This window comes from Intrasporangium sp. (assembly GCF_039812505.1).
In the GTDB taxonomy this organism is placed as follows: Bacteria; Actinomycetota; Actinomycetes; order Actinomycetales; family Dermatophilaceae; genus Intrasporangium_A.
Genome location: NZ_JBDIAQ010000008.1, coordinates 1 through 52,364 on the forward strand (window position 1 = coordinate 1; position 52,364 = coordinate 52,364).

Genomic DNA, 52,364 nt, shown 5'->3' on the forward strand with positions numbered 1-52,364 from the left:
CCCGTCAGGGCGTGAAGACGCAGAACTCGTTGCCCTCCGGGTCGGCCAGGACGGTCCAGCCGATGTCGCCGTCGCCCTTGCGCCGCAAGAGGGTTGCGCCGTGCCGCAACAGCCCGCCCAGGCTCTCGGAGCGTACGTCGACGTGGACCCGGTTCTTGGTCGTCTTGGCCTCAGGCACAGGGCTGAAAGTCACTGCCTCGAAAGGCAGCCCGGGCACCCCCTCCACCCAGGAGAAGCCGCGGGGGTCGTCGCCGAGGTTCCCGCCGAGGATGCCCTGCCACCACGCCGCGACCCGGTGCGCGTCCGCCGTGTCGCCGGTCACGTCCAGCACGAGCTCGTACGGCCGCTGCTGGAGCTGCTCCCGCACGAACGCGCAGAACAGCTGCCCGTCCGGGTCGCGCAGGACCGTCCACCGTCTCATGTCGTCCACGACCTCTGCGCCCAGCGCGACGGCCTCGTCCACCGTGGCCACGTTGACGTCGAGGTGCAGCCGGTTCTTCACCGTGGTCGGCTCCGGCACCCGGTTGACCCAGACCCGGACGGCGTCGCCCTCACGCAGGCAGGCGTCCCCGTCGTCGAGCAGCTGCAGCTCCCACCCGAGCAGGGGCGCCCAGAACGCGCCCTCGGCCCGCGGGTCGACCGCATCGAGGCAGAGGTCCTTGTAGGCGGCCAGTGGCATCCGTCCACGGTAACGCGGCAGTGCCGCGCGCACCGGTGCCGCGCAGATCACAGTCCCAGGACGTGACCACCCGAGGTCTTACTACTACACTTTGTAGTACCGGCAGGACCTGCCGGGAGGCACCGAGAAGTTCTGGAGATGAGAACGATGGCCACCACCCACCCAGAGAACGTGACCCACAGTCGCAGCGTCGCCCACCTGACGGACGGGGCCGTGACCTTCCAGGAGGAGGTCGTCCGGTCCGCCTGGGCGCGCCGCTTCCTCGGCGGTCTGCGGATCGTCCTGGGCTTCATGTTCCTGTGGCCCTTCCTCGACAAGCTCTTCGGGCTCGGCTACATGACCCCCGCCGCCAAGGCCTGGATCAACGGGGGCACGCCGGCCCAAGGCTTCATGACGCACGCGGAGGGCCCGTTCGCCGGCTTCTTCAAGTCGATCAGCGGCCCCTGGGCCGACTGGCTGTTCATGCTCGGGCTGCTCGGCATCGGGGTGGCCGTCCTCGCCGGCGCCGGCCTGAAGCTCGCCGCCTGGACCGGCGGCCTGCTCCTGCTCCTCATGTACCTGGCCGAGTTCCCCCTGGGCACGACGGGCGCGTACACCAACCCCATCTTCGACAGCCACTGGGTCGAGGGCCTGGGTCTCGCGGTGCTCGCCGCGACCTACGCCGGAGACACGTGGGGCGTCGGCAAGTGGTGGGGCCGCAAGGTCGGCAACGGCATCCTGCGGTGACCCGATAGGTGGCCGTCGGTCTCACCGAAGAGCCGCCCACCAGACGGAGGGCGATCTGCTGAGGAGGCGGATCGCCCTCCGATCATGCGAGCGCAGCACCTACCACGGCAGCGGTATGCCGTTGGGCCCGGTCCTCGGACCGGGCCCACTTCTCGTGGTGCCGGGTGAGCCGCCGGCCCGACGGGAACCGTCCTCGGCGCACACCGGCCCGTCGGCGCACACCGGCCCTGGCGCACACTGGGTGCGTGGCGACCACATCCACCGGGGCACGCGCCGGCCACGGCCCACGACAAGCGCCCCCGCCCCGCGGGCTGGGCGGTGCGGTCCCTCCCGGCCCACGAAGTAGGCTGCGCCCCGTGTTCGCACCCCTCACCGTGGCGATCCTGATCGCCTGCGCGGTGCTGTTCCTGCTGGCCGCCCACCACCTGTGGCGCGACCGGGTGGTCGACGACCCGATCATGGTCGTGAGCGGCCTGGTCGAGCTGGCCCTGCTGGCCCAGCTGGTCGTCGGCGTGACGCGGTCAGGGTCCATCCAGGACGGCTCGGAACGGGCCACCTACCTCGCCTACCTCCTGACGGTCCTGGTCGTCCTGCCCGTCGCGATCTTCATCGCCATCAAGGAACGGTCGCGGTGGGCCATGGGAGTCGTGCTGGGCGCCGCGGTCGTGGTCGCCATCCTCGTCGCCCGCATCCTGCAGATCTGGCAGCTCAATGTCTGAACCCACCCGCCCCTTCCCCGACCGGGCCCCGGACCACGGCGTCCCGGCCACCACCGACGACCACACGGGTCACGGAGCAGGCCGGCTGCTGGTGGCCGTGTACGGGCTGCTCGCGCTGGCCGCCACCGGGCGCTCCGTGCTGCAGATCGCCCTCTACTTCGACCGGGCACCGGTCGCCTACCTGCTGTCGGCGCTCGCCGCCGCGATCTACATCGTCGCGACCGTCGGCCTCGCCAGGGGAAGCCGCACCTCGGTCCGCGTCGCGACGATCGCCGTCTCGCTCGAGCTGCTCGGGGTCCTGGTCGTCGGGGCCATCTCGTACGCGATACCCGAGGCGTTCCCGGACAAGACCGTGTGGTCGCACTTCGGGCAGGGCTACGGCTATGTCCCCCTCGTGCTGCCCTTCCTGGGCCTGTGGTGGATCTGGCGACACCGGGCGCTCGTCACCGGTCCCGCCGAGGCGCCTCGGTAGGGTTCAGCCATGAGCAGCGCCGACCGGAGCACCGACCCGAACCAGGGCGCGAGCCGGCCCGCACCCCCCGCGCCGAACGGCCCGTTCACCGTGCGCCCCGTCACCCCGGAGCAGCTCGCCACCGCCGTCGTCGACCTCGGCGGCAGCTTCCTGCAGACCCCGGCCTGGGGCCGGACCAAGCCGGGCTGGCGCCAGACCACGCTCGGCTGGTTCGACCCGTCCGACACTCTCGTCGGTGCCGGGCTCGTGCTGTCCCGGCATCTGCCCCGCCTGGGCCGGTCGTTCGCCTACCTGCCCGAGGGCCCGGCACTGCCGTGGGAGCAGGTGGCCGAGGGCCCCTCGGCCTGGCTCGACCCGCTGGTCGACTGGGCCAGGCAGGACCGGGCCTTCGCGCTGCGCCTCGGCTTCCCGGTCGCCTCGCGCCGGTGGGCGCCCGACCCGGTCAAGAAGCAGATCGGCGAGGGCGGGCTGATGTCCTTCACCGACCTGCCACCCACGTCCGACAGCCCGGCCGCGCGCCGGCTCGAACGCTGGCTCGACGAGCGCGACTGGCGGCCGATCGGGTGGGGCAACACCGCCGCGGTCGGCCAGCCCCGCTACGTCTGCATCGTCGACCTCCAGGGCCGCACGCCCGAGCAGGTCCTCAAGGGCATGAACCAGCAGTGGCGCCGCAACATCAAGAAGGCGGCCAAGGCCGGCGTCGAGGTGCGCACCACCGGCCTCGAGGGCGTCGCCACCTTCCACGACCTCTACGCCGAGACGGCCGTGCGCGACCGGTTCTTCCCGCGGGCGCGGTCCTACTTCGAGCAGATGGTGCGCGCCTTCGGCGACCGCGAGCACGACCGGATCAGTGCCCACGTCTACGAGGCGCACGTCGGCGGCGACGTGCTCGCCTCCGCGCTGATGGTCCGCGTCGGCGACATGTTCTCCTACCTGTACGGCGGCTCCACCAGCCGCAACCGTGAGGCCCGCGCCTCCAACGCCCTGCAGTGGCAGGCGATCCAGGACGCGCTGGAGACCGGCTGCACGGCATACGACCTGCGCGGGTTCAACACCTCGCTCGGGGCGACCTCGCCGCTGACCGGGCTGCTGCTGTTCAAGCTCGGCGCGGGCGCCGACGTCGTGGAGTACGTCGGGGAGCGCGAGCTCGTGCTGAGCCGCTTCTGGCACACCGCGTTCGAGAAGGCGATGGCGCTGCGCGTGGCGGTCAACAACCGGCGCGCGGGCGCCAACACCGAGTCCGACGTCTGAGCAACGGCCAGGTCGAGACGATCAGGGGCTGGCCGGCACGGTGCAGCTCACCCGGCCGTTGCCCGTCGCGACCGCGACCAGGTCGGATCCGACGTAGACGCGGCACTGCACCTGACCACGCACGGAGCCGTCGGACACCGTGACAGTCAGCTCGTCAGCCGGGTCGCTACGGGTCAGCTGCCAAGCACGGGGGAGTGGCCGGTCGGGTTCGACCGCCGTCGCTCCTTGCGCGGTCGTGACCTCGATCGTGGCCTTCGGGTCGCCCCCGACGACCTCGAGACGGAAATGGGTCGTCCCCGGCGGCACGAGGGACACGGCCGCGTCGTCCGCGACGAGGCTGGAGTTCGGCGCCTTGGGATCGGGCGTGAGCTCGACGTGCCCGGCCTCGGCCTGCTGTGCGACCGAGGTGCCGTCGCCCATCCCACCCGACATGCCCATGTCGCGGTGCCCGGGCGAGACCAGCCCGCCCAGCACGAGGGCGGCCACGACGGCCCACCAGATCCCGGCCCGGCGGCGCCGGGACGTGGCCCGCCGTACCGGGGGAGGCGGTGGCGGTGGGGGCGGTGCGCTGCGCCGGGGCGGCGCCGGTGCCCACCAGCTCTCCGGCGGCGGCGCTGCCGGGTCGTCGGGGAAGGCGACGTGCCGGTCGTGCTCGGGGTCCGGGACCTCCGGTCGAGAGCCCATCTCGCCTCCAGCCTGCCCGCTCGCCTGTTCCTACCCGTCCAGTCTCTCCCCCGGTGCCACGGGCCACAAACCCGTTCGGCCGCCCGCACCCGGGCATCTATCCTGTCGCCCATGCCCGAGCAGCCCGCGTCCGCCCCGTCGCGCGCACGCCGCTCCCGCCGGGGCCGCCCTCGCCGGGGCCGGATGCCGCCCACACCGGAGCAGCGCGCCGCGCGCCGCGCGCACCGGGCCGGCCTCGTCCCCCCGATCACCTACCCCGAGCAGCTCCCGGTCGTCGAGCACCGCGAAGCGCTCGCCGAGGTCATCCGCGAGCACCAGGTCGTCGTCATCGCGGGCGAGACCGGGTCGGGCAAGACGACGCAGCTGCCCAAGATCTGCCTCGAGCTCGGCCGTGGCCTCGACGGGATGATCGGGCACACCCAGCCGCGCCGCATCGCCGCCCGGGCCGTCGCCGAACGGCTCAGCGAGGAGCTCGACGTGCAGCTGGGGACCGCCGTCGGCTACCAGGTGCGCTTCGCCGACCACTCCGGCCCCGACACGCTCGTCAAGGTGATGACCGACGGGATCCTGCTCGCCGAGCTGCCGCAGGACCCGGACCTGCGCCGCTACGACACCCTGATCATCGACGAGGCCCACGAGCGCAGCCTCAACATCGACTTCATCCTCGGCTACCTCGCGCAGCTGCTCCCACGCCGGCCCGACCTGAAGGTGATCATCACCTCCGCGACGATCGACCCGGAGCGCTTCGCCGCGCACTTCGCCGCCGCCGACGGCACACCTGCGCCGGTCGTCGAGGTGTCCGGGCGCACCTACCCCGTCGAGGTGCGCTACCGGCCGCTGGTCGACCCCGACCGTCCCGAACGTGACGAGCAGGACCTCATGACCGGGATCTGCGAGGCGGTCCTCGAGCTGTGGACCGAGCGGCACTCCGGCCCGAGCAGCGACATCCTGGTCTTCCTGTCCGGCGAACGCGAGATCAAGGACGCCGCCGATGCCATCGGTGGGCTGAGGCTGCCGGCCACCGAGGTGCTGCCGCTCTACGGGCGGCTCTCCGCGGCCGAGCAGCACCGGGTCTTCGCCCCGCACTCCGGCCGGCGGATCGTGCTGGCCACCAACGTCGCCGAGACCTCCCTGACCGTGCCCGGGATCCGCTACGTAATCGACAGCGGGACGGCCCGGATCTCGCGCTACAGCCAGCGGCTGAAGGTCCAGCGACTGCCCATCGAGCCGATCAGCCAGGCCTCGGCGAACCAGCGGTCCGGCCGGTGCGGCCGGCTCTCCGAGGGCGTCGCGGTGCGGCTCTACTCGCAGGAGGACCTCGAGTCCCGACCGGAGTACACCGACCCCGAGATCCTGCGCACCAGCCTGGCCGCGGTGATCCTGCAGATGAGCGCGCTGGGCCTGGGCGACGTGGCGGCCTTCCCCTTCATCGACCCGCCCGACTCCCGTCAGGTCACCGACGGGGTCCGGCTCCTGCAGGAGCTGCAGGCCTTCGCCGGCGAGGACGGCGACCGGCCCCGTCGGGCCGGGGCGCGACGGGCGTCCCGGCGGCTGACGCCATACGGACACACCATGGCGCGGCTGCCGATCGACCCGCGGCACGCGCGGATGGTCATCGAGGCGGACCGGCGAGGCGTGCTGCGCGAGGTGCTGGTCATCGTCGCGGCGCTGTCGATCCAGGACCCGCGCGAGCGCCCGCAGGACAAGCAGGAGCTGGCCAACGCGGCCCACAAGCGGTTCCAGGACGAGCACTCCGACTTCGTGACCTGGCTCAACCTCTGGGGCCACCTCCGGGAACAGCAGAAGGCGCTGTCCTCCAGCGCGTTCCGGCGCCTGTGCAAGGCCGAGTTCCTGCACTACCTGCGCGTGCGCGAGTGGCAGGACCTGCACACCCAGGTCAAGCAGGCGGCCAAGCGCGCCGGTCTCGACGTGACGCGGGGGAGCCGGCACGGGCAGCTCGACGCCGATGCCGTCCACCAGGCGCTGCTCGCCGGGCTGCTGTCGCACGTCGGGGTCCGCGACGAGCAGCGTCGCGAGTACCTCGGCGCCCGCGGTGCCCGCTTCGGCATCTCGCCCGGGTCCACGCTGTTCCGCAGGCAGCCGCAGTTCGTGATGGCCGAGGAGCTCGTCGAGACCACCCGCCTCTGGGCCCGGATGGCCGCCCGGATCGACCCCGCCTGGGCGGAGGAGCTGGGTGCACACCTCGTCAAGCGACAGCACTCCGAACCGCGCTGGTCGGCCCGGCGCGGGTCGGCGGTGGCGACCGAACGGGTCACGCTGTACGGGGTGCCCCTCGTCGTCGGGCGGACCGTCGGCCTCGGCACGATCGACCCGGCCCTGGCCCGTGACCTGTTCATCCGGCACGCGCTGGTCGAGGGCGACTGGAGCAGCCGGCACGCCTTCCGGGCGGACAACGCCGCCCTGCTCGAACGCCTCGGGAAGCTCGAGGCCAGGACGCGCCGGCGCGACCTAGTCGTCGACGACAACGCGCTGGTCGCCTTCTACGACCAGCGCATCCCCGCCTCGGTGGTCTCGGGCCGGCACTTCGACACGTGGTGGAAGAAGGCGCGCCGGCACGACCCCGACCTGCTCACCTTCACCGAGGACCTGCTCCTGCGGGAGGCCGCCGGCACCGTCGTCGGTGCCGACTACCCGACGACCTGGCAGCAGGGTGAGCACGCCCTGACGGTGACCTACCGGTTCGAGCCCGGGTCGCCCCAGGACGGCGCCACCGTGCACATCCCCGTCGAGCACCTCAACCAGGTGATCTCGGCCGGCTTCGACTGGCAGGTGCCGGGCTTCCGCGAGGACCTCGTCACGGCCCTGATCCGCTCGCTGCCCAAGCAGGTCCGGCGCGGACTGGTCCCGGCGCCCGACCACGCCCATGCGGTGCTGCCGGAGCTCGACCCCTCGTCGGGGCCGCTGACCGAGGCGCTCGCGGCCGCGCTGCGGCGGCATACCGGGGTGGCCGTGTCCGCCGCCGACTTCCAGTGGGACAGGGTGGCCGACCACCTGCGGATCGGCTTCTCCGTGGACCGCCCGGACGGCACCCCGATCGCGACGGGCAAGGACCTCGAGACGGTCCGCGAGACGGCGACCCCGGCCCTGCGGAAGCAGGTGCGCGCCGCCGCCGCCGCCATCGAGGCCACCGGCCTGACGGGCTGGCCGCTCGACACCGTCCCCGAGACCTACCGGGGCGCCGAGGACGTGGTGGGCTACCCGGCGCTCGTCGACCGGGGCACCTGCGTCGACCTGCGGGTCCTGCCCACCCGGGCCGAGGCCGACTCGGAGCACCGGCTCGGCGTGCGGCGGCTGCTCCTGCTCGCCACCACGCCGCCGTGGCGACAGGTCCTCGCCCGCCTGGGCAACGCCCAGAAGCTCGCCCTCGGGAGCAACCCGCACGGGAGCGTGCCCGCGCTGCTGGCCGACTGCCTGGCCGCGGCCGTCGACGCCATCGTGCGCGACGAGGGCCCGGCGGGCAGCCCCCGCGAGGGACCGGCCACCGGCGCGGGCCCACCCGGCGGCATCCGCACCCGTGCCGGGTTCGAACGCGCCCTCACGGCGGTGCGCAGCCACGCGAGCGCACGCGTCCTGCAGGTCGTCGGCCTGGTCGAGCCCGTCCTGGCCGCGAACCTGGGCATCACCAACCGGCTCGAGGTGCTGGCCCGGTCGAGCAACCCGGGGATGCGACCCCTGCTCGCCGACGTCCGGGCCCAGCTGCGCGGGCTGGTCCGGCCCGGCTTCGTCGCAGACACCGGCGTGGACCGGCTGCGCGACCTCGACCGCTACCTGCGCGCCGTCTCCTACCGGCTCGAGAAGGCGCCCGAGAACCTGGCCCGGGACGCCCAGCTGCTCGACCAGGTGGACCTGGTCGAAGGACGCTACGCCGACCTGCTGGCCACCCTGCGGCCGGCGCGGCGCGGCGCCCCGGACGTCCTCGAGATCGGCTGGATGATCGAGGAGCTGCGGGTCTCGCTCTTCGCGCAACAGCTCGGCACCGCGCGCCGGGTCTCGGCACAACGGATCCTGAAGGCGATCGCGGCGATCGGACCGTGACCGGGGTGGTCGGCCACGACGCTTCCGAGTGGGCTCGGGAATCGTGCCGGGCGAGCGGGCGTTGACCGGGTGACCCGCACTACGAAAGGCCATGCCGTGCTGGACCCGTCAGAGCTCATCTCGTTCGAGACCGACACCCCGCTGCCCCGGATGCAGGCGTCGGTGCTCATCGTCGCCCTCGAGGGCTTCATCGACGCCGGCCAGACCCAGAAGCTGCTCGCCCAGCACCTGCTCGCCACCCACGAGTCGACCGTCGTGGCGTCCTTCGACGTCGACCAGGTGCTGGACTACCGGGGCCGGCGGCCTGCCATGACCTTCGACCGGGACCGCTGGACCGCGTACGCGGACCCCAGCCTGGTGGTCCACCGCGTCATCGACGGACGGGGCGTTCCCTTCCTGCTGCTCACCGGCCCCGAGCCCGACTACCAGTGGGCCCGCATGGCCGAGGCCACGATCCTGCTGGTCAGGACGCTCGGGGTGGACCTGACCGTCAGCGTGCACGGCATCCCGATGGCCGTGCCGCACACCCGCCCGATCGGCGTCACGGCCCACGCGACCAGCCCACGGCTCATCCCGAAGAACCAGGTGGCCTTCGGCGAGATGATGGTGCCCGGCAGCTTCGCCGGGCTGCTCGAGTACCGCCTCGGCGAGGCCGGTCGCGACGCCATCGGCTTCTCGGTGCACGTGCCGCACTACCTGGGGCAGGGGGAGTACCCCGAGGCCGCGCTCAGCGCCCTGGACCGGGTGGCCGCGGCCACCGGGCTCGACCTGGGCCGGGCGGCGCTCGCCGCCACGGCCGGGCGCAACCGGGCCGAGATCGACCGGCAGGTGGCCGAGTCCGACGAGGTGGCCGCCGTGGTGCACGCCCTCGAGGAGCAGTACGACTCGTTCATCGAGGGCAGCAAGCGGCGCAGCCTGCTGGCCACCGAGCTGCGCGACCTGCCGACCGCCGACGAGATCGGCGCCGAGTTCGAGGCGTTCCTCAAGGACGTCACCGACGAGGGCGGGCCCACCGGCCCGGACACCGGCTCGGGAACCCAGCACCCCTGAGCCCCGCCCAGCGGGACCGGCCACTCGTCGAACGGGCAGCGGCTCCCGGCCGAGCGGGCAGCCGCTAGGCCTTCGCGTCGCTCCAGCGCCGCACGATGCCCGTGTCCGCGACGAACCGCACCTGCTCGGTGCCGGCCCAGGTGCGCGCCGCCGACCGCAACGCCAGGTCGAGCAGGGCGGCGGCCTCGCTCGCGCCGGACTCGGGGACGTGGACGAGCAGCTCGTCGTGCAGGCACAGGACGATCTGCCCGCCGAGCGGGACGACGGCCACCCGCACGGTCGCGGCCCACGCCTTGAACAGCTCGGCGGCCGACCCCTGGATGACCGCGTTGCGGGCGTAGCGCCCGCGTGCTGCCTCCGTGCCCGGGGCGCCCCCGTCGAGGCGGATCAGCCGGCCGCCGTAGGTGCGCACCGACCGGCCGGCCACCCCCTCGGCGGCAGCCCGGTCGAGCAGACCCATCGCGACCGGGTAGGCCCGTTCGAGCTGGACCAGTGCCGCGCCGGCCGCCCCGGACCGCTGGCCGTACATCGCCGCGAGCACCGCCACCTTGGCCGTCGCCCGGTCCGAGCCGAGAGCTCGGGCGACCGGGGCGTAGAGGTCGTCGGACCGGGTCGCCTCGGCCAGTGCCCGGTCGCCGCTGACCACCGCGAGCACCCTGGGCTCGACCTGGCCGAGGTCGGCCCGCACGAAGACGTGGCCGGGGCGCGCGCGTACCGCGGGCCGCAGCTGGGCCGGCAGGTTGTGCAGGCCGTGCCGGGCGGTCATCCGTCCGGCGGCGCCGTCGCACGCGGTCCACTCCCCCCGGAGCCGGTCGTCCGGGCCGACGTGCTCGTCGAGCCAGCGGTAGCCGTACGTCGTCGCGATCCGCTCGTCCTTGCGCCAGCCGAGCAGGGCCTCCACCAGCGGGTGGCCGTGCCGGTACGGCTCCAGGACCTGGGCGCGGGTGTTCGGCACGTCGACCCCGAACGCCGCGAGCAGGTCGCGCACCTGCGCAGGGTCGCGCAGGTCGGTGCGTTCGTGTCCCGGCGCGAGCGCCAGCACGGCCCGGTCGCGGGCTCGCCTCGTGCGGTCGGCCGCCGCCTCGTCGGCCGGGCGCGGGCCCGCCGCCGCGCAGATCAGGTCCTCGGCGGCGAGCCGGTCGACCGGCAGCCCGTCCCGCTCCAGCTCGAGGCAGAGCACCGCGGCGGCCGACTCCGACCAAGCGGTACGGCACGCCCGTGCACCGTCGACCCCGTCGAGGTGCTGCAGCGCGACCGCCTGCTGCGCCTGGCAGTCGAGTGCCAGCCGCGCCAGCCGGCGCAGTCGCTCGGGGCTGGTGGCCCAGCCGGTCAGGGCGTCCGGACGCAGCTGCCCCGAGGCGGTGAGCAGCCCCGCGTCGTCACCGCCGGGCAGGTCGAACAGGTCGGCCTCGAACCCGGCGAGCCGCGGACGCGGGGGAGCCGGCACCTCGCGCTCCGGCAGGCCGCGCACCGCGGCCCAGACGTGCCCGGGCGAGGCCGGCCAGCCACCGTGGATGATCCGGTGCACCTCGGCGAGGTCCCAGCTGCGGGCAACGGTGATCCCCGCGGCCACGATGGGACGCAGGCCCAGGGCGGCGGACCACACCACCCATCGGGGGCCGTGCTCGCGGGTCGCGGCCGCGAAGCGGGTCGTCACCGCACCGGGCGGCCACCACTCGTCGATGCCCGGCCCAGCGGCATACGCGCCCTGGGGGCCGAGCACGAGCGCCACGAGCGGTGCCCGGGCCGGCCGGTCACCCAAGGCAACCCGCCATGCGACGCACCGCCTTGCGGAGGATCTCGGGCGACGTGGCGAAGTTGAGGCGCACGCACCCGGCGCCCCGCGCGCCGAACTGCGGGCCGGCGGACAGCGCCACCCGTCCCCGGTCGCGGAACACCGCGGCCGGGTTGTCGCCCAGCGCGAGGCCCCGGCAGTCGAGCCAGGCCAGGTAGGTCGCCTCCGGCAGCACGAGCCGCACACCGGGCAGCTGCTGCGCGACGAGCCCGGCCAGCAGCCGGCGGTTGTCGTCGAGCTCGCCGCGCATCCGGCGCAGCCACTGGCCGCCCTGCCGCCACGCCGCGGACTGGGCGATGACCCCCAGGTGGCTGGCCCCCATGGTGACGAACGGGTGCAGCGCCCGGACGGCGCCGCGGGCCTCGGCCCCGGGGACGACCAGGCCGGCCTTGAGGCCGGCCAGGTTCCATGCCTTCGAGGCCGCCGTCACCGTCACGCCTGCCTCCGCGCCGGGCACCGTCAGGTACGGCGTGAACCTGCTGGTCGGGTAGGTCAACGGCGCGTGTATCTCGTCGGACAGGACCTGCACACCGTGCTCGTGCGCCAGCGCGGCCAGGGCGCCCAGCTCCTGCGCGGTGTGGACGGTGCCGGTCGGGTTGTGAGGGTTGCACAGCAGGTATGCCGCCCTCCCGCCTCCCGCGGTCACCCGCCGGAACGTCTCGGCGAGGGCGTCGAGGTCGAGTCGGCCGGCGTCGGTGAGCGGTGCGTCGACCGACCTGCGGCCGACCGAGTCGACGACCAGGAAGAAGGCGTTGTAGACCGGGGAGCTGAGCACGACCGGGCCGCCGGGGTCGGTGAACAGCTCGACCAGCCGGGCGATCCCGGTCAGCACGTCGGTGACCTGGGTCGCCTCCCGCGGGTCGAGGCGCCAGCGCCACTCGGCCGCCGCGAACGAGGCCAGCGCAGCGGCATACCCGCCGGTCCCGGCATAGCCGGTGTCGCCTCGGCGCATGGCGTCGGTCACCGCGGTGACGACCGCCGGGCAGGGTGCGGCGTCCATCTCGGCGACCCAGAGCGGCAGGACGTCCTCGGGGAAGGTCTGCCACTTCAGGCTGGTGCGGTCGCGACGCAGCGCGGCGGCGTCGTCGCCGAGGAGCCGCGCAGTCATGTCACGGAGCCTAGGCGAGAGCTCTCCGGCGAGATCCTGCGGTCCGCGCGGTTGTCGCGCCCGATCGGGCCGTCATACGGTGGCGGGGGCCGGTCCGGGGATCCGGGCGCGGTCGCGTCACCGAAGGGGACAGCTGTGGGCCATCTGCGCAGGGGCAGCGAGCAGGCGGTGCCGGCCGCCCGGGCCGGCCACGGACCGGACCCGGTGCCCGGACCGCTGCCCGATCGGGGCGGCGCACTCCCCTTCGGGGCAGCCGGGTCCCTGAGCGCCGCCGCGACCCGGCTCGTCCAGCGGCTGCTCGACGTCGGCATCGACGGCGTGGGCCCGTTCGCATCCGCCCACGACGTCGCGGACGCGGCGCTCGTCGACGCAGGCGGGCAGGTCGAGAAGGCCGTCGCCGGCGTGCGGCGGACGCATCAGCGGATGGCGGCGGCCGGCGGGTTCGTGACGGGGCTCGGCGGGTTCTTCGCGATGCCGGTGTCGTTGCCGGCCAACGTCCTGACCTTCTACCTGATCGGCACCCGGATGACCGCCGCCGTCGCCCGGCTGCGGGGCTACGACATCGACCAGCCCGAGATCCGCTCGGCGATACTGCTGACCCTCGTCGGGGCCGATCGCGACGACATCCTCCGGAAGGCCGGCCTGCACCCGCCCGGCGGCCGGCTCGCGGCGCTCGCCGTCGACCAGCTCTCGCCGCCCGCGCTGATGGTCCTCAACAAGGCGGTCGGCTTCCATCTGCTCGGCAAGCTGGGGGACGGCGTGCTGGCCGGGCTCGGGCGTGGCGTGCCCCTCCTGGGCGGTGCGGTCGGCGGCGGCATGGACGTCTACCTGGTCGGACGGATCGCCAGGCAGGCCGGGCTGGAGTTCCCCCCGGTCTCGCCGTTCTCCGCGTGACCGCGCAGGTCACGCTTCGGCGGTCCTGCCGCTCGTCGGGCTCGCCGATGACGCCGTCGTGCTCGCGTGGTTCGCCCGGGCCTTCCTCGAGGAGACCGACCGCTTCCTCGCCTGGGAGCGCGGGCAGGGCGCCCTGCGGCGAACCGACCCCGCCGTGCAGTCGCCGGGTGGGCGACAGTAGCCCGCAGGCCCCGCGGTCCCGGGCCCGACCGGCGCTGTCCACATCCGACCGGCCGTCACGCGCGTCGTCCCCAGCCGGCGGCCTCCGGACGAGTGAGGGCTGGCCGCGCACCACGACCGGCGCCACGCTCGGGTCCCATGCAGCAGACCACCCTCTCCCTGTCCGGGCCGGCAGACCTGCTGGCCGTCCTGCCCTACCACTTCGGTTTCCACCCCTCCCGCAGCGTCGTCGTCGTGTCCCTGCACGACCGGCGGCTCGGCCTGGTCGTGCGGCTCGACGCGGTTGCCGACCCCGCAGCCGCAGCCGACGCCGCCGCCTCCCTCGTCGATCCGCTGCGCCGGGAGCGGCCGTCGGGCGTCATGGTCGTCGGGTTCGAGGACCGTATGGGCCAGACCGCCCGCCTGTCGCAGGCCGTCACCACCCGGCTGCAGGCCGAGGGCATCACGGTCGTGGACCGGATCGTGGTGCGGGCCGGCCGCTGGACCGGCCTGATGTGCGACTGCTGCCCGGACCAGCCGGTCCCGGCTGCCCACGAGGTCGGTGCGGTGGCCACGTACGTGGGGCTCGGCCGGGTCGCCCTCGGCTCCCGGGACGAGCTCGCCGCCATCCTGCGCCCGACCGAGCCCGCATCGCCGGGCCTGGCTCGCGCCGTCGACGACTGGGTCGCCAAGGTCGTCGAGGGGGGCGGGCTGTTCACCTCGGCTGCCCGGCCGGCCCCCGGAGGAGGGCATCCGACGTGGGCCGAGGCCTGCGTCTCGACATGGGCCGAGCTGCTGGTCGGTCGGTTCGACGGCGAGCAGGTGCCGACCGAGCGGCTCACCCTGCTGCTGGGCAGCCTGCGACACCGCGGCCTGCGTGACGGCGTCATCGCCATGCTCTGCCCGGAGAGCCTTCCCACGGGGGCGCTGGACCCGCGGCTGGCCGGCCTGTTCGAGCGTCACCTCGTGCCGGTCGTCGGCGACGACGGGGTGGACCACGGCTGGGCTGACAGTGGTCCGCCGGAGGTCGAATCGGCCTTTGGCGGCCCCGGTCGCCAGGGCCTGGCGGAGCTGAGCCGGCAGGCCCTGACCAGAGCCCGCCTCGAGCGGCTGTGCCGGCTCGCGCCCGAGTCCCATGCTGCCCCGGTCCTGGCCGTCACTGCTGCCTGCGCCTGGTTCTCCGGCGACGGTGCGGCGGCCCGGGTCGCCGTCGAGCGCGCTCTCGAGGTCGAGCCGGGGCACGTGCTGGCCCGCCTGCTGGAGCACCTCCTCGACCTGGGGGTGCGGCCGCCGTCCGTCGCTGCGTAGGCGCCGGCCCACGGTGGGACCGGCCGGTCCCTGGGCCGCGGGACCGCGGGTCCATGGGATGGACGGCCGCTCGGGCGGGCCGGCCGGGATCGCGTATCCTGTGCTCAGGTCATGAGTGCCAGCGTCAAGCCCCGGCTCGCTGGTCGGCAACCCTCCATCGCGGGTGGGGTGCCCCGGGTGAGGACCGGGCCGCGCCGGCCGGCGCGTGCAAGCGCGACACGCGAGGAGCAGCGATGACGGTGACCCACCGACACCAGAGCCTGACCCACCGCGCCCGTCCGGTCGGGACGCGACCTGTGCCCACGCCGCCGACGGCCCGGGTCGGTCGGGTCCGGGCGGGACGTCCCGACGACGGCACGTGGCGTGCCGGGGACCCGGTCGGGGAGCGCGAGTTCCTCGACATCGGCACGATCCGCCTCGAGCGGGCGGGCGTGCTTCCCCAGGTGCGGGTCGCGTACGAGACGTGGGGGACGTTGGCCCCCGGTGCCGACAACGTGGTGCTGGTCGAGCACGCCCTGACCGGTGACAGCCACGTCGTCGGCCCGCAGGGTCCCGGCCATCCCACGCCCGGCTGGTGGGAGGGCCTCGTCGGCCCGGGCCGGGCGCTCGACACGAACCGGTGGTTCGTGATCTGCGCGAACGTCCTCGGTGGCTGCCAGGGCACGACGGGGCCGGTCAGCCCGGCTCCGGACGGCAGGTACTGGGCCGCTCGCTTCCCGTACGTCACGATCCGCGACCAGGTGCAGGTCGAGCAGGCTCTGCTCCGGGGGCTCGGCATCCGTCGGGTCGCGGCCGTCATCGGCGGTTCGATGGGGGGCATGCGTGCGATCGAGTGGGCGGTGATGGGTGGCGACCTCGTGGAGCGGGCCATCGTGCTGGCCAGCACCGCGCACGCGACTGCCGACCAGATCGCCTGGGCCCAGCCGCAGCTGCTCGCCATTCGTAGCGACGTCGACTTCGCCGGCGGCGACTACTACGACACCGGCCGCACCCCGGAGAACGGCCTCGGGATCGCCCGACGCATCGCCCACATCACCTACCGCACCGAGACCGAGCTGAACGGCCGGTTCGGCCGCGACGCGCAGTCGGGGGAGGACCCCCTCCGACCGGCGGCCCGCGGCCGGTTCGCGGTCGAGGGCTACCTCGACCATCACGCGAGCAAGCTGACCGGGCGCTTCGACGCCAACTCCTACCTGGTGCTCACCGAGGCGATGAACTCGCACGACGTGGGCCGTGACCGGGGAGGCCTGGCCGAGGCTCTGCGCGGGGTCGCGGCAGACTGCACGATCGCCTCGGTCGACACCGACCGGCTCTACCCGCCGCCGTTGTCCGACGAGATGGCACGGTTGCTGCCCAACGCGACGCGCGAGTCGGTCACCTCCGTCCACGGACACGACGGCTTCCTGATCGAGACCGACCAGGTGGCCGGCATCGTCCGGCGTGCGCTGGGCCGACCGGTCGGCTGAGCAGACCGGCGGGACCCGGCCGGTGCGGTCCGTGGCACGGCCGTCGGCCATCAGGTGGCCTCCCGTCGGCCGTTCGTGTCGAGGGCGTTCTGCTGGGGTGCGGTTATCCGGTAGCGTCACTGCCCAGTGCACCGCAGGGTGCACCCGGGAGTGCGTGCGTGCGTGCATCCGTGCGAGATGAGGAGGTCCCCAGTGGCCATTGTCGTGGGATACGTCGCCACCAAGGAAGGTCGGGCAGCGCTGAAGCAAGCTGCCGAGGAATGTGTCCTTCGCAAGACGAAGCTGGTCGTGATCAGCTCGCACCGCGGCGGCCGCGACTTCGACGCGGCCGAGGCCACCCGCTTCGAGGCGGAGCTGGAGCGGGTGCAGCAGGTGCTCGAGGAGCAGGGTCTCGAGCACGAGGTGCGCCAGCTCGTCCGGGGGAACGACCCGGCCGAGGACCTCATCTCGGTGGCCGAGGAGGAGAACGCCACCTTCATCGTCATCGGCCTGCGCCGCCGCAGCCCGGTCGGCAAGCTCATCCTCGGTTCGAACGCGCAGCGCATCCTGCTGGACGCGAGCTGTCCGGTGCTCGCCGTCAAGGCCGACTGAGGTCGCGAAGGCGCCGATCGAGGGGTGGGAGCCCGGCTGGTCCCCGGGCCGGCGGGCCGGCCGTTTTTCGCCTGCGGAGCGGTCGGCGTTTTATAATGTCGTTCGAGCCGGGTCGCACAGGGCGAACAGTGAGATCGATGTAGGGATCGACTCCGAGACACCAGACACGTCCGGCATGAATCCCCACCCCTGTTCGTTGTGCTGATGCATGCCCGCGCCAGGGGTGCGGACCACACGACGAGCCAGCGACGAAAGGCGACCCTGCCCGTGCCCAAGGTGACCTCAGCGGGAGCACCGACGACCTTGCCCAAGGCGTTCCAGCATGCTCCCATCAAGCGGCTGCTGGCCAAGGGCAAGGCGAGTGGTCATGTCACCGCGACGGACGTCCTGCATGCCCAGACCGAGGCAGGGCTCGACCCGCGCCGGATGAAGTCGGTCCTGACAACGCTTGAGCAGCATGGCATCGACGTGGTCGTCACGACCGGGTCGACGAGTTCGACGAGTACCCGTACCGGGACCAAGGGAGGCACCGTGGCCACGCGCAAGACGACCGCGACCGCGACGAAGAGAGCTGCGCGGAAGGCTGCGGCCGAAGCCGGTTCGCGCGAGCAGTCCGAGCACGACCCGGTACCGGCGAAGGCCACCAAGCCGGCCCCGGGCAGGACGGCCGCGACGAAGTCCGGCCCGAAGGCGCCGGGCGCGCCGGCCCGGACCAACGGCGAGCTCTCCCGGGCCGCGGCCGGGAAGGCTCCCGCGAAGAAGGCCACCACCAAGCGGGCCGCGACCCGTAAGGCACCGGCCGGGAAGGTCGCCGGGGCCGTCGAGCCCGTCGAGCAGGACTCCGCCGACGACGAGGCGGCCGAGCCCGAGGACGCCGACCCGAGCGAGCTGGAGGACGTCGACGTCTCGGAGGTCGAGGCCGTGGCGGACGACGAGGCCGAGGGCCATGCGGAGGACGGGCCCGAGGAGGCGAGCGACGAGGATGACTCGACCGGCGAGGCAGCCGGGCGCAGCGCGAAGTCCGGTGAGGGCGCGGAGGAGTCCGAGGAGTCGGGGTTCGTCATCCGCGACGACGACGAGGATGACGCCCCCGCCCAGCAGGTCGTGACGGCCGGGGCGACGGCGGACCCGGTCAAGGACTACCTGAAGCAGATCGGCAAGGTCGCCCTGCTCAACGCGGAGCAGGAGGTCGAGCTCGCCAAGCGCATCGAGGCCGGGTTGTTCGCCGAGGAGCAGCTCAACTCCGGCGACAAGATCGAGATGAAGCTCAAGCGCGAGCTGTGGTGGATCGCGCAGGACGGCAAGAAGGCCAAGAACCACCTGCTGGAGGCGAACCTTCGCCTGGTGGTCTCGCTGGCCAAGCGCTACACCGGGCGCGGCATGCTCTTCCTCGACCTCATCCAGGAGGGCAACCTGGGCCTGATCCGCGCGGTCGAGAAGTTCGACTACACCAAGGGCTACAAGTTCTCGACCTACGCGACGTGGTGGATCCGCCAGGCGATCACGCGCGCCATGGCCGACCAGGCCCGCACGATCCGCATCCCGGTCCACATGGTCGAGGTCATCAACAAGCTCGCCCGCGTCCAGCGACAGATGCTGCAGGACCTCGGTCGGGAGCCGACCCCGGAAGAGCTGGCCAAGGAGCTCGACATGACCCCGGAGAAGGTCGTCGAGGTGCAGAAGTACGGCCGCGAGCCGATCTCGCTGCACACCCCCCTGGGCGAGGACGGCGACAGCGAGTTCGGCGACCTCATCGAGGACTCGGAGGCGGTCGTGCCCGCCGACGCGGTCAGCTTCACGTTGCTCCAGGAGCAGCTGCATTCCGTGCTCGACACGCTCTCCGAGCGTGAGGCCGGCGTCGTGTCGATGCGGTTCGGCCTGACCGACGGTCAGCCCAAGACGCTCGACGAGATCGGCAAGGTCTACGGCGTCACCCGGGAGCGGATCCGCCAGATCGAGTCCAAGACGATGAGCAAGCTCCGGCACCCCAGCCGCTCCCAGGTCCTGCGCGACTACCTCGACTGAGGGACGCGCAGGGCTCGACGGGGACCGGGGTCAGCCGCCGTCGCCGCCTCCGCCGGTGAACCGGTTGGTCAGCCGGCGCCATACGGACACCCCGGCCTCCGGCCACAGGAAGGCGCGCAGCCGGACCGACCAGGCCCGGGTGCGCCCGACGTTCCGGCGGATGCTGCGGATGTCGTCGTGCAGGGCCGCGGTCTGCTCCGGGGTGGTCCGCTCGGGCCGGTCGTAGCGGGATCGCTCCAGGGTGGCCGTCACCCGGTGGACGGCGCCCGCGCCGGCGCTGTCGAGGTGGCCGTCCCGGATCAGGCGGTCCCGCCAGGTGCGCAGGGTGCCGCCCTCGGGTGGGTCGATGCCGAGGTCGCGCAGGTGAGCGGTGAGGGCGTCCCAGTCGGCCTCGACGAGGTCCTGCCGGTTCGCGGCCCGATGCCGTCGGCGGCGCCGGACCGTCGCGGCGGTGAGCGGCATGACGAACACCGCCAGGAGCGCGACGAGCAGACCGACCACGAACAGGACGTTGCGCACGGTCACTGCGGCCCTGATCTCGTCCCACGGCGTCAGCACCGGGGCGACCACGTCGGGCTGGTCGAGCCCGGGCCGGCCGGTCTGTGCCGGCGCGCTGGACTGACCCGGCTCGGGGGCCTGCTGCCCGCCCCCGGTCGCGCCGGGCCCGCTCGCGACGACGGTGTAGGGCGGCGGGGCGCCGGAGCGGGCCCCCGGGGTGGGCTCGAAGCGCAGCCAGCCGAACCCGTTGAAGTACAGCTCCGGCCAGGCGTGCGCGTCGGAGGCCCGCACGACGTACTCCTGACCCTCCTGCTCGCCCGGGAGGAACCCGACGGCCAACCGGGCCGGGATGCCCTGCGCTCGGGCGAGCATGATCATCGCGGTCGCGAACTGGGTGCAGTAGCCCCGCCGGGTGAGCCGGAAGCTGGTGATCGGGTCGAGCGGGCGGCCCTGCTGGTCGCGCGGCTGCTTGCCCAGGTCGAGGCTGTAGGTGTAGATGCTCGTGTCGCGCAGGTGGTCCTGGATCGCGATCGCCTTGTCGAGCTCGGTGGTCTTGCCGGCCGTCACCTGGTCCGACCACGAGATGACGGTCCGGCGGGCGGCCTCGGGGATGGCCAGGTCCTCCGGGCCGACCTCGGCCCCGTCCGGGGGCCCGGCCTGCTCGAGCTGGCTCGGCAGGGGAGCGACGTCGGCATACGTGACCCGGTAGGTGGACACCGGCCGGGCGACCCGGATGTCGCCCGTGCTCGGGTCGCGGCGCCACGGGACACCGTCCATCGACACCCCCACGACGGGGTACGGCGCGGCGACCCGCGGGGGACGCAGGGTGTTCTCCCGGACCGTCATCGTGTAGTCCTTGCGGTCCGCGGCCGGCGGCAGCGGTGACGCGGCGCCCGCCGAGGCGTCTCGTCCCTGCGCGACCCATTCGCCGTGCGAGGTGTAGGTGGCGGTCGCGAACACCCGCAGCGGCGGGCGCGGGCCCGTGGTCGAGTACCGCAGCACCGGGGTCTGGTCGGTGTCCTTCAGGCTCTGCGTCAGGTCGAGGGTGTCGTTGAAGCCGACGGTGCCGGCGCCGCCGGGCCCGACGCTGCGGCCGAGCCCTTCCGCGAGGTAGCGCGGCGGGAGGTGGGGCACCACGACCGGCACCACGAGCGCCAGGACCAGGCCGACCAGCCCGAGCCGCACCGCCCCGCCCGAGAAGGACCGCTGGGCCTCCCTGGCGTGCTCCTGCACCCCGACGCTCCCGTCGACCCCGGTGTCCTCCTCGCCGACCGAGCTCGTGGTGCTCCAGCGTCGGAAGCGGCCGCGCTCGGTGGTGTGCAGCATCGCCAGCCAGATCACGACCGGGGGGACGAAGTAGCGCGGCTCGAGCGCCTCGGAGCCGTTCGCGGCGGTGATCAGGTAGGCCGTCAGCAGCGGCAGACCGGCCGCCGCCGGCGCGTGCCAGGTCGCGGCCATCGCGTCGACGGTGATCGCCAGGGCCGCCCCGATCACGACGAGGCAGAACGTCACCCCCGGCGTCAGCGGGGCCGGTGCGGAGTACCGCTGGATCGTGTCGTAGGCCTCGGCCACGAGGGCGCCGAGCCCGTCCCAGGTCTCCGGCAGGTACCACGCCTGCTGGTCCTGGCTGAAGCGCCACACCACGACGTAGCCGACGACGAGCACCTGTGCGGCCAGCACGGTCAGCCGGGACCGGGTGATCCCACGCAGGACGAGGCCTACGGTGGCCGTCAGCGCGGTGAACACCACGACCTGCGGGAACCACTCGGTGGAGGTGAACAGCGAGGTCACCGGATAGGTCGCCGCGAGGGCCGCCAGGGCCCCGAGGACGGTGCTGCGCCAGCGACGTGGGCTCATCGCCCGGCTCCCGCCGCGACCGTGGTGAGCCGGTCCCAGGTCCGGCCGATGTCCTCGCCCCGGGCGACCGGCACGGCCCGCCAGCCGGCCAGTCGCAGGACGTCGACGTGGGAGGTCACGTCGTCCACGTCCGGGGCCGGGCCGAAGCCGGCGGAGTCGAGCACCATGGCGAGCCCGGTCGTGCCGACCTGCCGCAGGCTGGCCACGCGGGCGGTCACCTCGGGGTCGCAGGGCCCGAGGACCGCCACCACGAACCCGCCCGAGTCGGTCAGCGACTGGGCCGCCCGCAGGACGTCGTCGGCACCGGTCTCGGCCCGCGGCTGGGTCACGGCGAGCACGTCGAGGATCTCACCGCGCCCCATGGGGTCCCCGGCCCGGGCCGCGTCGACGGTCTCGCTGCAGACGAGGTGGACGGCATACCCGTTGTCGACCAGGTGGACCGCGACCGAGGCCAGCGCGGTGACCGCCCACTCGAACGAGCCGGTCACCCCGGTGCCGCCGTGGGCGCCGGCGCGGGGGTCGAGCAGCAGGATGGCTCGGCGCTGGGCGGGCCGGTCCTCCTGACGCACCATGAGGTCGCCGACGCGTGCCGTGGAGGGCCAGTGGATGCGCCGCAGGTCGTCGCCGTCGCGGTACTCCCGCACGGTCACGTCGTCCTCGCCGTGCAACGCCAGCAGGTGGGCCTGCTCACCCTCCGAGCCGACTCCCGAGCTCGGCGGCCGGTTCGCCGAGAGCGGGTGGACGGCCGGCAGGACGACGACGTCCGTGGTGCCGGCCAGGACGGCCCTGCGGGTGGCCAGCCCGAAGGGGTCGGGGACCAGCGCGCTCAGCGGCCCGAGCACGTGACGGCCGCGCACGTGGGAGCGCACGGAGTACTCGACGGTCCGCGTCCGCCGCGGTGCGATGCGGCCGACGACGAAGCGGGGCCGGTCCCCGAGCGCGAAGTCGATCCGTTCCTCGGCCAGGAAGACCGGCGTCGAACGGTCGGCGAGGTTCTGCACCGTCATCGTCACGTGGGCCGGCTGCCCGACGCCGACGCGCTCCGGCGAGAGGTGCCGCACGATGCGCAGGCGGGTCCGCCGGGTCCGCACCAGTACGGCCGCCACGAACGGCAGGGCGAGCCCGAGCACGCCGAACCGGATGAGGTCGACGAAGCCGAAGGCGATCCCGGACAGCGCCAGGACGATCCCGGCCCCGACGAGCGCCCGGCCCCGGGTCGTCAGGAGGCTGCGCAGCGATCCCATGGCGGCCACGCCCTCACCGCGCCGCCGGAGGCACGGGGGTCTGCCGGAGCAGCTCGAGCACGACCTCGCTGGTCGTGCGGCGCGCCAGCTGGGTCTCGCTGGAGGGCATCAGCCGGTGGGCCAGGACCGCGACGGCGAGCGCCTGTACGTCGTCGGGGATGACATGGTCGCGTCCTTCGAGGGCGGCGTGGGCCCGCGCCGCGCGCAGCAGGTGCAGGGCGGCCCGCGGCGAGGCGCCGAGCCGCAGCGCCGCCGAGGAGCGGGACCGACTGACGAGGTCGACGATGTACTGCCGGATCGCCGGGCTGGCATGCACGCCCCGGACCGCCTCGGTGACCGCCACGACCGTGGCCGCGTCGGTCACCGGCTGCAGCGACTCGAGCGGGGAGCGCGCCCCGTGCGTCTCGAGCAGGTCGAGCTCCGCCCGGGGCGACGGGTACCCCATGGAGATTCGGGCCATGAAGCGGTCGCGCTGCGCCTCGGGCAGGGGGTAGGTGCCCTCCATCTCGATCGGGTTCTGGGTCGCCATCACGATGAACGGCTCGGGGAGCCGGTAGGTCGTGCCGTCCGCGGTGACCTGCCGCTCCTCCATCGACTCGAGCAGCGCCGACTGCGTCTTGGGGGAGGCCCGGTTGATCTCGTCGCCGACCACCACGTTGGCGAAGATCGCGCCCGGCCGGAACTCGAACGTGCGCGCGTCCTGGTTGAAGACGCTGACCCCCGTGACGTCGCTCGGCAGCAGGTCGGGGGTGAACTGGATGCGTCGCACGGTCGCGTCGATCGAGCGGGCGAGCGTCTTGGCGAGCATCGTCTTGCCGACCCCCGGCACGTCCTCGATGAGCAGGTGGCCACCGGCGAACAGGACCGTGACCGTCGTGCGGATGACCTCGTCCTTGCCCTCGATGACCCGTCTCATCGCGCCGGTCAGCCGGGTTGCCACCTCGTGGACGAGCCCCAGTGCCGTGTCCGTGTCACGGCCGGTCGTTTCCGTCGTCACGCTACCTCCGGTTCCCCCTGCTGGACGCGCTCCCACGGGTGGCGGGGCGCGTGCCGTCACGCGATCCGATCTTCCCTCATCCGTGGGCTCCCTCCAAAGGGGCGGTCCTTCCACCGTGCCCCACCTGCGCCCCGGGGCGGGCGGGCTCGGCCGGTCCTCAGGTCCGGCTCGGGTATGCCGCCGAGCCGGCTTCGCGCGCCCGGGCCGCACCGGACGGGCTGGGTGCTGGTGCTTTCCTCCACTTCGCACCACCATCGGTGACCTGCGAGAACGCGCCGAAGTCGGGTATGACACGGAGGTTCGTGACGCCGCGGTGGAGTGAAGTGGAGTATCGTGGCGCCGAGCGGGACGCAGCGGGTCGTCCCCGGTCGCGGAAGGGGAGGTGGCCGAGCATGTTCCTCGGTACGCACACCCCGCGACTCGACGAGAAGGGGCGGCTGTTCCTGCCGGCCAAGTACCGGGAGCGCCTCGCCACCGGCCTGGTCGTGACCCGCGGGCAGGAGCGCAGCCTGTACATCTACCCGATGGACGAGTTCGTCACCCTCGCCGACCGGATGCGCGCGGCCCCGCAGAGCTCGAAGGGCGCCCGGGACTACATCCGCGTGTTCCTCTCCGGTGCCTCCGACGAGGTCCCCGACAAGCAGGGCCGGTTCACGATCCCCGCCAACCTGCGCCAGTACGCCGGGCTCGACCGCGACGTCACCGTGATCGGGGCCGGTTCCCACCTGGAGGTCTGGGACACCGCGGTCTGGAACGACTACCTGGCGGCGACCGAGCAGAGCTTCGCCGACACGTCCGAGGAGGTGGTTCCCGGCATGTTCTGACCCGTCCGGCGGCGCGCCTGCGCGCCGGCCTCCAGCCGCTTCGCTCCCGGGGTGACTTCCCCCGCCCCGGGCGTCGCAGCGGATGGGGACCAGTCCGCAGGCCCGGGCCGCTCGAGCAGCGACCCGGCGGACACGAGCACCAGACCACGACCACCCACGCCAGGACCACCAGACCACCCGGGCCACGACCCGCAGGAGCAGGACCGAGAGGGCGAGCATGACGGACCGAGGACCGGCGCAGGGCCGCCACGTCCCGGTCCTGCGGGAGCGCACCATCGACCTGCTCGAGCCTGCGCTGGCCCGTCCGGGCGCGGTGTACCTGGACGCGACGCTGGGGATGGGCGGGCACGCGGAGGGAGTCCTCGACCGGTTCCCCGGGGTCAGCGTCGTCGGGGTCGACCGGGACCGCGAGGCGCTCGCCCTGGCCGAGGAGCGCCTTCGCCGGTTCGGGGACCGTTTCCGCGCGGTCCATTCCGTCTACGACCGGCTCGGGGCGGTGCTCGACTCGCTCGGCATCGAGACCGTCCAGGCGATCCTGTTCGACCTGGGTGTCTCCTCGCTGCAGCTCGACGAGACCGACCGAGGCTTCGCCTACCGGGTCGCCGCGCCGCTCGACATGCGGATGGACCAGTCGGGGGGGCCGACGGCAGCCGACGTGCTCAACACCTATCCCGCGTCGGAGCTGGCCCGGGTCCTCGCGGAGTACGGGGAGGAGCGCTACGCGCGCAAGATCGCCGCGGCTGTCGTGGGCGAGCGCGAGCGCGCGCCCTTCACGACCTCCGAGCGCCTCGTCGAGCTGCTGCGGCGGGTCATCCCGGTCAGCTCGCAGCGGCAGAGCGGCCATCCCGCCAAGCGCACCTTCCAGGCGCTGCGCATCGAGGTCAACGACGAGCTGGGCACCTGGCAGCGGGCCGTCGCCGTGGCCATCGAGCGGCTCGCCGTCGGCGGACGCATCGCGGTCCTGTCCTACCACTCCCTCGAGGACCGCATCACCAAGCGGGCCTTCGCCGCCGGGGCCGCCTCGAGCACCCCGCCCGGGCTGCCCGTCGAGCTGCCCGACCACGCGCCGTACCTCCGACTCCTGACGCGCGGTGCCGAGGAACCGACCGAGGCGGAGGTCACGGCCAACCCCCGGGCCGCCTCCGCCCGGCTCCGCGTCGCCGAGCGCATCCGAGAAGGCGCACCAGCCAGGCCGGACCATCCGAGGAAGGGACCCACCCGATGAGCCAGCTGACCGCCACCGCGAGGCCCCTGCGGACCGCCCGGCGGCTGCCCTCCAAGGCACCGCTGCGGGTCCTGCCGACCCGGATCGGCACGAGCGGGAGCGGCGCCTTCGCGACGCTCTGCCTCGTGCTGCTCACCGCGGGGCTGATCGGGCTGCTCGTGCTGAACACGGCACTCGCCGAGGGCTCGCTCACGCTCGGGTCGCTCAAGAAGGAGTCGGCGGGCCTGAGCGACCGGGCCGGTGGCCTGACCGAGCAGATCGCCAGGGAGTCGTCGACCAACGCGCTCGCCGCCCGGGCCACCTCCCTCGGCATGGTTCGATCCGGTCAGCGGGCCTACATCGACCTGGCCACCGGGAAGGTGAGCGGCACGGCCTACCCGGCCACCAGGCTGCAGCGGCTGCCGATCGTCGTCGCCCCGATGCCCGCGCCCCGGGTCATGACCCGCCTCACCTCGGCACTCGACGTGGCGACCGCCGACGCGATCGCGGTCGCGAAGGCGATGGCGGCGATGACGGTCGTCCCCGCCACGCCGAAGGTCGCCGGTAGCACGCTGCCACCGTCCGCGACGGACACACTTGACCCGACCAGCAGGACGACGCGACCGCCCGCGACGACGAGGTGACTTCGTGACCCAGACCCGAGGAACCGGCACCCGGCGGCCGGATACTCGTGGCGGGGCCGGCGAGGCCGGGTCGGGTGCCGCGCGCCCCGGGGGCCGGGCGGCACCCGGCCGCGACACGCCGTCCCGGCAGCGCCCCGCGCGTGGACGCGGCCCGGCACCCACGCGGCGAGGTGCAGCCGGCCGGCCGCGCCCCCTGCGCCGGCACCGCCGCAGGTCCGCCAACCCCCGGCGCCGGGCCCGGGTGATGCTGGGCCTGACCCTCGTGATCCTGCTCGTCTTCGGCGGCCAGCTCTTCCGGGTCCAGGGTCTCGACGCCTCGGCCACCCAGCAGGCCGCCATGAGCAAGCGGTCGGTCAAGACCGTCACCCCCGCCATGCGCGGGCAGATCCTCGACACGAACGGCCGGGTGCTCGCCGAGAGCGTCGAGCGGTTCACCGTCGTGGCCGACCCGGTCGCCATCGCCGAGTACCAGGTCAAGGTCGGGGACGTCTGGCAGAAGGTCGGCGCGGTCGGAGCCGCGAGCGACGTCGCGCCGCTGCTCGGCATGGACGCCGGCGACCTGCAGACCCGCTTCACCCGCCCGGGCACGCGTTACGTGATCGTCAAGAAGGACGTCACCCCGGCGGTCTGGAGCGAGGTCAAGTCGCTCGGCGTGCCGGGCATCGCCGCCGAACGGACCGCCGCGCGCGTCTACCCGCTCGGGATGGCGCTGGGGCCCGTCGTCGGGGTCGTGCGGCCGTCCGACCAGTCGCCGCTGAGCGGCATCGAGTACCAGCTCGACAAGACCCTCTCCGGGACGCCCGGCACGAGCATCTACGAGCGCGCCCGGGACGGCTACCTGATCCCCGGCTCCGAGCGCGTCGACACCCCGGTCGTCAACGGGCGCACCGTCCGGCTCACCATCGACGCCGACCTGCAGTGGCTCACCGAGAACGCCCTGGCCAAACGGGTCCGGGACGTCGGCGCCAAGAAGGGCTCGGCCGTCGTCATCGAGGTCGCGACCGGCAAGGTGCGGGCCCTGGCCAACTACCCGTCGTTCGACCCCAACGACCTCAGCCACGCCGACCCCGCGAACATGCGCAACGGTGCCCTGAACGACGCCTTCGAGCCGGGGTCGACCGGCAAGCTGATCACCTTCGCGGCGGCCCTGCAGGAGGGCGTGATCACCCCGGACACCGGGGTCATCGTGCCCAACCGCCTGCCGCGCGCCGGTATGCGGTTCAAGGACAACGAGAACCACCCGACCGAGTACCTGACCGCCACCGGGGTCATCGCCAAGTCGTCCAACATCGGCACCATGCTCATCGGCGAGCGCATCGACCCGAAGGTCCTGGTCGGCTACTTCCACCGGTTCGGGCTGGGCTCGAAGTCACCCATCGACTTCCCAGGGGAGTCCGCCGGCGACGTCCCTGCGGCCAAGCAGTGGGTCGGCGCCTCCCGGTACACGCGGCTGTTCGGGCAGGCCTACTCGGCGACCGCGCTGCAGATGACCGGCGCGTACCAGGCGATCGCCAACAAGGGCCTGCGGATGCCGCCGACCCTGGTCGACGGCGTGATGAACGACTCCGGCACCCTCGTGCCCGCGCCGCCCCAGCAGGGCGTGCGGGTCGTCCCGGAGCGCACCGCCACCACGCTGAGCCGGATGATCGAGGAGGTCACCGGCCCGGACGGCACCGCCCGGGACGCCCGGATCAAGGGCTACCGGGTCGCCGGCAAGACCGGCACGGCCGACTTCTACGACCAGCGGACCGGCGGCTACCACGGCTTCACCGCGTCCTTCATCGGCTACGCCCCGGCGGAGGCGCCGAAGTACGTCGTCGGGGTGTTCCTGCACCAGCCGAGCGCCGGCATGTTCGGCGGTGCCCTGGCCGGCCCCGTCTTCAACCAGGTCATGAGCTACCTGATCGAACGCGACGGCGCCGCGCCGAGCCCGAAGTCAGCCCTCGACTACCACGTCTGGGTGGGGCACAAGCTGTCCCCCTCCGACCCGGACGTCCTGTCCGAGGCCCGGGCGAAGCGCGACGGCCTGTAGGTTGGGATGTCGTGTCCACACCCGCCACCCGCCCCAGTGCCTCGGGCCAGCGACTCGCCGACCTGAGCAGGAGAATCGGCCAGGGAACCCCCTCGGCCGACGTTCTCGTCACCGGCGTGTCCCTGGACAGCCGCACGGTGCTCCCGGGTGACCTGTATGCCGCCCTGCCGGGCTTCAACGTGCACGGCGCCACCTTCGTGCCGCAGGCGGTACGCGCCGGCGCGGTGGCGGTGCTGACCGACCCCGCCGGGGCCGCCCGTCTCGACGGCGGGTCCGTGCCGGTCCTGGTCGTCGACAACCCCCGCGCGGTGCTCGGCGGGCTCGCGGCGGCGGTGTACGGCGACCCGGCGCGCAGCCTGACCACGGTCGGCATCACCGGCACCAACGGCAAGACGACCACCGCCTACCTGCTCGAGTCCGCGCTGCGGGCCCACGGCCTGCGCACCGGCCTGATCGGCACCGTCGAGACCCGGATCGGCGCCGAGCGCATCCCCTCGGTGCGCACCACCCCGGAGTCGCCCGAGCTGCACGCCATCCTCGGCGTCATGCGGGAGCGAGGGGTCGACACATGCGTCATGGAGGTCTCGAGCCACGCGCTGGCCCTGCACCGGGTCGACGGGGTCGTCTACGACCTGGCCCTGTTCACCAACCTCTCCCAGGACCACCTGGACTTCCACGGGACCATGGAGCAGTACTTCGCCGCCAAGGCCACCCTGTTCACTCCGGCCAGGTCGCGGCGCGGCCTCGTCTGCGTCGACGACGCCTGGGGGCGCCGGCTCGCCGCCACGGCCGGGGTCCCGGTCACGACCTTCTCGGCGACGGGGGCCCCGGCCGACTGGGCGGCCCACGCGAGCGCCGACGAGATCGTGCTGCGCCCACGCACCGGTGCCGGTGAGCTGCACCTCGTCTCGCACCTGCCCGGTGACTTCAACGTCGCCAACACCTGCCTCGCCGCCCTGGCCCTGCTCCTGCTCGGGTGCAGCCCGGCCGAGGTGGACCGGGCCATGGCGCACCCGCCCGAGGTCCCCGGGCGCATGCAGGTCGTCACCGCCGGTGCCGGCGGCCCGCGTTGCATCGTCGACTTCGCCCACACCCCCGACGCGGTCGACGCCGCCCTGGCCGCCCTGCGCCCGTCGACGACCGGCCGGCTCGTGGCGGTGCTGGGCGCGGGCGGCGACCGCGACCGTGGGAAGCGGCCCGACATGGGCGCCGCGGCGGCCCGGCACGCCGACGTCGTCATCGTCACCGACGACAACCCACGCTCCGAGGACCCCGCCGCCATCCGGGCGGCGGTCCGGGCGGGGGCCGAAGGTGCCGTGCGGGGCGGGCACGCCACCGCGACCGACATCGTCGACGGCGGGTCCCGGGCCGACTCGATCGCCCGCGCCGTGGCCCAGGCCGTGCACGCCGCCCGCGAGCAGGGTCGCATCGACACCGTCGTCGTCCTCGGCAAGGGGCACGAGTCCGGACAGGAGGTCGGGGGAGTGGTCCACCCCTTCGACGACCGGGAGGCGCTGCGCGCGGCGCTCGCCGCGGCGGGCGACCCACCGTCCGTCACCACATCGTCGACGCGAGCGGGGGGTGCCCCATGATCCCGCTGCTCCTGGCCCGAGTCGCCGAGCTGACCGGGGGCGTGCTGCACGGCGACGTGCTGGACGGCGACCGCGCCCGCGCGCTCGTGGTGGACGGGCCCGTGGTGACCGACTCACGGGAGTGTCTCGCCGGCAGCCTCTATGTCGCCCGGGTCGGCGAGCACGCGGACGGGCACGACTTCGTGCCCGCCGCCGCCGCCCGCGGGGCGGTCGCGGCGCTCACCGCCCGGCCGGTCGACGGACTGCCCTGCGTCGTGGTCCCGGACACCCAGCTCGCCTTCGGCCGGCTCGCCCGGGGCGTCCTGGCGGCAGCGCCCGGGGTGCGGGTCGTCGGCATCACCGGCTCCTCGGGCAAGACCTCGACCAAGGACCTGCTCGCGGCGGTCCTGGCCACCGCCGGGCCGACCGTCGCGCCGGAGGGCTCCTACAACGGCGAGATCGGGGTGCCGCTCACCGTGTGCCGCATCACGCCCGCCACCCGGTTCCTGATCGTCGAGATGGGCGCGCGCGGGGTCGGGCACGTGGCCTACCTGACCGAGATAGCGCCGCCGCAGGTCGGCATCGTCCTGAACGTCGGCACCGCCCACCTCGGCGAGTTCGGCTCCCGCGAGAACATCGCCCGCGCGAAGGCCGAGCTGCCGCAGGCCCTCCCGCCGACCGGCCTGGCCATCCTCAACGCCGACGACCCCCTCGTGGCCGAGATGGCCGAGGGGCTGGCCGCACGGGTGTGCCTGTTCGGCACCTCGCAGCGGGCGCAGGTGCGCGCCGAGGGCGTCGTGCTCGACGAGGCCGGCCGAGCGGCATACACGCTCGTCGCCCCGCAGGGCCGGGCACCGGTGCGGCTGGCGCTGGTCGGGGCGCACCACGTCGCCAACTCGCTCGCCGTCGCGGCTGCCGCGCTCGAGCTCGGGCTGGAGCCGGACGCGATCGCCGCCGCCCTGGGCCGGGCCCGGCCGGTGAGCCGCTGGCGGATGGAGGTCACCAGGCGGGCCGACGGCGTGGTGGTCGTCAACGACGCGTACAACGCCAACCCCGAGTCGATGCGCGCGGCGCTCGACGCGCTGGCCGCCATGGCGACCAGCGGCCGCCGCTGGGCGGTCGTCGGCGAGATGCTCGAGCTCGGCACCGCGAGTGCGGCCGCGCACGCCGAGATCGGCCGGTATGCCGCACAGCTGGGGATCGACCGCATCGTGGCGGTGGGCGAGGGGGCCCGGGCGATCGGTGCGCCGGAATGGGTCGCCGACACGGGCGCGGCGTTCGACCTGCTGCGCGTCGAGCTCGTGCCGGGCGACGTCGTGCTGTTCAAGTCGAGCCGCGACAGCGGGCTGCGCTGGCTCGGGGACCGGGTCGCCGGCCGGGGCGAGACGCCCGGCGAGCCGGTCGGCGGGGAGGCGGCGTCGTGAAGGGCATCCTGATCGCCTCGGCATTCTCGCTGGTCATCTCGCTGCTCGGCACGCCGGTGTTCATCAGGTTCCTGGTGGCCCGCGGCTACGGGCAGTTCATCCGCGACGACGGCCCCACCTCCCACCACACCAAGCGCGGCACCCCGACGATGGGCGGCGCGGTGATCCTGGGGGCCACGGTGGGCGCCTACGCGCTCGCCCACCTGGTGACGCTGACCCCGGTCAGCGCCAGCGGCGTGCTGGTCCTGTTCCTGATGGCCGGGCTCGGCGTCGTGGGCTTCCTCGACGACTACATCAAGATCTCCAAGCAACGCAGCCTCGGCCTGCGCTCGAAGCAGAAGCTGGCCGGGCAGGGCCTGGTCGGCGTCGTCTTCGCGGTCCTGGCCCTGCAGTTCCCCAACGCGCAGTTCCGCACGCCCGCCTCGCCGTTCATCTCCTTCGTCCGCGACACGAACATCAACCTCGCGTTCTACGGGACCGGGCTCGGCGTCGTCCTGTTCGTCATCTGGGCCAACATCATGATCGCCGGTGCCTCCAACGGCGTGAACCTCACCGACGGCCTGGACGGGTTGGCCACCGGGGTCTCGACGATGGTCTTCGGCGCCTACGTCCTGATCAGCCTGTGGACGTTCAACCAGAACTGCCAGATCAACCCCGGGATCAAGTGCTACGAGGTGCGCGACTCGCACGACCTGGCCCTGGTCGCCGCGGCCGGCATGGGCGCCTGCTTCGGGTTCCTCTGGTGGAACGCGTCCCCGGCGAAGATCTTCATGGGGGACACCGGCTCGCTCGCGCTCGGTGGCGCGCTGGCCGGGCTGGCCATCACCACCCGCACCGAGCTGCTGCTGGTCATCCTCGGGGGCCTGTTCATCCTCATCACGATGTCGGTCATCATCCAGGTGGTCTCGTTCAAGACGACCGGGCGGCGGGTGTTCCGGATGGCGCCGCTGCAGCACCACTTCGAGCTGGTCGGCTGGGCCGAGGTGACGATCGTCATCCGGTTCTGGATCATCGCCGGGCTGTTCGTCGCGCTCGGGCTCGGGGTGTTCTACGCAGAGTGGGTGGTGGGCTCCGCATGACCCTCGAACCGGGCTACGAGCCCCGTCCCGGCCTGACGCACCGCGACGCCGACTGGAGCGGCCTGCACGTGCTCGTCGTGGGTCTCGGCGTCTCTGGCTTCGCTGCGGCCGACGCGCTGACCGAGCGGGGTGCCGAGGTCACCGTGGTGTCCCGCGACGTCACCGACGCGATCACCGAGCGGGCGCAGATCCTGCAGATCCTCGGCGCCGAGGTCCGGCTCGGCCCGGAGCACCTGCGCCGCCCGCCCGACGGCACCGAGCTCGTGGTCACCTCGCCGGGAGTGCCGCCGCACGACCCGCTCATGCTGGCGGCCGCCGCCGCGGGCGTGCCGGTGTGGGGCGAGGTCGAGCTGGCCTGGCGGATGCGCGCGCAGGAGGGGGCCGCGCCGTGGTTGACGGTCACCGGGACGAACGGCAAGACCACGACCGTGGGCATGCTCACCTCGATCCTGCAGGCCGCGGGCCTGCGCGCGACCAGCGCCGGCAACGTCGGCACCCCGATCCTCGAGGCGGTGCTGCACCCCCAGCCGTATGACGTCATCGCGGTCGAGCTGTCCAGCTTCCAGCTGCACTGGCAGCGGTCCGTCTCGGCGGTGGCGAGCGCGGTGCTGAACGTCGCCCCGGACCACCTGGACTGGCACGGGTCGTACGCCGACTACCTGCGGGCCAAGGGCCGGATCTACGACCGCACCCACATCGCCTGCGTCTACAACGTCGCCGACGTCCAGACCGAACAGCTGGTGATGGACGCCGAGGTGGTCGAGGGCTGCCGGGCCATCGGCTTCACGCTCGGCGTGCCCGGACCCTCGATGGTCGGGGTGGTCGACGAGGTGCTCGCGGACCGCGCCTTCGTCGAGCAGCGCCAGTGGTCCGCCGCGGAGCTGTGCACCATCGCCGACCTGCGCGGTGACGCCGCCTCGGTCCCGCCCCACTACATCGCCAACGCGCTGGCCGCCGCCGCGCTCGCCCGGGCCTACGGCGTCGGCCCGCTGTCGGTGCGCGACGGCCTGCGGGCCTTCCGCCCGGACCGGCACCGCCTCGCGGTCATCGACGTGCCGGGACCGGTCCGGTGGGTCAACGACTCGAAGGCCACCAACACCCACGCGGCGGCGGCCGCGCTGCGGTCCTTCGAGACCGTCGTGTGGATCGCGGGGGGGCTGCTCAAGGGCGCCGACGTGGACGGCCTCGTCGCGGAGGTCGCCGCGCGGCTGCGGGGAGTGGTCCTGATCGGCCGGGACCGGGCGCAGATCGCCGCAGCGCTGGCCCGACACGCGCCCGACGTCCCGGTGATCGACGTCGCCGAGACCGACACTGAGGCCATGGACCAAGTCGTCGCCCAGGCTGCGCGCCTCGCCCAGCCGGGCGACGTCGTCCTGCTGGCTCCCGCCGCCGCGTCGATGGACATGTTCGAGAACTACGGCGCCCGTGGGGACGCCTTCGAGGAGGCGGTGCGCCGGCACGTGGCAGGTGGTGGCCGGTGACCTCGACGACCGAGACCCGCGGCTCGGCAACCGCGCCCGCCACCGGCCGCGGCGAGGGCTCGCGGCTGGCCGCGCTGCCGGTCATCGGCAAGCTCGAGTCGCCGCTGACGACCTACTACCTGATCCTCGGGGCGATGACCACCCTGGTGGTCTTCGGCCTGATCATGGTCTTCTCCGCCTCGAGCGTGAGCTCGCTGCTGCGCGACGAGGCCGCCTACTCCGTCTTCGCCAGGCAGGCCCTGTTCGCGGTGGTCGGCGCGCTCGCGGCGGCGGTGGCCAGCCGGCTGCCGCTCGCCTGGTGGAAGCGCCTGTCCCTGCCCTTCTTCGTCGGGTCGGTCCTGCTGCTCGCCCTGGTCTTCGTCCCCTCGCTCGGCGTCGAGGTGAACGGCAACCGCAACTGGCTGCGGGTCGGCCCGGTCCAGATCCAGCCCGCCGAGCTGGGCAAGCTGGCGCTGGTCCTGGTCGGCGCGATGGTCTTCGCCAACAAGGGAGCCCTCGCCGGCCTCATCCGGCACGCGATCCTGCCGTACCTGATCCCGGTCGCCGCGATCATCATCGCCCTGGTGCTGGGCGGGCACGACCTCGGAACGGCGCTGGTCATGTTCGGGATCGTCGCCGCGGTCCTGGCGGTCGCCGGTGTCCGGGCCCGCTTCTTCGTGCTCGCCGGGGGCTTCGCCGTCGCCGGGATCGTCTACCTCGTCCAGGCGAGCGACAACCGGATGGCCCGCATCGCCAACTTCCTGTCCCCGGCCTGCCAGTCCGACCCCGACGGCTGGTGCGGCCAGTCGGTCCACGGGATGTACGCCCTGGCCGACGGCGGGTGGTGGGGCGTCGGCCTGGGCGCCTCGAAGGAGAAGTGGGACTGGCTGGCCGAGGCGCACAACGACTTCATCTTCGCCATCATCGGCGAGGAGCTCGGCCTGCCCGGCACGCTCGTCATCCTCTTCCTCTTCGCCGTCATCGCCTGGGGCTGCTACCGGCTCATGGTCCGCACCCGCGACCGCTTCGTGCGCATCGCGACGGCCGGGATCATGGCATGGCTGCTCGGCCAGGCGATCATCAACATCGGGGCCGTCATCGGGCTGCTGCCGGTCATCGGCGTCCCGCTGCCGCTGGTCAGTGCCGGCGGATCCTCGCTGGTCACGACGATGCTCGCCCTGGGCATCCTGCTCTGCTTCGCCCGCAACGAGCCCGGCTGTCGCACGCTGCTCGGAGCCCGGCCGGGGTTGCTCGCCCGCTCCCTCGCCGTGCTGCCGTCCCGTTCCCCACATCGCAGAAACCGGTGATCGCTCGTGTCCTCGCCCACCTCCGTCCTGCTCGCCGGGGGCGGCAGCGCCGGTCACGTGTCCCCGCTGCTCGCCCTCGCCGACGCGCTCACGCGCCGGCACCCGGGCATCAGGGTCACCGGTCTGGGCACCGAGAGCGGCCTCGAGGCGCGGCTGGTCCCGGCCCGCGGGATCGAGCTGCGCTTCGTGCCCAAGGTGCCGCTGCCGCGTCGTCCCAGCGGTGACCTGCTGCGCCTGCCGCTGCGCCTGCGCGACGCGGTGGCGGCGGCGGGCCGGGCCATCGAGCAGACGGGCGCGCAGGTCGTCGTCGGCTTCGGAGGGTACGTCAGCACCCCCGCCTACCTCGCGGCGCGGCGCCGGCGCGTCCCGATCGTCGTCCACGAGCAGAACGCCCGTCCCGGCCTGGCCAACCGGCTCGGCGCGCGCTGGACGCCATACGTCGCGACGACCTTCGCCGCGACGGCGTTGCGGCACGCGACGCGCATCGGGATGCCGCTGCGGCGTGAGATCGCGCTGCTCGACCGGGCCAGGCTGCGTGCTTCGGCGCTGGAGCACTTCGGCCTGGAGAGCCAGTGGCCGACCGTGCTGGTGACCGGGGGGTCGCTGGGGGCCCAGCGGCTCAACGACGCCTTCCGCGACCGCGCCGGCGCGCTCAGCCGGGCCGGGATCCAGGTGCTGCACATCACCGGGGTGGGCAAGCAGTTCGCCCCCGAGGTACCGATGGCCGGCGCGCCCTACGTGACCGTGCCGTATGCCGACCGGATGGAGCTGGCCTACAGCGTGGCCGACCTGGTCGTGGCCAGGTCGGGGGCCAACACCGTGGCCGAGCTGACGACGGTCGGGCTGCCGGCCGTCTACGTGCCCCTGCCGATCGGCAACGGTGAGCAGCGCCTCAACGCCGCCGAGGTGCTCGCCGCCGGAGGAGGGCTGCTCGTGGCCGACGCCGACTTCGCCCCGGCCTGGATCGATCGTGAGCTGGTGCCCCTGGCCACCGACCGGGCGCGCCTGGCCAGGATGGCCCGGGCTGCCGCGGACCTCGGCGAGCCCGCGGCCGACGAGCGGCTCGCCGACCTCGTCGAGCTGGCCTTCCGGAGCGCCTCGTGAGCGCCCCCACGCCGAGCACCCCCTTCGCCCGGGCGCGCTTCGACTTCCGGGCTCCGGTCCCCCGGGCCGAGGACCTGGGCGCCGTCCACTTCCTGGCGATCGGCGGGGCCGGCATGTCCGCGGTCGCCCGCATCATGCTCGCGCGGGGCATCCCGGTCAGTGGTACGGACGCGAAGGACGTGCCGGTCCTGTCGGCGCTGCGTGCCGCCGGCGCCCGGGTCTGGGTCGGGTTCGACCCCGACCACCAGTCGGGTGCCGACACGATCGTGATGTCCTCGTCGATCCGCGCAGACAACGCCGAGCTGGCGGCCGCTCGGGCGCGCGGCCTGCCGGTGCTGCACCGGGCCCAGGGGCTCGTCTCGCTCATGCACGGCAAGCGCCGGGCTGCCGTGGCGGGCGCCAACGGCAAGACGACGACCACCTCGCTGCTGACGGTCGCCCTGCAGGAGTGCGGGCTCGATCCCTCGTTCGCGATCGGCGGTGAGCTGGCCCGGCAGGGCACCAACGCCCACCACGGGTCGGGCGACACGTTCGTCGTCGAGGCCGACGAGAGCGACGGCTCCTTCGTGGCCTACCGTCCGCACGTCGCGGTCGTGACGAACGTCCAACCCGATCACCTCGACTTCTACGATAACTTTAAGGTTGTGGAAGCGGCATACCTGGAGTTCACGCGGACCCTCGAGCCAGGGGGAGTGCTGGTGACCTGCGCCGACGACGAGGGGGCCGGCCGGCTGGCCGCCGCGGCGCGGTCCGACGGGCGGCGCGTCGTCACCTACGGCTTCGCACCGCAGGCCGACCTCCGGCTGAGCGACTACCGGCCCGACGGGCTGCAGGCGACGGTCACCCTCTCCCGGGCGGGCGCCCGGAACCGGCTGGCTCTCGCCGTCCCGGGGCGGCACAACGCCCTCAACGCCGCGGGGGCCTTCGGGGCCGCGGTCGTCGGGCTCGGCCAGGACCCCGACGAGGTCGCCGCCGGCCTCGGGGCCTTCACCGGCACCCGACGCCGCTTCGAGTCCCGGGGAAGCGCCGGCGGCGTCACCCTGGTCGACGACTACGCCCACAACGCCGGCAAGGTCCGTGCCGTCGTGGACACTGCCGTGGGCCTCATGGCCGGGCGCGGCCGGGTGGTGGCAGTGTTCCAGCCGCACCTCTACAGCCGCACGCGGGACTTCGCGGCCGAGCTGGGCGCGGGACTGGCCCGGGCCGACGTCGTCGTGGTGATGGACGTCTACGCCGCGCGCGAGGACCCGATCCCGGGCGTCACCGGTCGGCTGGTCGCCGACGCCGCAGCGGCTCACGGCGCCGAGGTCCACTACCTCCCGTCCCGGTCGGCGGTCGCGCCAACCGTCGCGGCCCTCGCCCGGCCCGGCGACCTCGTGCTGACGATCGGGGCGGGTGACGTCACGACGATCGGCCCCGAGGTGCTGGGCCTGCTGGGGGAGCCGCGGCCATGAGGGGCTGGCCACGCCGGCGGCGCGGGGCGACCGGACTGGGGTCGGCCCGCGAGCGGTTCGAGGCCCGGGCTGCGCGGGCGCGCCGCCGGCCGTTCCTGCTCGCCGGCGGGCTGTTCGCGACCCTCCTGCTGGCCGCCGGCCTGATCTGGGTCGGCTGGATGAGCCCGCTGCTGACCGCGACCGCGGTACGGGTCGAGGGCGTGGCCGGCAGCGAGGCACGGGCCGTGCGCGCGGTCGCCGACGTACCGCTGGGCGGCCCGCTCATGCGGGTGGACACCGACGCCGTCGCCGCCCGCCTGGTGGCCGGCCGGGCCTGGGCCGACATCCGGGTCAGCCGCAGCCTGCCGCATGCCGTGGTCATCCGCGTCACGCCGCGGACGCCCGCCCTGGCCCTGCGCAACCCTAAGGGTCAACTGGAACTTGTGGATGAGACGGGTTTCCGGTTCCGCACCGTCGACGCGGCGCCGAAGGGTGTCCCGGTCGTCACCGCGGACTCGTCGGACGTGACGGCCGACGGCCTGCGTGCCGCCCTGCAGGCGGTGCAGGCCCTGCCCGCGGCGATCCGGGCAGACGTCGCAGACATGACCGTGGGCGCGGCCGACCAGGTGAGCTTCACCCTCACCGACAGGTACGGCCGGCGCACGGTCGTCTGGGGCAGCGCCGGTCAGGAGAGCACCAAGGCCCGGCTCGTGCAGATCCTGCTCGGGCGGCCCGCGTCGACGATCGACGTCAGCGTCCCCGCCGCGCCGGTGACGCGCTGAGCAGCGCGCCCGCGGCAGGCTCGCAGGCCATGCCCGGGAGACGGTCTGCGACGCTCTCGTGTGACGCAAGTGTCCGCTGTGACCCCTCCGGGCGGCTGCGGCCAACCGGCTCGGCGACACGCCGCAGGTGAAGTTGAACGCGCTGGCTCCACCGCATACCGTCAGGGCGACACGTAAGGTTCGTGACCAAACCGTAACCTTGAATCGAAGGTTGAAGTACCAAGGATTCGGGTGCCGAAGGTTCAGGTTCGGTGATCGAACCTCACGTTGGTCGAGTCCCGGTCGGTCGAGTCCCGTCGGTCGACCGGACCGCCCGACCAACAGCCCGCATGACGCTCCAGCATCAGGAAGGCCCGCTCCCGTGGCAGCAACACCGCAGAACTACTTGGCCGTCATCAAGGTCGTCGGCATCGGTGGAGGTGGCGTCAACGCCATCAACCGGATGATCGAGGTCGGGCTCAAGGGCGTCGAGTTCATCGCGATCAACACCGATGCGCAGGCACTGCTCATGAGCGACGCCGACGTCAAGCTCGACGTCGGCCGCGAGCTGACCCGGGGCCTGGGGGCCGGCGCCGACCCGGAGGTCGGGCGCAAGGCCGCCGAGGACCACGAGGAGGAGATCCAGGAGGTCCTCAGGGGGGCCGACATGGTCTTCGTGACCGCTGGCGAGGGCGGCGGCACCGGTACCGGTGGGGCCCCGGTGGTCGCCCGGATCGCCAAGGGGCTCGGGGCCCTGACGATCGGGGTCGTCACCCGGCCGTTCACCTTCGAGGGGCGGCGCCGGGCCAACCAGGCCGAGTCCGGTATCGGCAACCTTCGCGAGGAGGTCGACACCCTCATCGTCATCCCGAACGACCGGCTGCTGTCCATCAGCGACCGCAACGTCTCGATGATGGACGCGTTCCGGTCCGCCGACCAGGTCCTGCTCTCCGGCGTGCAGGGGATCACCGACCTGATCACCACACCGGGCCTGATCAACCTCGACTTCGCCGACGTCAAGTCGGTCATGCAGGGCGCGGGCTCGGCCCTGATGGGCATCGGGTCGGCCCGCGGCGAGGACCGCGCCGTGCAGGCTGCCGAGCTCGCGATCAGCTCGCCGCTGCTCGAGGCCTCCATCGACGGGGCCCACGGCGTGCTGCTCTCGGTCCAGGGCGGGTCCGACCTCGGCCTGTTCGAGATCAACGAGGCGGCCCGCCTCGTCCAGGAGGCGGCGCACCCGGAGGCCAACATCATCTTCGGCGCCGTCATCGACGACGCACTCGGCGACGAGGTCCGCGTGACCGTCATCGCGGCCGGGTTCGACTCCGGCGGGCCGAGCCGGCACGAGGAGGTCCGCGGCGTCGCCGGCGGAGGGCGGGTGACACCGCCGGTGCCGCCCGCGCTGCGGCCCATGACGCCACCGCCCGTCGCCGCGCCCGAGCCGGTCCTGGTCTCGGCGCACGCGGGCCGCAACGGCCGGCAGTCCGGTGCCGACGCGGGCGAGCACGCGCAGCCGGCCACCCCACCCAACGGCGAGGCGCACGTCGAGCAGGCCCACCCGGTGCCGCCACCCGTGCAGCGCCCGCCGCGGCAGGTGTCCGTGACGGACCACGACGAGCTCGACGTGCCCGACTTCCTGAAGTAGCGACCGCCCGGGCGTTCCGCGAGCAGCGGCCCGCCCGGCTGCCGGTAGCGTGGAGCCGTGTTCCACTGGCGCCGTACGATCACCTCGCCGGCTGCGCCGGGCGCGGTGGTGGAGGTCGGCTTCACCGGCCGCGCCGCGGCCCGCGGCGCCGGACCCTGGGCGGGGCTCAACCTCGGCGGCCGGGTGGGCGACGACCCGCGGGTCGTCGAGGCCAACCGGGCGCTGCTCGCCGGACGGCTTGCGGTGGCCCGGGACCGGCTCGTCTTCATGAACCAGACCCACGGCACGTCGATCGTGCAGGTCGACGGAGCCTGGCGTGGCGAGGTGCCGGAGGCCGATGCGCTCGTCACGCCGGCCGCCGACCTGGCCCTGGCGGTCCTCGTCGCGGACTGCGTGCCGGTCCTGCTGCACGACGTCCGAGCCGGGCTCGTGGCCGCGGTGCACGCCGGCCGGCCGGGCCTCATCGGCGGGATCGTGCCACGCGTCGTCGAGCGGCTGCGTGACCTGGGCGCGCAGCAGCTGTGCGCCGTCGTGGGCCCGTCCGTGTGCGCTCGCTGCTACGAGGTCCCCGAGCAGCTGGTCGACCTGGCGGCGGCGGCCGCGGCCAGCAGCCGGGCCCGGTCCTGGACCGGGACGCCGGCGATCGACGTCGCGGCCGGCGTCGTCGAGCAGCTCTACCGGGCCGACGTCAGCGTGGAGTGGGTGCGCGGCTGCACCCGCGAGGACGCCGACCTCTACTCCTACCGTCGGGACGGGCGGACCGGCCGGTTCGCCGGGGTCGTGGTGCGCCGGTCCGCAGGCTCGGCCGCCGCGGTGGACGGCTGAGCGGCATCCGCGCGCCGCACCGCCCTGCGTGTCGCGGCGCGATATCCGACCTTCACAGCCGTCCCTTCTGTACCGTCTGGCGGGAAGGGAACCCGTACCGTAGGAGCAGGCATGGCAGGCGCACTGCGCAAGACGATGGTGTACCTCGGACTCGCCGAGGAGGACACCCGTCCCGATCGCTATGACGACTACGAGGGTTACGACGACTCGGAGCGCTACGACGAGCGCACCGACGACCCCGGCCACACCGCCGGCGTCACGCCGCTGCCCACCAAGCGTGCGGTCGCGTCCGTGGTCCGTGACGTCGAGGTCGGCCGGCTGAGCCGGATCACGACGATCCACCCGCGCACCTACAACGAGGCCAAGAACATCGGCGAGTGGTTCCGCGACCAGGTGCCGGTCATCATGAACCTGTCCGACATGGACGATGCCGACGCCAAGCGGCTCGTCGACTTCGCCGCCGGGCTCGTCTTCGGCCTGCACGGGTCCATCGAGCGCGTCACCTCCAAGGTGTTCCTGCTGTCACCCGCGCACGTCGAGGTGGCGGCCGACGAGGTGGAGGCGCCGTCGGCCACGCGGGGGTTCTTCAACCAGAGCTGACCCGATTGGGTCGCGGCGGCCCGGATCGGTCAGACTTGCGGCATGAACGTGTTCTGGACGATCTACGGGGTGGTGGTCTTCACCTTCTTCATCGCCCTCATCGGCCGGTTCGTCATCGACTGGGTTCAGGTGCTGTCCCGCTCGTGGCAGCCCAAGGGACCCCTGCTCGTCGTCGCCGAGGCCATCTACACGGTGACCGACCCGCCGCTGAAGGCGCTGCGCAAGATCATCCCGTCGCCGCGGCTCGGCGGGATCCGGCTCGACCTCTCCTTCCTCGTCCTGATCCTGCTGACCTCGTTCGCGCTCAACCTGCCGACCTTCTTCTGAGACACCACGGGCGCCCTCGGCGGGTCGCGCCCGGGACTTGCCGATCCGGTGACGGGCAATGGCATCATGAGCGAGGGGATGTCGCCGGGCCGCACGGCCGCTTCGCGACCACTACGTCTGCCAAGAGGTGAGAGATGGCGCTTACGCCGGAACAAGTGCTGAACCGGCACTTCCAGACCACCCAGTTCCGCCGCGGCTACGAGGAGCGGGACGTCGACGACTTCCTGGACGAGGTCGTCGCGGAGATGCGGGCGCTGATCGAGCAGCGTGACGACTACCTCAAGCAGCTCAACGACTGCCGGGCGAGCCGCAACCAGCCGGCCGTCCGCGCGGCCGAGGGCGGCACGGCCCCCGCCGCGGCCACCGGTGACCAGGCCGAGCTCGGTGGGCTGCCGGCCAAGGTCCAGGATGCCGAGCGGGCCGTCAAGGCCGCGGCCGAGCGGGTCGCCAAGGCGCGTACCGAGGCCGAGAACGCCGAGCGCACCGCGAAGGAGCGAGTGGAGCGGGCGAACGCGGAGGCGAAGCGCGCCGAGGAGGCGGCCCGGACGGCGGTGGACAAGGTCAAGCTCGACGATGCACAGGCCCGGCTGAACGACCTCAACAACAAGGTCGCGGACGCCGAGGCCAGGCTCGCCAAGGCGCAGCAGCAGGCGCAGCAGGCGGCTGCCACCCAGTCCGGCGCGCAGCCCGTCAGGGCCGAGAGTGCGGCGGCGGCCTCGGACGACGCGGCCGGGGTCATCGCGCTGGCCCAGCGGCTGCACGACGAGCACGTCCGCAACGGCGAGGCCAAGCGCGACGAGCTCGTCAGCGCGGGCCGGCAGCAGCATGACGAGCTCGTCTCCACCGGCCGACGGCTGCACGACGAGGCCGCCCGGGCCGCTGAGGACATGACGGCGAAGGCCGTCGCCCAGCGGGACACGATGCTGGCCGAGGCCACGGCAAAGCGCGACGAGATGCTCACGGGCGCGACGAACCAGCGCGACGCGATGCTGGCCGACGCGACGAGCAAGCGGGACAAGATGCTGGCCGACGCGGCCGTCAAGCGCGACGCGGTGCTCACGCAGGCCCAGGAGCGTTCGACGGGGATGGTCGCCGAGGCAGAGCAGAAGAAGGCCGCGACCCTGCAGCAGCTCGGCCGACAGAAGGACCTGCTGGGCAAGAAGATCGACGAGCTGCGCGGGTTCGAGCGCGACTACCGCGACAACCTGCGGGCCTACATCACCGGCCAGCTGTCGGAGCTGGACGAGGCGGCCGACCTCGCTCCGGCGGGTGAGCGAGATGGCCGCCAGGGCTGAGGCAGGTCGCGCCGGCACGGCTCCTGCCGACCGGCCGTGACGTGCGGGCGGGTCGCTCGAAGCGAGTGCGAGCGACCCGCCCGCGGGCCCGAGGTCGCCAGCCCCTCGTACCGCGACCCTGACCGCGGGCTGGGCGCGAACCGTGCGCGGGCTGTGCATCTGTCCGATGGTGAGACCCGGTACAGGTCCTGTTTGTATCCAGCCGCTGCGGGGCCTATTGTCGGCCCCACTTGTCCACATCGACGGTCATGGAGGGCACATGTCGGCCAAGAAGGCCGCTGCACCGACGGCGGCATCGACTGAGCAAGGGTCCGCCGACCCGTCGGCCGCGAAGACGCCGCCGAGCACCGCCGCCAAGAAGGCATCGGGCACGAGCGCGAAGCCGGCTGCGGCCGCCGCGGAACGGACCGCGCCACGTTCGGGTACCGCCAGAGGCACCACGTCGCCGCGAAAGCCCACCGGCCCGGCGAGAACCGCGACGGCCAGGAAGTCCGCGAGCTCGCCCACGCCCGCTGCTGCCGCCGCCGCGATCCCCAACGGCTCCGGGGCCAGGCGGTCCGGGGTGGGTGCCACGAAGCCGGCCAGCGACGCCGAGGTCCAACGGCTGACCCGGGCCCTGAAGGTCAAGGAGGACGAGGCGCCCTGGACGCCGGAGGAGCTGCGCGCCGTCGGTGAGTTCCTGCGCGAGGAGATCGACTCGTACGAGCGTGAGATCGGGCGGGCCGAGCAGGAACTCGCAAGCCTCATCCTGGACTCCTCGGACGGCGGCGGCGAGGACCAGGCCGACGCAGGGGCCAAGACCTTCGAACGCGACCACGAGATCGCCCTGGCCAACAACTCGCGCGACATGCTGGTGCAGACCGAGCGAGCCCTCGAGCGGCTGCGGGCCGGCACCTACGGGATCTGCGAGAACTGCGGCAGCCCGATCGGCAAGGGTCGGCTCCAGGTCTTCCCGCGTGCGACCCTGTGCATGACATGCAAGACGAGACAGGAGCGCCACTGACCTCGCCAGAGCGCTCGAGCGCCCGGCCACCCCGGCATCGGCCGGACCGCAGGAGCAGGGCTCGCCTGTTCGGCCTGCTCGGGCTCGTGGCCATCCTCGCCTACGTCAGCGACCAGGTGAGCAAGCTCGTCGCGCTGGACCGGCTGGCCGACGGCCGCAGCAGGCCGGTGATCGATGACGTCATCAGCCTCAGGCTGATCGGCAACCCCGGCGCCGCGCTCTCCCTCGGCGCGAGCAACACGTGGGTGATGACCGTCATCGCGGTGGCGGTGCTCGTCGCGATCGTCTTCGTCGCGAAGGACCTCGGCTCGCGGGCGTGGGCGGTGGCGCTCGGAGCCCTGCTCGGTGCCGCTCTGGGCAACCTGACGGACCGGTTCACCCGCCCCCCGGGGGGTGGCCGGGGGCACGTCGTCGACTTCATCGACTACAACGGCTGGTTCATCGGCAACGTGGCGGACATCTGGATCGTGGCGGCCGCGATCCTGATCGTGCTGCTCGCCCTGCGCGGCATCGGCGTCGACGGTCGACGCGACCACGCGACGAGGCACCACGATGGCTGACGTACGGACCGTGCTGGTGCCTGACGGGCTGGACGGCGAGCGGGTCGACGCCGCCGTGTCCCGGCTCTTCGGGCTGTCCCGCACCAGGGCCGCCGACCTGGCCGTGGCCGGGCAGGTCGTGGTCGACGGCAGGCCGGTGCCGAAGTCCGAGCGCCTCGTGGCGGGGTCGATGCTGGAGGTGGCGCTGCCGCAGGCCGAGACCGTCCCGAGGGTGTCGCCCCGGGGGGAGCCGGTACCGGGCATGCGGATCGTGTACGACGACCACGACATCGTCGTCGTCGACAAGCCCGCCGGGGTCGCGGCCCATCCCAGCGTCGGCTGGGACGGCCCGGACGTCGTCGGCGGTCTCGCGGCCGCCGGCTTCCGGATCTCCACCTCCGGGGCCCCCGAGCGGCAGGGGATCGTCAGCCGGCTCGACGCCGGCACGTCGGGGCTGATGGTCGTCGCCAAGAGCGAGGTGGCCTACTCGCGGCTCAAGCAGGCCTTCCGCGGCCGCAGCGTCGACAAGACGTACCACACGCTCGTCCAGGGCCTGCCCGACCCGGTCGTCGGTACGGTGGAGGCGCCCATCGGGCGGCATCCCGGCCATGACTACAAGTTCGCGGTCCGCAAGTCCGGCAAGCACTCGGTCACGCACTACGAGGTCATCGAGGCGTTCCGGCACGCGAGCCTGCTCGCGATCCATCTGGAGACCGGCCGGACCCACCAGATCCGCGTGCACATGGCCGCGCTGCGCCACCCGTGCGTCGGTGACCCGCTCTACGGCGCCGATCCCGGGCTGGCGGCCCGGGTGGGCCTGGACCGCCAGTGGCTGCACGCCGTGGGGCTGGGGTTCGAGCACCCCACGACCGGGCAGTACGTGCACTTCGAGAGCCCCTATCCCGAGGACCTGCAGCACGCCCTCGACGTGGTCGCAGCGTCCTGAGACATCACCTTTCACCTGAGGTTCAAGCTCGGGTGGGGGCAGGGCCAGCCGGGCCCGGCCGGGCCTGCGGCGGCCACGTCATGGGGCCTGACGAGACACCCGGGACGACACGCCGGGCGGTGTCGCCGGCGCGGCTTAGACTCGCTGCGATGCCCACGCAACCCGCGCCCGACAAGAGCTTCGTCCACCTGCACGTGCACACGGAGTACTCGATGCTCGACGGGGCGGCGCGGATCGGTGACCTGTTCGCCGAGGCGGCACGGATGGGCATGCCGGCGCTCGCCACGACCGACCACGGCTACGTCTTCGGCGCCTACGAGTTCTGGAAGAAGGCGCAGGGCACCGGCGTCAGGCCGATCATCGGGGTCGAGGCCTACCTGACTCCCGGCACCCACCGCACCGACCGGAGCAAGGTCAGCTGGGGCGACGGCGGGCGCGACGACGTCTCCGGTGGCGGCGCATACACCCACATGACGATGCTCGCGCAGAGCACCGCGGGCATGCACAACCTGTTCCGCATGACCTCGCACGCGAGTCTGGATCAGGTGTACACGAAGTGGCCGCGCATCGACCGCGAGCTGCTGCAGGCCTACGGCAAGGGCATCATCGTCACCACCGGGTGCCCCTCCAGCGAGATCCAGACCAAGCTGCGCTTCGGGCTGTACGAGCAGGCGCGCCAGGTCGCCGGCGAGCTGCGCGAGATCTTCGGGGCCGACAACGTCTACTGCGAGCTGATGGACCACGGCCTGGACATCGAGCGCCGGGTGCAGCGCGACCTGCTGCGCCTGGCCAAGGACGTGGGGCTGCCGCTGCTGGCGACCAACGACCTGCACTACACCCGCGCGCAGGACGCCAAGGCGCACGCCGCGCTGCTGTGCGTCCAGTCCGGCTCGACCCTGATGGACCCCGGCCGGTTCAAGTTCGACGCCGAGGACTTCTACCTCAAGTCGCCCCAGGAGATGCGCCACGTCTGGCGCGAGCTGCCCGAGGCCTGCGACAACACCCTGCAGGTCGCCGAGCGCTGCGACGTGTCGTTCACCGAGGGGGAGGGGCGCTACATGCCCCGCTTCCCCTGCCCCGCGGGCGAGGACGAGACCTCGTGGTTCGTCAAGGAGGTCGAGTCCGGCCTCCGGCGCCGGTTCCCGCAGGGCGTGCCCGACTACGCCCGCAAGCAGGCCGCCTACGAGCAGGAGGTGGTGATCTCGAAGGGCTACCCGGGCTACTTCCTGGTCGTCGCCGACTTCATCAACTGGGCCAAGCGCAGCGGCATCCGGGTCGGGCCGGGCCGTGGCTCCGGGGCCGGCTCGATGTGCGCGTACGCCATGGGCATCACCGACCTCGACCCGGTGCCGCACGGACTGATCTTCGAGCGCTTCCTCAACCCCGAGCGGATGTCGATGCCCGACTTCGACGTCGACTTCGACGAGCGCCGGCGTGGTGAGGTCATCAGGTACGTCACCGAGAAATACGGCGACGACCGGGTCGCCCAGATCGTCACCTACGGCACGATCAAGGCCAAGCAGGCGGTCAAGGACGCCGCCCGGGTCATGGGTCACCCGTTCAGCGTGGGCGAGCAGCTGACCAAGGCCATGCCGCCGGACGTCATGGGCAAGGGCGTCCCGCTCTCGGAGATCTACAACCCGGAGCACAAGCGGTACAACGAGGGCGTCGACTTCCGGGCGCTGGTCGAGACCGAGCCGCACTTCAAGGAGGTCGTTGCCACCGCCCGGGGTCTGGAGGGCCTGAAGCGCCAGTGGGGGGTGCACGCCGCGGGCGTGATCATGAGCAGCGAGCCGCTCATCGACGTCATCCCGATCATGCGGCGCCTGCAGGACGGCCAGGTCATCACCCAGTTCGACTACCCGAGCTGCGAGTCGCTCGGGCTGGTCAAGATGGACTTCCTGGGGCTGCGCAACCTGACGATCCTGGACGACGCGATCGCCAACATCAAGGCCAACCGCGGCGCCGAGATCGACCTCGACGCCCTGTCCAAGGACATGACCGACGCGGCGACCTACGAGCTGCTCGGCCGCGGCGACACGCTCGGGGTCTTCCAGCTCGACGGCGGCGGCATGCGCTCGCTGCTGCGGCTCATGCAGCCGGACAACTTCGAGGACATCTCCGCGGCCCTCGCGCTCTACCGGCCCGGCCCGATGGGCGTCAACGCGCACACCAACTTCGCGCTGCGCAAGAACGGCAAGCAGGAGCTCGTCCCGCTCGACCCACAGCTGAAGGGCAAGCTGCAGCCCGAGATGGTCGCCGCCCTGGAGCCGATCCTCGCCACCACCTACCAGCTGGTGATCTACCAGGAGCAGGTGATGGAGATCGCGCAGCGGCTGGCCGGCTACACGCTGGGCAACGCCGACCTGCTCCGCCGCGCCATGGGCAAGAAGAAGAAGGAGGTGCTCGACGCCGAGTACGTCCCCTTCTCCGAGGGGATGAAGCGCAACGGCTTCACCGAGGCGTCGGTCAAGGCGCTCTGGGACGTCCTCGTGCCGTTCTCGGACTACGCGTTCAACAAGGCGCACACCGCGGCGTACGGTGTCGTCTCCTACTGGACCGGCTACCTCAAGGCGAACTACCCGGCCGAGTACATGGCCGCGCTGCTGACCAGCGTGCGCGACGACAAGGACAAGTCGGCGCTCTACCTGAACGAGTGCCGGCACATGGGCATCAAGGTACTGCCCCCCGACGTCAACGAGTCGGTCGCCAACTTCGCCGCGGTCGGCACGGACATCCGCTTCGGGCTGGCCGCGATCCGCAACGTCGGCGTGCCGGTCGTCGAGGCGGTCATCACGGCCCGCCGCGAGCAGGGCGCCTTCGCCTCGTTCAAGGACTTCCTGGCCAAGGTGCCCGCGCTCGTCTGCAACAAGCGCACCGTCGAGTCCCTGATCAAGGGCGGTGCCTTCGACTCGCTGGGCGAGAGCCGCCGCGGGCTGGTCGAGATCCACGAGCAGTACATCGACGCGCTCGTCGAGGTCAAGAAGAACCAGGACCACGGACAGGACACCCTGGACATCTTCTCCCTGTCCTCGGCCGGCGGCCCGGACGGCGGGGGTGGCGCCGACGCCTTCGACGGACTGCCCCCCGTGCCCCGGCTCGAGTGGGACAAGCCGACGCTGCTCGCCTTCGAGCGCGAGATGCTGGGGCTCTACGTCTCCGACCACCCGCTGTTCGGCATCGAGCACATCCTCGCGTCGCACGCCGACACGCCGATAGCCACCCTGCTGGGCGACGAGGGCAAGCCGGACGGCACCACCGTCACCGTGGCCGGCCTGATCACCGGCCTGCAGCTGAAGCGGACCAAGAAGGGCGACCTCTGGGCGATCGCGACGGTCGAGGACCTGGACGGCGCGATCGAGTGCCTCTTCTTCCCGTCGGCCTACCTGACCTACGGGCCGATGCTCGCCCAGGACACCGTCTGCGCCGTCAGGGGCCGGGTCAGCTACCGCGACGACGCCATCTCGATCATGGCCCAGGAGCTGACCATCCCCGAGGTCAAGGACGGCCCGCGCGGGCCGGTGGTGCTCACCCTCCCGCTCGGGCAGGTCAACCAGGCCCGCGCCGAGCGGCTCAGGGAGATCCTGCGGGAGCACCCCGGCGCGACCGAGGTCCAGGTCAGGCTGACCCAGCCGGGCCGCTCGGTGCTCATGTCCCTCGACGACTCGCTGCGGGTCAGCGCGACGTCCGCGCTCTTCGGTGACCTCAAGGCGCAGTTCGGCACCGCCGTCCTCGGGTAGTACGGCAGTTCCGGATGCCGCCCAAGGCCGTCCCGCAGGACCCCGCGGTCCGCGCGCGGTGGCGTCACGAGCGCCTCGCCGGGCTGGCGATCGCGCCACCGCCCGGCACCACCGAGCGGCCCGCGGTCGCGGAGCGCCATCTGCGCAGCCACGGCCCCGTCACGGAGCGCGACCTCGCCGGCTGGGCGAACCAGCGGCTCGGTGCGGCGCGCGAGGCACCCGCCCTGCTCGGTGACCGGGTCGTGCGGCACGAGGTCCACGGCCAGGTCTGGCTGCGCCACGTCGAGGGACCGGGCGCCGCCGGCCGGGCCGCTGAGCACGAGCACCTCGCCCAGCGGCAGCCGGGCCCCGGCGGGTCGGAGCGCGGGCCCGAGGAGGACACGCCGCGGGTCCAGCTGCTACCCCAGTGGGACGAGTTCCTGCTCGGGTACCAGACCCGCGACGTCGTGCTCCCTCCGGAGCACGTCGCGCGGGTCGTGCCCGGTCGCAACGCGGTCTTCCGCCCGACCGTCGTCGTGGACGGCGAGGTGGCCGGCGTCTGGCGGCGCACCACCTCGGGCCGGCGGACCGTCGTCGAGGTCGAGCTCCTCCGCCGGCCGACCGCTTCGCTGCGGCGTGCGCTGGAGGCCGGCACAGCGGCATACGGGCGGTTGCTCGGCCGGCCGGCCGAGCTGCGGATCGTGGGGGCCTGACCTGGCGCGCGGGGGGACCCCGGCGTCCCCGCTGCCCCAGCGCCACGGCGTCGACGCGCAACGCATCCGGATGCCGCAGAACGGCCCCTGGACCACGCTGCGCGACCACCTCGTGCATCGGTTCGCTCCGGAGCTGACCGCGGCCGAGGTCGACCGGATGCTCGCCGCGGGGGAGTTCGTGGACGCCGCGGGGGTCCCCGTGCCGGCCGGCGGACCGTTCGTCCCGAGGTCGGTGGTGTGGGCCCGGCGCGAGCTGCCTCCCGAGGTGCCGGTGCCCTTCCGGATCGAGGTGCTGCACCGGGACGAACGCCTCGTCGTGGTCGACAAGCCCCACTTCCTGGCCGCGCTGCCCCGTGGGCGGCACTTCGTGCAGAGCGCCCTGGCCCGGGCGCGGGTGCTCACCGGCCTGCCCGGCCTCGCCCCGGCGCACCGGCTCGACCGGGCGACGGCCGGGGTGCTCATGCTGACCACCGAGCAGCGCTGGCGCGGCGCCTACCAGGGGGTCTTCGCTCGCGGTCAGGTCCGCAAGGAGTACCTGGCCGTCGGACCCGTGCGCGACGACCTCGACCTGCCGCTCGTCCGGCGCACCCACGTCGTGAAGGAGCACGGGGTCCACCAGGCCCACGAGGTAACCGATGCGCAACCGAACGCCGAGACCCTGGTCGAGCTGGTCGAGCAGCGCGGCAGGCTCGGGCTCTACCGGCTCACCCCGCGCACCGGCCGGACCCACCAGCTGCGCTGCCAGCTGTCCGGGCTCGGCATCCCGATCATGGACGACCCGCTCTACCCGGTCGAGCGCCAGGTTGCGGACGACGACTTCACGCGCCCGCTGCAGCTGCTCGCGACGGTGCTCGCGTTCGCCGACCCGGTCGACGGCCGGCCGCGCCGGTTCGAGACGCGGCGCCGGCTGTCCGGCTGGCCGCCCCCGGAGCGGACCACCCACGGGCACGGCCCGGCGCCGGTCAGCCGTTGACGATGGCGCTGAAGCGCCGCATGAACTCGGTCTCCTCCGCCAGCGGCATCAGGCGCACGTCGTGGGCCCGGGTCAGCAGCTGCTCGCTGGGGAAGATCAGCTCGTTCGAGCCGATCTCGGGGTCGGACAGCCTGCCCTTCGCGGACGGCACCGGCGAGACGTAGTTCACGTACTCGACGACCTTGGCCATCATCGCGGGGTCGTAGTAGTGGTTGATGAGCCGCTCGGCGTTCTTCTTGTGCTGCGCCAGCGCCGGGATGACGAAGTTGTCCGACCAGAGCAGGAAGCCCTTCTGCGGCAGGACCCAGCCGAGGTCGGGGTTGTCGGCGAGCAGCTGGACGATGTCGCCGCTCCAGGCGAGGCACGCAGCGGTGTCGCCGGTCACCAGGGGCTTGGTGTAGTCGTTGCCGGTGAAGCTCTTGATCTGGCCGCGGGCGACGGCGTCCTCGACGACCTGGCAGGCCTGCTCGAACTGATCCGCGGTGAAGGTCGCCGGGTCGATGCCCATGTCGATCATGACCATGGGGATGGTGTCCTGCATCTCCGAAAGGAGGGTGACGCGGCCCTTCAGGGCGGGGTCGTTCAGGAGCTGGTCGACGGACTCGACCTTGCGCCCACCCGTGGCGCGCGGGTTGTAGGCGACACAGGTGAACCCGCTCTGCCACGGCAGCGAGTAGACCCGGTCCGGGTCGAAGGCGGCCGCGCGCAGCGCCGGGTCGAGGTTGCGCGCATTGGGGATGTTGGCCATCTCGAGCGGCTGCACGAAGCCCTGGCCGATCAGGCGCCCGACCATCCAGTCGCTGCTGACCCAGACGTCCCGACCGGTGTCGTGCCCGGCTGCCAGGGCCGGGCGGACCTTGGCGTAGAACTCGGCGTTGTCGTTGTAGTCCTCGGTGTACTCGACGGCGATCCCGGTCTGCTTCGTGAAGGCGTCGATGCTGGGCCGACGCCCGGTCTGCTCGTCGACGTCGATGTACTCCGGCCAGTTCGACCAGCGCACGATCCGGTCGACGTCGGACCGGTCGGTTGCCGCGGCCCGCGCGGTGGGTGTGGCCCCCGACCCCGAGCGGCGGCTCTGCGGCGGTGAGCCGCACGCGGCAAGCGTGCCCGCGGCGAGCGCGCCGGCCAGCCCACCCAGGACCCGGCGGCGCGACAGTGCCCCGCGCGCGAAGGCGGCTCGGCGGGCGAGGCTGGACTGGTGGGTCATGACGACTCCTCGGGTGGGCGACTTCGAACAGACTCGACCACAGCACTCGGCGAGGGGCAAGGCTGCCCTTGTGCCGGTACAGTGCCGCCTCCCCGGGAGCGGCCGGCCGCCAGCCGTTACGGGCCATTGACGGCTGTTGTCGTGGTCCGG

44 protein-coding genes and 1 riboswitch are annotated in these 52,364 nt (G+C 73.2%); of the genes, 35 read left to right on the forward strand and 9 right to left on the reverse strand.

Annotated elements, in window-relative coordinates; translation table 11 throughout:
• Positions 1–4: 4 nt before the first annotated feature.
• Positions 5–679: a VOC family protein gene (locus WMI84_RS02335; RefSeq protein ID WP_347350392.1), complete on the reverse strand. Its 675-nt coding sequence runs from the start codon at positions 677–679 to the stop codon at positions 5–7.
• A 147-nt stretch (positions 680–826) separates the two neighbouring features.
• Here WMI84_RS02335 and WMI84_RS02340 point away from each other — a divergent pair, with 147 nt between their 5' ends.
• The 4 genes from WMI84_RS02340 (at position 827) to WMI84_RS02355 (ending at position 3,847) form a co-directional block, all read left to right on the forward strand.
• Positions 827–1,405: a DoxX family protein gene (locus tag WMI84_RS02340; RefSeq protein ID WP_347350393.1), complete on the forward strand. Its 579-nt coding sequence runs from the start codon at positions 827–829 to the stop codon at positions 1,403–1,405.
• A gap of 356 nt (positions 1,406–1,761) precedes the next feature.
• Positions 1,762–2,124, forward strand: coding sequence for a hypothetical protein (locus tag WMI84_RS02345; protein WP_347350394.1), 363 nt, complete (start codon positions 1,762–1,764; stop codon positions 2,122–2,124).
• A complete protein-coding gene (locus WMI84_RS02350) occupies positions 2,117–2,596 on the forward strand; it encodes a hypothetical protein (RefSeq protein WP_347350395.1) in 480 nt (159 codons plus the stop codon). The genes WMI84_RS02345 and WMI84_RS02350 overlap by 8 nt, the downstream gene beginning before the upstream one ends.
• Positions 2,597–2,605: 9 nt before the next feature.
• Positions 2,606–3,847 carry a peptidoglycan bridge formation glycyltransferase FemA/FemB family protein gene (locus tag WMI84_RS02355; protein WP_347350396.1) on the forward strand — a complete coding sequence of 414 codons (1,242 nt, stop codon included), beginning with the start codon at positions 2,606–2,608 and terminating at the stop codon, positions 3,845–3,847.
• Positions 3,848–3,868: 21 nt separating this feature from the next.
• Here the strand turns inward: WMI84_RS02355 and WMI84_RS02360 are convergent, their stop codons facing one another.
• Entirely contained in the window at positions 3,869–4,531 is a 663-nt protein-coding gene (locus tag WMI84_RS02360; protein WP_347350397.1) for a hypothetical protein, read from the reverse strand.
• Between the two features lie 111 nt (positions 4,532–4,642).
• Between WMI84_RS02360 and hrpA the strand changes: the two genes are divergently transcribed.
• Positions 4,643–8,587 carry an ATP-dependent RNA helicase HrpA gene (hrpA, locus tag WMI84_RS02365; RefSeq protein WP_347350398.1) on the forward strand — a complete coding sequence of 1,315 codons (3,945 nt, stop codon included), beginning with the start codon at positions 4,643–4,645 and terminating at the stop codon, positions 8,585–8,587.
• Between the two features lie 96 nt (positions 8,588–8,683).
• Positions 8,684–9,637, forward strand: coding sequence for a PAC2 family protein (locus tag WMI84_RS02370; protein ID WP_347350399.1), 954 nt, complete (start codon positions 8,684–8,686; stop codon positions 9,635–9,637).
• Between the two features lie 64 nt (positions 9,638–9,701).
• Here the strand turns inward: WMI84_RS02370 and WMI84_RS02375 are convergent, their stop codons facing one another.
• A complete protein-coding gene (locus WMI84_RS02375; protein ID WP_347350400.1) occupies positions 9,702–11,399 on the reverse strand; it encodes a DNA polymerase in 1,698 nt (565 codons plus the stop codon).
• On the reverse strand, positions 11,392–12,540 hold the full coding sequence (locus WMI84_RS02380) for an aminotransferase class I/II-fold pyridoxal phosphate-dependent enzyme (protein WP_347350401.1): 1,149 nt from the start codon (positions 12,538–12,540) through the stop codon (positions 11,392–11,394). The genes WMI84_RS02375 and WMI84_RS02380 overlap by 8 nt, the downstream gene beginning before the upstream one ends.
• A 135-nt stretch (positions 12,541–12,675) precedes the next feature.
• Here WMI84_RS02380 and WMI84_RS02385 point away from each other — a divergent pair, with 135 nt between their 5' ends.
• From WMI84_RS02385 to WMI84_RS02410, 6 genes are all read left to right on the forward strand, one after another.
• On the forward strand, positions 12,676–13,434 hold the full coding sequence (locus WMI84_RS02385; protein WP_347350402.1) for a hypothetical protein: 759 nt from the start codon (positions 12,676–12,678) through the stop codon (positions 13,432–13,434).
• Positions 13,435–13,492: 58 nt separating this feature from the next.
• On the forward strand, positions 13,493–13,615 hold the full coding sequence (locus WMI84_RS02390; RefSeq protein ID WP_347350403.1) for a hypothetical protein: 123 nt from the start codon (positions 13,493–13,495) through the stop codon (positions 13,613–13,615).
• A gap of 137 nt (positions 13,616–13,752) precedes the next feature.
• On the forward strand, positions 13,753–14,901 hold the full coding sequence (locus tag WMI84_RS02395; protein ID WP_347350404.1) for a DUF4192 domain-containing protein: 1,149 nt from the start codon (positions 13,753–13,755) through the stop codon (positions 14,899–14,901).
• A 107-nt stretch (positions 14,902–15,008) separates the two neighbouring features.
• A riboswitch (SAM riboswitch) is annotated at positions 15,009–15,121 on the forward strand.
• 13 nt (positions 15,122–15,134) lie between these two features.
• Positions 15,135–16,367, forward strand: a complete 1,233-nt coding sequence (locus tag WMI84_RS02400) for a homoserine O-acetyltransferase (RefSeq protein WP_347350405.1) — start codon at positions 15,135–15,137, stop codon at positions 16,365–16,367.
• A 192-nt stretch (positions 16,368–16,559) separates the two neighbouring features.
• Positions 16,560–16,958: a universal stress protein gene (locus WMI84_RS02405; RefSeq protein WP_347350406.1), complete on the forward strand. Its 399-nt coding sequence runs from the start codon at positions 16,560–16,562 to the stop codon at positions 16,956–16,958.
• 276 nt (positions 16,959–17,234) lie between these two features.
• Positions 17,235–18,983 carry an RNA polymerase sigma factor gene (locus WMI84_RS02410; RefSeq protein WP_347350434.1) on the forward strand — a complete coding sequence of 583 codons (1,749 nt, stop codon included), beginning with the start codon at positions 17,235–17,237 and terminating at the stop codon, positions 18,981–18,983.
• A gap of 30 nt (positions 18,984–19,013) precedes the next feature.
• On the opposite strand, the gene WMI84_RS02415 is transcribed toward WMI84_RS02410, so the two are convergent.
• Genes WMI84_RS02415 through WMI84_RS02425 form a run of 3 tightly spaced genes read right to left on the reverse strand, consistent with a single transcriptional unit; the run spans position 19,014 to position 23,579 of the window.
• On the reverse strand, positions 19,014–21,338 hold the full coding sequence (locus tag WMI84_RS02415) for a DUF3488 and transglutaminase-like domain-containing protein (RefSeq protein WP_347350407.1): 2,325 nt from the start codon (positions 21,336–21,338) through the stop codon (positions 19,014–19,016).
• Complete coding sequence (locus WMI84_RS02420; protein WP_347350435.1) at positions 21,335–22,582, reverse strand: DUF58 domain-containing protein; 1,248 nt, start codon at positions 22,580–22,582, stop codon at positions 21,335–21,337. Before WMI84_RS02420 ends, WMI84_RS02415 begins: the two co-directional genes overlap by 4 nt.
• Positions 22,583–22,595: 13 nt before the next feature.
• Positions 22,596–23,579 (reverse strand): AAA family ATPase, encoded by a 984-nt coding sequence (locus tag WMI84_RS02425; RefSeq protein WP_347350408.1) that lies wholly within the window; start codon positions 23,577–23,579, stop codon positions 22,596–22,598.
• A gap of 392 nt (positions 23,580–23,971) precedes the next feature.
• On the opposite strand from WMI84_RS02425, the gene mraZ reads away from it, so the two are divergent.
• From mraZ to WMI84_RS02510, 17 genes are all read left to right on the forward strand, one after another.
• Positions 23,972–24,403, forward strand: a complete 432-nt coding sequence (mraZ, locus tag WMI84_RS02430; RefSeq protein ID WP_347350409.1) for a division/cell wall cluster transcriptional repressor MraZ — start codon at positions 23,972–23,974, stop codon at positions 24,401–24,403.
• 217 nt (positions 24,404–24,620) lie between these two features.
• Positions 24,621–25,628 (forward strand): 16S rRNA (cytosine(1402)-N(4))-methyltransferase RsmH, encoded by a 1,008-nt coding sequence (rsmH, locus tag WMI84_RS02435; RefSeq protein WP_347350410.1) that lies wholly within the window; start codon positions 24,621–24,623, stop codon positions 25,626–25,628.
• A complete protein-coding gene (locus tag WMI84_RS02440; protein WP_347350411.1) occupies positions 25,625–26,251 on the forward strand; it encodes a hypothetical protein in 627 nt (208 codons plus the stop codon). Before rsmH ends, WMI84_RS02440 begins: the two co-directional genes overlap by 4 nt.
• Before the next feature lie 244 nt (positions 26,252–26,495).
• Complete coding sequence (locus tag WMI84_RS02445) at positions 26,496–28,283, forward strand: penicillin-binding protein 2 (protein ID WP_347350412.1); 1,788 nt, start codon at positions 26,496–26,498, stop codon at positions 28,281–28,283.
• An 11-nt stretch (positions 28,284–28,294) separates the two neighbouring features.
• Positions 28,295–29,875, forward strand: coding sequence for a UDP-N-acetylmuramoyl-L-alanyl-D-glutamate--2,6-diaminopimelate ligase (locus tag WMI84_RS02450; protein WP_347350413.1), 1,581 nt, complete (start codon positions 28,295–28,297; stop codon positions 29,873–29,875).
• The gene (gene murF, locus WMI84_RS02455; RefSeq protein WP_347350414.1) at positions 29,872–31,278 is read left to right on the forward strand and encodes a UDP-N-acetylmuramoyl-tripeptide--D-alanyl-D-alanine ligase; all 1,407 of its coding nucleotides are present in this window, start codon (positions 29,872–29,874) and stop codon (positions 31,276–31,278) included. The genes WMI84_RS02450 and murF overlap by 4 nt, the downstream gene beginning before the upstream one ends.
• On the forward strand, positions 31,275–32,357 hold the full coding sequence (gene mraY, locus WMI84_RS02460) for a phospho-N-acetylmuramoyl-pentapeptide-transferase (RefSeq protein ID WP_347350415.1): 1,083 nt from the start codon (positions 31,275–31,277) through the stop codon (positions 32,355–32,357). The genes murF and mraY overlap by 4 nt, the downstream gene beginning before the upstream one ends.
• The gene (gene murD, locus WMI84_RS02465; protein WP_347350416.1) at positions 32,354–33,838 is read left to right on the forward strand and encodes a UDP-N-acetylmuramoyl-L-alanine--D-glutamate ligase; all 1,485 of its coding nucleotides are present in this window, start codon (positions 32,354–32,356) and stop codon (positions 33,836–33,838) included. Before mraY ends, murD begins: the two co-directional genes overlap by 4 nt.
• The gene (ftsW, locus tag WMI84_RS02470; protein WP_347350417.1) at positions 33,835–35,124 is read left to right on the forward strand and encodes a putative lipid II flippase FtsW; all 1,290 of its coding nucleotides are present in this window, start codon (positions 33,835–33,837) and stop codon (positions 35,122–35,124) included. The genes murD and ftsW overlap by 4 nt, the downstream gene beginning before the upstream one ends.
• A 6-nt stretch (positions 35,125–35,130) precedes the next feature.
• Positions 35,131–36,228: an undecaprenyldiphospho-muramoylpentapeptide beta-N-acetylglucosaminyltransferase gene (gene murG, locus WMI84_RS02475; RefSeq protein ID WP_347350418.1), complete on the forward strand. Its 1,098-nt coding sequence runs from the start codon at positions 35,131–35,133 to the stop codon at positions 36,226–36,228.
• Positions 36,225–37,682 carry a UDP-N-acetylmuramate--L-alanine ligase gene (murC, locus tag WMI84_RS02480; protein ID WP_347350419.1) on the forward strand — a complete coding sequence of 486 codons (1,458 nt, stop codon included), beginning with the start codon at positions 36,225–36,227 and terminating at the stop codon, positions 37,680–37,682. The genes murG and murC overlap by 4 nt, the downstream gene beginning before the upstream one ends.
• Positions 37,679–38,443 (forward strand): FtsQ-type POTRA domain-containing protein, encoded by a 765-nt coding sequence (locus tag WMI84_RS02485; protein ID WP_347350420.1) that lies wholly within the window; start codon positions 37,679–37,681, stop codon positions 38,441–38,443. The genes murC and WMI84_RS02485 overlap by 4 nt, the downstream gene beginning before the upstream one ends.
• A gap of 361 nt (positions 38,444–38,804) precedes the next feature.
• A complete protein-coding gene (ftsZ, locus tag WMI84_RS02490) occupies positions 38,805–40,067 on the forward strand; it encodes a cell division protein FtsZ (protein ID WP_347350421.1) in 1,263 nt (420 codons plus the stop codon).
• A 57-nt stretch (positions 40,068–40,124) separates the two neighbouring features.
• Positions 40,125–40,892 (forward strand): polyphenol oxidase family protein, encoded by a 768-nt coding sequence (locus tag WMI84_RS02495; RefSeq protein WP_347350422.1) that lies wholly within the window; start codon positions 40,125–40,127, stop codon positions 40,890–40,892.
• Between the two features lie 111 nt (positions 40,893–41,003).
• Entirely contained in the window at positions 41,004–41,492 is a 489-nt protein-coding gene (gene sepF / locus WMI84_RS02500) for a cell division protein SepF (RefSeq protein ID WP_347350423.1), read from the forward strand.
• Positions 41,493–41,534: 42 nt separating this feature from the next.
• Positions 41,535–41,819, forward strand: a complete 285-nt coding sequence (locus tag WMI84_RS02505) for a YggT family protein (RefSeq protein ID WP_347350424.1) — start codon at positions 41,535–41,537, stop codon at positions 41,817–41,819.
• A 134-nt stretch (positions 41,820–41,953) separates the two neighbouring features.
• Complete coding sequence (locus tag WMI84_RS02510; protein ID WP_347350425.1) at positions 41,954–43,114, forward strand: DivIVA domain-containing protein; 1,161 nt, start codon at positions 41,954–41,956, stop codon at positions 43,112–43,114.
• Positions 43,115–43,360: 246 nt separating this feature from the next.
• On the opposite strand, the gene WMI84_RS02515 is transcribed toward WMI84_RS02510, so the two are convergent.
• Entirely contained in the window at positions 43,361–43,687 is a 327-nt protein-coding gene (locus tag WMI84_RS02515; RefSeq protein ID WP_347350426.1) for a hypothetical protein, read from the reverse strand.
• On the opposite strand from WMI84_RS02515, the gene WMI84_RS02520 reads away from it, so the two are divergent.
• From WMI84_RS02520 to WMI84_RS02545, 6 genes are all read left to right on the forward strand, one after another.
• Positions 43,677–44,117 (forward strand): TraR/DksA C4-type zinc finger protein, encoded by a 441-nt coding sequence (locus WMI84_RS02520; RefSeq protein WP_347350427.1) that lies wholly within the window; start codon positions 43,677–43,679, stop codon positions 44,115–44,117. The two genes, WMI84_RS02515 and WMI84_RS02520, sit on opposite strands and share 11 nt — an antisense overlap.
• A complete protein-coding gene (lspA, locus tag WMI84_RS02525; protein ID WP_347350428.1) occupies positions 44,090–44,677 on the forward strand; it encodes a signal peptidase II in 588 nt (195 codons plus the stop codon). Before WMI84_RS02520 ends, lspA begins: the two co-directional genes overlap by 28 nt.
• Entirely contained in the window at positions 44,670–45,602 is a 933-nt protein-coding gene (locus WMI84_RS02530; protein ID WP_347350429.1) for an RluA family pseudouridine synthase, read from the forward strand. The genes lspA and WMI84_RS02530 overlap by 8 nt, the downstream gene beginning before the upstream one ends.
• Positions 45,603–45,751: 149 nt before the next feature.
• Positions 45,752–49,342: a DNA polymerase III subunit alpha gene (gene dnaE / locus WMI84_RS02535; RefSeq protein ID WP_347350430.1), complete on the forward strand. Its 3,591-nt coding sequence runs from the start codon at positions 45,752–45,754 to the stop codon at positions 49,340–49,342.
• Between the two features lie 14 nt (positions 49,343–49,356).
• A complete protein-coding gene (locus WMI84_RS02540; protein WP_347350431.1) occupies positions 49,357–50,034 on the forward strand; it encodes a crosslink repair DNA glycosylase YcaQ family protein in 678 nt (225 codons plus the stop codon).
• 70 nt (positions 50,035–50,104) lie between these two features.
• A complete protein-coding gene (locus WMI84_RS02545) occupies positions 50,105–51,007 on the forward strand; it encodes a pseudouridine synthase (RefSeq protein WP_347350432.1) in 903 nt (300 codons plus the stop codon).
• Here WMI84_RS02545 and WMI84_RS02550 read toward each other — a convergent pair.
• Positions 50,997–52,214: a spermidine/putrescine ABC transporter substrate-binding protein gene (locus tag WMI84_RS02550; RefSeq protein ID WP_347350433.1), complete on the reverse strand. Its 1,218-nt coding sequence runs from the start codon at positions 52,212–52,214 to the stop codon at positions 50,997–50,999. The genes WMI84_RS02545 and WMI84_RS02550 overlap by 11 nt on opposite strands.
• Between the last annotated feature and the right edge of the window lie 150 nt (positions 52,215–52,364).

Coding starts and splice junctions, on each gene's coding strand:
- lspA (WP_347350428.1), top strand. CDS start 44,090: ATGCAAGACGAGACAGGAGCGCCACTGACCTCGCCAGAGCGCTCGAGC.
- mraZ (WP_347350409.1), top strand. CDS start 23,972: ATGTTCCTCGGTACGCACACCCCGCGACTCGACGAGAAGGGGCGGCTG.
- WMI84_RS02545 (WP_347350432.1), top strand. CDS start 50,105: ATGCCGCAGAACGGCCCCTGGACCACGCTGCGCGACCACCTCGTGCAT.
- WMI84_RS02530 (WP_347350429.1), top strand. CDS start 44,670: ATGGCTGACGTACGGACCGTGCTGGTGCCTGACGGGCTGGACGGCGAG.
- WMI84_RS02350 (WP_347350395.1), top strand. CDS start 2,117: ATGTCTGAACCCACCCGCCCCTTCCCCGACCGGGCCCCGGACCACGGC.
- WMI84_RS02355 (WP_347350396.1), top strand. CDS start 2,606: ATGAGCAGCGCCGACCGGAGCACCGACCCGAACCAGGGCGCGAGCCGG.
- WMI84_RS02505 (WP_347350424.1), top strand. CDS start 41,535: ATGAACGTGTTCTGGACGATCTACGGGGTGGTGGTCTTCACCTTCTTC.
- hrpA (WP_347350398.1), top strand. CDS start 4,643: ATGCCCGAGCAGCCCGCGTCCGCCCCGTCGCGCGCACGCCGCTCCCGC.
- murD (WP_347350416.1), top strand. CDS start 32,354: ATGACCCTCGAACCGGGCTACGAGCCCCGTCCCGGCCTGACGCACCGC.
- WMI84_RS02550 (WP_347350433.1), bottom strand. CDS start 52,214: ATGACCCACCAGTCCAGCCTCGCCCGCCGAGCCGCCTTCGCGCGCGGG.
- WMI84_RS02440 (WP_347350411.1), top strand. CDS start 25,625: ATGAGCCAGCTGACCGCCACCGCGAGGCCCCTGCGGACCGCCCGGCGG.
- WMI84_RS02360 (WP_347350397.1), bottom strand. CDS start 4,531: ATGGGCTCTCGACCGGAGGTCCCGGACCCCGAGCACGACCGGCACGTC.
- WMI84_RS02510 (WP_347350425.1), top strand. CDS start 41,954: ATGGCGCTTACGCCGGAACAAGTGCTGAACCGGCACTTCCAGACCACC.
- WMI84_RS02340 (WP_347350393.1), top strand. CDS start 827: ATGGCCACCACCCACCCAGAGAACGTGACCCACAGTCGCAGCGTCGCC.
- WMI84_RS02415 (WP_347350407.1), bottom strand. CDS start 21,338: ATGAGCCCACGTCGCTGGCGCAGCACCGTCCTCGGGGCCCTGGCGGCC.
- WMI84_RS02540 (WP_347350431.1), top strand. CDS start 49,357: ATGCCGCCCAAGGCCGTCCCGCAGGACCCCGCGGTCCGCGCGCGGTGG.
- sepF (WP_347350423.1), top strand. CDS start 41,004: ATGGCAGGCGCACTGCGCAAGACGATGGTGTACCTCGGACTCGCCGAG.
- WMI84_RS02395 (WP_347350404.1), top strand. CDS start 13,753: ATGCAGCAGACCACCCTCTCCCTGTCCGGGCCGGCAGACCTGCTGGCC.
- WMI84_RS02380 (WP_347350401.1), bottom strand. CDS start 12,540: ATGACTGCGCGGCTCCTCGGCGACGACGCCGCCGCGCTGCGTCGCGAC.
- dnaE (WP_347350430.1), top strand. CDS start 45,752: ATGCCCACGCAACCCGCGCCCGACAAGAGCTTCGTCCACCTGCACGTG.
- rsmH (WP_347350410.1), top strand. CDS start 24,621: ATGACGGACCGAGGACCGGCGCAGGGCCGCCACGTCCCGGTCCTGCGG.
- WMI84_RS02445 (WP_347350412.1), top strand. CDS start 26,496: ATGCTGGGCCTGACCCTCGTGATCCTGCTCGTCTTCGGCGGCCAGCTC.
- WMI84_RS02400 (WP_347350405.1), top strand. CDS start 15,135: ATGACGGTGACCCACCGACACCAGAGCCTGACCCACCGCGCCCGTCCG.
- murF (WP_347350414.1), top strand. CDS start 29,872: ATGATCCCGCTGCTCCTGGCCCGAGTCGCCGAGCTGACCGGGGGCGTG.
- WMI84_RS02485 (WP_347350420.1), top strand. CDS start 37,679: ATGAGGGGCTGGCCACGCCGGCGGCGCGGGGCGACCGGACTGGGGTCG.
- WMI84_RS02335 (WP_347350392.1), bottom strand. CDS start 679: ATGCCACTGGCCGCCTACAAGGACCTCTGCCTCGATGCGGTCGACCCG.
- WMI84_RS02420 (WP_347350435.1), bottom strand. CDS start 22,582: ATGGGATCGCTGCGCAGCCTCCTGACGACCCGGGGCCGGGCGCTCGTC.